Consider the following 57,671-nt stretch of genomic DNA (forward strand, 5'->3'; position numbering starts at 1 on the left):
CTCTGCCCTTCAATCGAAGCATTCAGACGGATTGCAACTGGTTTTGGGAAATGTTCATAGATCGCAGCGCTTCCAGCGTCCCCCAACTTGTATTCTTTTACCTGCTCCACTTGCAGATTCTTGCCGTCCCAAACCGCCGATACGATCATCGGCTGCTGTTCACCCCCATTATATGCGGACTGGGGGTCCCCATCAACATTTTCGTATACTTGGCCCTTATATTCCAAAAAAGAATAAACTGCACCTTTCATGTAAATCGTATACTGATCTTTGTCTTTTTCCACATCCAAGATAGATGCATCAAAGGTCTGAAAGCATTGAAAATAATCGGAATACGCGGGTTTCTGCCCATTGCGCTTTGTGAGCTGGTCTGTTAGCTGCTGATATTGCTGTCCTGTCAGAACCTCCGGATTTTCTTCAACGTTTTCCCAAAGCCAGAGCCGCTGGCTGTAATTCTTTCCATATTTAGATTCGTATGCTACCTGTTTGAATCCCAAAGAATAGTAGATCATGGTGCTGGTCTGTCCATTATCCACTCCGTCGCGGCTGATCACAATCGGCGGCGATACACTTCTGCCCGCCGCTTTATAATTTACAATACACACAGTCAGAAACGCTGTAACAAAGACTAAGATGGATGCGGCTATCATCCGGCGTCTTCGTATTTTTTTCGCCAGCAGAAGAAACTTTTGATCTTCTGCCTCTCCGGGATCCATTCTTTGAAGCCCTAACTCTTTTTTTTCAACCATAACAATACACACTCCTTGTTTTTATTTGAAACGTTTCATTGATTAATACGCCACAAGCGCAAAAAGTTACAACATTTTTTCATCAGTCAGCCTGCCTCCTATGCTGCCATCTGGCGGCGGGGCAATAACCGTTATGCCCCTGCCTTCTAAAAAACGTGTTATGACATGCATGATAAAAAAGCGGCGTCAGCTTGTTCCCAGCCCGGTTTCATTATATAATGCCTTTAACAATCTGAATTTACAGGAGGAGAAGTTATGAGGCTGGGAAAGGACACAGCAGCGCGGATCATCCGTGAGATCAGTATGATTCTGGATTACGACATCAATATTATGGATGAAAAGGGGGCGATTCTGGCCAGCACCAATCCTGACCGGATAGGCATGTTTCATGAAGGCGCTTTCCGTATCATCCGCCAGGGCCTGGATGAGCTGGCCGTTTATGAAGACGGACAGTATCAGGGCTGCCGCAAAGGAATCAATCTTCCTATTTTTCTAAACGAAACAATCATCGGCGTAATTGGTATCACCGGCAAGGTATCAGAAGTGATGAAATACGGCAAGGTTTTAAAAAAAATGACCGAGATCCTGTTGATGGACCTTTTTTCTTACCACAAAAAAAATCAGCAGGAGCAGGCCCGCCTTTTCTTTGTCAACGAATGGATCAATCTGCAGCCGCTTGAGTTTGCCCCTGGCTTCAAGGAATCGATGGCCGAATACGGTCTTCCCGCCGAAGCACCTTATGCGGTGTGTCTGGTCCGTCCGGCAGCTATACTTGCAGATGCGGAAGATTTGAAGGAAAAAAACGTCCTTCATGCACAGAACAGCGATGTGGGTATACTAATCTGCGCGGTTTCTTCTGCGGATCAAGTCTTATCTTTTGTAAAAAAAGCCGCGCGCTATTCCGGCATCGATCCATTTTTGTGCGCAGTGGGAGGAACCCAGGAGGATTATACCGGTGTTCGCCGTTCCTATCGCCAGGCAAAAAAACTGATGAATTTGAAACATAACCAGCAAGGATGCTTCTTTTACGAAGATTGTATTTCCGAGCTTATCTTAAACGATGTGGATCCGGAATACAAAGAGCTGCTTTGCCGCCAAACCCTTTCCTCGCTGTCAGCCCAGGAAAAAGAAGAGTTCTCTGATTTTATGGACGTCTATATTCGCTGCAACGGCTCCGTCAATGCCATTGCCAAAGAACTCTTTGTGCACAAAAATACCGTCCAATACAAAATCAATAAAATCCTCCGCAAGACCGGCCGCGATCCGCGGATCCTGAAAGATGCCTTTGTTCTGGCGATGACTGCTCAGTGGCTGAAAAAAGGCTAGTGCTGCGTCTGAAACCCTTTGCTCATCTCCCGCACCCTTATTTTCCGTCGTGCTTCTTTATTTGCGCTGCAAGCGCATGGTACAGCTCCTGGTTATCAATAGGTTTTGCAAGATACCCATTCATTCCTCTCTCCATCGCTTCCTTTGCATCCTCGCTGAACGCATTTGCTGTCAGGGCAATGATCGGAATCTCCGCCCCATTGCCGTATCCGCTTTTGCGGATTTTTTCTGCGGCTTCTAATCCGTTCATCTTGGGCATTTGAACATCCATCAGAATCAGGTCAAAGTTTCCCGGTTCTTGTTCCAGAAACATTGCTGCCGCCTGTTCGCCGTCCCATGCATGGGAAGTATGTACGCCTGCGTTTTGCAGAAGATATTCGATAATTTCGGCATTAAGTTCATTGTCCTCGGCAAATAGAATATGCGCGCCCTTTAACAAGCCCATTTCAGCCTGATTGGACACATTTGCACTGTTTTCTTTTGTATCCTCTTCCCCAGCCTGTTTTAAAGGAAGATCAATGGTAAACACCGTGCCTTCGTTTATTTTGCTCGTCACTGAAATCGTGCCTTCCATCAATTCGACAAGCCGGAAGCTGATGGCAAGGCCCAAACCAGTTCCCTGATAAATCAGGGATGAAGAATTCTGCTGTTCAAAAGGCTCAAACATCTTGCTCATAAATTCTTCCGGCATACCGATTCCTGTATCTGCAACTGTAAAGCGTATGAGAGGCTCCCCATCGCCTTGGTTCAGGCTTTCTGCATCCAGGCGCACCTTGCCTTTTTGGGGAGTGAATTTCATTGCATTGGACAGCAGATTAATCAGAATCTGCCGGGTACGAAGCTCATCAGCCATTACCAGATCCGCCCCTTGGTCCAGATTGTCTTGACAAATGAGAAAGTCAAGCTGCTTTTCTTTGGCTTGATCTGCAAAGAGTTCCTGCAGGTCATCCAGCATTTCGGAAAGATGAAATGCCCGGTTAAGAAGAACGGTCTTGCCGCTTTCAATTCTTGACATGTCCAGAATATCGTTGATCAAATCTAAAAGAAATTTGGAAGCCTTATCGATTTTGGCCAGACACTGTCCGCTCTTTTCCACATCCGGCAGGCTTTCAATACCAATTTTGGTCATGCCGATAATCCCATTGAGCGGCGTACGAATTTCGTGGGACATTCTGGCCAAAAAGCTGCCTTTTTCCTTGCTGGCGGCTTCTGCCTGCAGCAGCTCTTCCCGCATTTTTTTCTGTCGGATTCCATAAATTGCTGTCACAGCAACAAGAACAATCAAAATGAAGTATAGGCTCATCAGCCAGAATCTGGCATGTCTTGCCTGCTTTTCCGAATATATTTCCGCAGCGGAAACCAGCTTGTCCGCCAGATTGAAATAGTCCTCGCTTTGGAGAAAGAGAGATTCCAGCCCGCCGCCTTCCCGGACGTGCAGAATTTCCTTCTTCAATTCTTCCCATGAACGCTGTACTTGCTCCAGCAGTAAGCTGAACTGTTCATCCGACATTTTTTCCAGTTGATTTTCACCGTCTCCGTTCTGAAGATCATACAGAATCCCGTCCAACCTCTCAATCAAATCGTCATTCTCTTTCCCGTACATTTCTTCTTTCACTAGTTTCTGAGTAGCGCCCCGCACAATGCCCGAATAATTGACAATTCTGGCGTTTCCCTGCAAATTTTTAATGATGTAAAAGGAAAAAATCCCTACCCCGACAAAGGTGACAAGAACCATTGCAATCATCCATTTCTGCTGTATTTTCATTTTTCTCATTTTGTTCACCGAATCCTATATGCTCATTATACGTACCTTACTGCGTATTGTCCACAAAAAAAGCGTTTACTATCGATTCCACCTCTGTCTGGGACCGTCTCAAATTGCAGCGGAGTTTCATATACTAATCCGTAAAGGAGATGATCCATTGTCCAATAACGAGAATATCAACCGGGAACTTTTTGAAAGAATGCCAATTCGAAGGGCCTTTCTGACGCTGGCAGTTCCCACTGTTTTAAGCCAAGTCATCGTAATCGTCTATAGTCTGGCGGATTCTTTTTTTGTAGGTAGATTGGGAGATCCGCAGCAGGTCGCTGCTCTGACCATTTCATTCCCCATCTTTAATATGCTTACGGCGCTGGCCAATATATTCGGCATCGGAGCGGCCAGTGTCATTTCGCGCAGTCTGGGCGCAGGAAACTCTGAACGGGCGAGGAAAGCATCTGCCTGCGCCTTCTGGAGCGCCGCTATCTCCGCAGGCTTGATGATCCTGGTACTGATTTTATTTATGAAAGAAGTTCTTACCCTCCTGGGAGCAACGGCGGATACATACGCATTTACCCGCAGTTATCTGATCTGGGTGGTCTTATTCGGCGGACTTCCTACGGAGCTTTCCCTATTGCTGGGGCATTTGCTGCGCGCTGAAGGCAGAACCAAAGCTGCCAGCATTGGCATGACCCTGGGCGGTCTTTTGAATATCGCGCTGGATCCCTTGTTTATCTTTTACTTTCATTGGGGAGTGGGCGGAGCAGGAATCGCCACTATGGCGGCCAACACTGCTTCCATGGTGTTTTTTTTGGGCGTATTTTTCCGCATTCGCCGCCATACGGTTCTTTCGCTGAGTCCAAAGGACTTTACCGTCCGTCAGGGAATTCTTGCAGGCATCGTCTCGGTGGGCCTGCCTACCGGGCTCAACACCTGCCTTGTCAACCTGGACAATGCCTTGATGTCCGGACTGACCGCAGCTTATTCCGATCAGGTGGTAGCAGCCTACGGGATCACCCAGAAGATCACCACCGCAACCATCCACATCAGTCAGGGAATGGCACAGGGGATTTTGCCTTTGATCGGTTATAATTATTCCCAGGGCAGGCTGACCCGCGTCCGGCAGACCAATCGGTTTGCGCTGCGGACCCTGCTGATTTTCACCATTTTCTTTTTTGCTGCCATTGAAGCTTCGGCAGCTTCTCTGTCTCGTATCTTCATCGACGAGCCGGCGACTGCGGCGCTGACTGGTGTCTTTATGCGGTGCTGGATGTTCTGCGCCTTCGGCATGTGTCTCTTTCAGATGTATAATGCCATTTTTCAAGGAGTCGGCCTTTGGAAGCAAGCCCTTCTGCTCACAATCTGCAGGCTGGGGATTTTGTTTCCGGCAGCGTCTTTAGGACTTAACAGGTTCCTCGGCTTGCAGGGTTTGATGTTTTCCCAGCCCCTGTCCGACACTTTGACGCTGTTTCTTTGTATGGCCGTTTATCATAAGGTCAAGATCAATCAGCTCTGCGGCGGTCAAGCGCCAAGCGATCCATAAGTTTTCTTCAGGCCATGATGGTGATGCTGCTGCCGCCGAATTGATCCTTTTTAACGATGATCTGACGGTCGATCTTTTCTTTCAGCTCGGCCACATGGGAGATGATTCCCACCAGCCGGTTTCCCTCCGTGAGATCGGACAGCGCCCTGATGGCCTGCTGCAAGGATTCTTCATCCAGGGATCCGAAGCCCTCATCCACAAACATGGTATCCAGCTTGACTCCGCCGGCGGAAGACTGAATCTCATCAGAGAGTCCTAGCGCTAAGGAGAGGGAGGCTTTGAAGGATTCTCCTCCCGAAAGGGTCTTGACGCTTCGCTCACTGCCGTTGTAATGGTCGATCACATCCAATTCCAGCCCGCTCTGACTGAGGCGGTTCTCTGCTTCCAGCCGGCGTTTCAGCTCGTACTGCCCGCCGGACATAATCATAAAGCGGGTGTTTGCCCGATCGATGATCCGGTCGAAATAGGTCATCTGCACATAGGTTTCCAGCATGATCTTTTCTTTGCCGCTGATGGTTCCGCCTGCCGTATCCGATAGGGCTTTCATCCAGGACCACTCTTCTTCGGCCGCTTCCATTTCCCTGGCTCTGTTCTCAATCTGCAGCAGGCAGTCCCGATTTCGATCCAGTCTTGAGCGAATGGTCTGCAAGGTTTGAGAAAGGTCGGTCTTTTCCGCTTCCCAGGCTTTCTTTTTTTCAATTTCAACATCAGGATCTGCGGCTTGCATTCCTTGCAGCTGTTCTTTAAGGGTACGGGCCGTTGCCTCAAGGTCTGCAATTCGTTCCCTGCTTTTCTGGAGCTGCGTTTCCGCTTGACGCAGAGCCTTATCGAGGGAGGATTGGGTTTTCTCCAGTTCCTTCAGATATTTTTTTGCTTCCTCTTTGCTGGAAAACTCCAGTTTTTGAGCCAGGCCGCTTTCCTGCTCCCGAAGGTTTTTTTCCTGGCTTTCGGACCTTGCCAGTTCCTGCTCGTCTTGGTTCAAAAGGTCTTTCTCTTGCTCCACCTTTTTCTGTCCCTGAGGTATGTTCTGTTCCAAGTCCGCCTTTTGCTCCGCCTGCTTTTCAAGACAGGCTTGTTTTTCTTTCAGCTCTTTTTGCTGTGCTTTCAGCTCTGCCCTCTTTCGATCGATCCAATGGGAAAGGGATTCCAGGGGGCCGTCTTTTATGAAAACCTCTGCCTGCCGTTTTAGATCGGACCTTTGGGCCTCCGCCCTGCCTTTAATTTCGCCGGCAGCAGCGCTGGCTTGCGCCATATCGTCCTGGGCCTGTTCCTTTTTGGAACGGGCAAGCTCTACTTCTTCCTCGCTGGGCGCGCCCTGGGTGATGCTGGCGGGCTGAGGATGGTCCGTCGAGCCGCAGACCGGGCAAGGCTGACCCGGATCCAGACTCTGTGCCAAAACACCGGCCTGTTCATCGAGAAATGCCTGGTATTTCTCGGCGTATTCCTGTTGTGCCTGCTGGGCGCAGGCAGCAGCTTTCTGGTACTCTGCGCTGGCTTCCTCCCATTTGGTCTGGGTGATCTGGTATTGCTTTCTTATCTCTTCCAGTCCTTTTAGCTGCTGGCCCATCCGGCGATTTTCTTCTATGGCCTGCTGCGTCTTTGTCTGCTCAACGTCAATCTCTTTTAGGAATTCCAGGTCTTTTCGCTGCTGTTCAAGCTCTGCGGAAAGAGATTCAATGAATGCGGCCCTCTCTTCTTTTTCCGTCCGCTTCTTTTCAGCCCTTTTCCGGCATAATGACAGCTGCTGCCGCACATTTTCCAGTTCATCGTACGCGGGCAGGTGTGCTTTCATATTGGCGATCTGCTCAGAGAGCTGTTCCCGCTGGCCTGCTTTTGCCGATTCCTGGTCCAGCGCCGCCTTCTTTTGCTCTTGATTCATACGTTCTTTTCCAAGCTCCGTTTGGGTGCCTTCCAAATCAGCGGCGGCTTTCTGCTGTGTCCTGATCCGGTCAAGATTCAGGTGCACAGCCCGAAGCTGACGTTCGGTCTTTTCCAATTCTTCCGTTTTTCTTTGATACTGCTGCTGGTCATCATCGATGATCCTTTGAATCACCGGTACCAATTCTTGCGAAGAAAGTTTTCCTTCCTTGGCCAGCTGCAGCTGTTCCCACTCCGGTGATCCCTCCCTGCATTGTATTTCGTCCACATACAGTTCCAGGCCGGCCTTCATGGCTTTGTATTGTTTTTCCCTTGTCAGTGTCTCTGATTTGAGTTTGTTCTGCAGAATCTCATAATTCTGGGTGCGGAAGATTTGCCGGAAAATTTTTTTCCGGTCGTCTGTGGATGCCAGCAGCAATTTAAGAAAATCCCCCTGGGCGATCATCGCGATCTGGGTGAACTGGGCGCAATCAATTCCCAGGATCTCTTTAACGGCCTCGTTGACTTCTCTGATCTTTGTTACGATTCTCCCGTTTGGATAATGGAGCTGGGCCTCCGCTTTTTGGAGGACAGTTCCATGACCTTTTTTCGCCGGGCGCATATATTCCGGATTGCGGCGCACCGTGTAAAGGCTTTCATGGTAGCAAAACACTAGCTCCACAAAGGTGGGCGCGGCCGGATCGGCGTATTTGCTGCGAAACATGCCGGTTTCCCGCACCATGCCGCTGGCCTCGCCAAAGAGAGCGTAGGTAATGGCATCAAAAATGGTCGTCTTTCCGGCGCCTGTATCTCCCGTGATCAGATAGAGGCCGCACGCCCCCAGCTTGTCCATCTCGATCACCGTCTCTGCCGCATATGGGCCAAAAGCGCTCATTGTCAGTTTGATCGGTCTCATTTCTCATCCTCCCAAATGGCTTTCACCAGCTTTTCCACCAGGCTTTCCTGACTGGGGGACAGTTCCTGCCCGTTCTGCATCTGAAAAAAATCCGCGAACAGCCGGGCCGGCGGTTTTGTCTCCGCTGCCGCTGCTGTTTCAAGGCCTTGGGCGCGCACGCGGCTGTTATCATAGTCCAATTTCATCAGATTGGGATAGATGGACCGCAGCTTTCCAATGGCATCGAAGATATCCTCTTCGTCGGTCAGGGTTATATGCACATAGTCGCTTTGGTCCGCAAATTGGTACTGCTCTCTTGCGGTAACTTCCATATAGCTTCCCCGAATTTCCCGCATCTGTCTTCTGGGAATCAGCGGAACCGTTCGCAGCAGGAGATTGCCCTTTTCTTTCAGTTCTATGACGGTAACCGATTTCTGATGCTTGACTTCTGAAAAGGAATATTTCAGCGGTGTTCCGCAGTATCTGGCTCTTGTTTGACGTTTGCTCTTCCCTTCTTGCGGGGGGATGGGAATATTCTGCGGGCTGTGGAGATGTCCCAGGGCGACATAATCGAAAGGCCGGAATACACCTGCTTCAATATGATCGGTGCCCCCTGCCGAAAGCGCTTCCGAATCGCAGCTCTGGGCGCCTGTAACGAATTGGTGGGTCACTAAAATATTACGTTCCTGCGGGTCGATATCCATTTGCTGGATCGCCGCGCTCACCGCATCGGTGTAAGAGTTGATTTCTTTATCCGGAAAAACGGCCCTGGCGTGAGCTGGTTTGAGAAAGGGCAGGAGAAACACATGGACGCTGCCAAACGCGTCCTCAAAGGTTATGGGCTTGACTGCGCCGTCATAAACCGGCGAAAGGTATACGCCGCTTGCAGTCATGAGCTGGGCGCCGAAAGACAGACGTTCGGGAGAATCGTGATTGCCGCTGATGATCAGCACGCTGCGTTTCTCCTCGGAAAGCCGCACCAAAAAGTCGTCAAAGAGCTGGACGGCTTCTGCCGAGGGGACTGTCTTGTCGTAAACATCCCCTGCGATGAGTACTCCATCGGCGTCTTCCTCTTTAATGATTTCTAATATTCGCTTTAAGATATATTGCTGATCTTCGATCATGGAAAATCCGTTGACCCGTTTGCCAAGATGAAGATCGGATAAATGGATCAGTTTCATAAATCCCCCTTTTTATCGCCGGCTTTTCGGCCGGTCTTCATCTTGCTATTATATCATTTCCTGATCCCAGATCAAATGTTCAGCTTGTGTTCAAGGATATTTTTACTCAAGTACAAAGCTGCTGAAGTCAAAGCAAGGCATATCACTAATCCCAAAATCAACCCGCGGGTAATCTCATAGCTGCCGCCTATACGCACAAACATTTTGTAAGCCAGCCGTCCCAGCAATGCGATCAAGGCTGCAGACCCTGCAAAAATCCCTGCTGTAGCAATCGGACCCTTTTGGGAACCCAGCGCCATATGGCGTAAGGCATAGACAAAAAACAGCAGGCTCAGTACCATACCCGGCACAGCAAAGATGAGCGCTGTCAGCAAAAGCCCGCTGACGCCCGCCTGCCAAATCGGCATGCCGTCCAGCATCCAGGATTTGATCAGTCTAGGTATATATTGGCTTTCCCAGGGATACAGAAACATCAGAAATGTGCAAAGCTGCACCGCTGCTGTTTGAACCCACACAGCCAGTATCTTTGAGGCAATCAAATTTTTTGTGCGAACAGGCAGTGCCATGTAAAGGTTAGAGTCATGGCCGAATACAGTTCGATGAAAGAGCAGATGGGCTTCGTACAAGATCAGAAACAAAATGGCCGCGGCTGCGACGGCTGTAACTGCTGCTGCAGCGCTTTTTTCCCAATCGCTGATATCGGAATAATAGGTCGTTTGATAGATCATTTTCGCGCCTGCTGCCAGCAAAAGGATGGCCGGAATCATCATAATCATCTGCCGTTTTATAAGCCGCAGATTCATGTCAAACATTTTCTGCATTATGTTCGCCTCCCCTCTAAAAGTCTGCAAAATACAGCTTTCCTTCATATCCTACGACCGCAGTCCTTCCTTTTGTCCAGGACACAGACTCAAAGCAGACAGGCAAAGCGAGCTTTCCCCGATTGTCAGCCAGGCCTTTTTTCAGGTTGTCATAGTCATCATCAATCACCAGGGCATAACCGTCTTCGAATGCTCCGCAATCGCTGTATGTTCCGGAAAGACTGAAAACTCGGTCGCCCCTGGTGTTGACGCAAAACCAGTTGTTATTTTTTCCGTCATTGATCCAGGCAAGTCCCTGGGAAAACTGGGACGTGCCTGTCAGCCAGTCTCTTTTTAGCTGGAATACCGTATTTCCCTTTTCACCGATACACTGTTTTTCCCCCTCGCCCGTTTCTATAAAGCATCGTCCATCAGAAAAGCCGCTGGTCCTTTGGATGGTTTTGTCGCTGAATACTTGTTGAAAGTCTGCGTTATAGCACAAGAGCCGTATCTCACCGTCATCCCGATCCTGGGAGAACCAAAAGAAGCCTTCGCTGTAACTGTCAAAGCTCATTCCTTTTTTCGAATAGAACAGCGTTTCCTTGTTCGTTACGCTGCCGACCCATAGCTGATAGCCGTTCTCCATTAGAAAATATCCGTCCTGAAGCATGGTAAGCCTCTGATTGGGTTTTGCCCGATAGCAGGTCTTTCCTTTTGTGTCAATGATGCAGTCCTGCGTTTCATCCCATACCACAGACCAGCCTTCGACAAAGGGGCTGCCTTCTTTATAGCGGGCCGGGATCACAGGCTGGCCGTCCTGGTTCAAATAGCCGAAATATTCACCTTGTTGAAATAAATAGCGGTCATTGTCTCCCTGGAAATCGATATAATCGTACTGGCCGGCTTCTGCCACGCAGCTGCCATCCCGGTCCGTCAGCGCGTAGAAGAGCCGGCCATCCTCTTCGCCTTCGGCAACAAAACGATTTTCCGCCCCGTCCATGGGAACCAGCTGAATCAGGGAATCCATGCCCGCCAGCTCAACCGGCTTCAGCGACCGCACCAGCTGAACCTCTTCGGAATAGCTCTTTGCCAGAAAGGCTGTCCCTGCGCCTGCGGTGGCAATTACTGCTGCTATGAGAATGAAGATGTATTTAAGGCGAATCCTCATAGTTCTTTCCTCCCTCTATGAATCGTGACATTCCGTTTAATTTGTTGCATGTGCTATTGTATTATTTATATAGTACAATAGCACATAGGGATGCGCTTGTCAATGCGCATTTGCTTTGTTGGGAAGGCTTTATTGATCTGCGTTTTTTGCATATTACTGTTGGCGGAATCCCAGCTGGGCGTCGTGCCTGGGATAAATGGCTCGGGAGAAGTTTCAGCTCACAAGTCGAAAGAATGTGGCGCAGCTGTCGCTGTTCTGCAAGCTCTGATGGCAAAAAAGCAGCACAGCGAAGTCGGTAAGCGCGCCGAGGACGAAGGTTGGCAATGTGGTAAGGATCGTATAACGTCGCAGCAAGATTCTGTATTTTATTCCCCTGCGGCAGCGCCGCACCCAATGGAGATTATCGTATAAATTTTTCTATCCTCCACACACTACTGTTGGAGGTGGTATTCATGGATAGAGATTTTAGGGTAGCGGATCTGTCCGCGGAAAAGGTGGCGGAAATCAACGAGTTTCAGAAAAAGCTGCGTAATGAAACCAATCAAAATATTGTCTTAATCGCATACGAACCAGGCACGACAAAGTAACGAGATTGCGGCGGCTGGGATTGGGCCGGAGCGTTTAGATGGTACATTTGTTTGGGGATAACCAAGAATGGGGCATATCACATAAATGCGTGATGAATGTGATATGTCCTTTTTTTGCGCACATTTCGCCGAGTGTTGAGGCGAGAAGGGAAGGCCCCCTAAGGGTTTTGCCTTTGTGGTGTGTTGGTGTTGAGTCAGGCTGGACCGGGCCGGGAAAATTTTTTTAAATGGTTTGGTTTTTTTCACAAAGTTGTGGGTTTGCGGGGTCTGATATTGAGAAGTGGCAGGATTTCCGGCTTTTGGCTGGTTTTGAGAGGGTGCAATCGTTGAAAATTGCGTAAAAACTTGAATTTATTTGAAGTTTTTTACGCAAGCCTATGCCCCATGAAATTTAGGAATCGCTATACAATCAAAAAAGAACGTTGAAATTTCAACGTTCAAATGGTGGAGAATAGGGGGATCGAACCCCTGACCTCGTGATTGCGAACCACGCGCTCTCCCAGCTGAGCTAATTCCCCAAGCCGGATTAATTTAACGGAACTATTATAGCACGATTGATTCGAAGATGGCAATAGAAAAATGAATTCTTATTACCCTTGCCAGTAGGCTTGACCAGGGAGGCCCTACAGGCCAGCCGCCGCAACCAGAGAGGCTGTCGCAGTAATCATGATCATCGTGATCCCTGAATCCTTGAGCGTCACGTTCTCGGAGAACCGGGGCCGGGGAACTAAGCCGGGAATCGAGGACGGGAGCAAATCATCGTGATCTGTACCTGGCAGCTTTCCCAGCAATGATTTTGCTTTTCCCCCTCTATTAATCCGGGCCCAAAGGGCCCGCTCCTTTCCCAACAGTCCACAAAATGGATCAAAAAAAGGGCACATCGCATTCGTTTTCGTTAATGCGACAGCCCCACGAAATTCTACGGAAAATCATGATAGTGCGTCCGCAGATCAAATGTGATATTTTCGCAATTTGCGTGAAACCGTCGATTGGTTGATACCGAGGCGATTTCCGATTTCGGTTGTGGATTTATAGAGCTTCTTAGCTTCTGTGAATATTTGTTTGTCCAACTCTTCACAAATCTCTCTATAGCTGCGGTTCGCAATCCTCAAATCCGTATTAAAAGTATCTTCCAGGCTCAAATCGATAATTCCGTAAAGATCGCTCAGGGTAATGGTCTTTTTATTGGAAAATAAAATCAGCCGCTCTATGAGATTTTCCAGTTCCCGTACATTTCCTTTTAATTCCATTCTGGAAAGAAAAGTCAGAACTTCGCCGGTGATTTCTTTCTTCAGTTGATAAACTTCGTTGAATTTCTGTTTAAAGGTTTCGACGAGAGGCGGAATGTCCTCCGGTCGTTCTCTCAAAGGCGGAATGTTGAGTTCCAGTACGTTCAATCGATAATACAAGTCCTCTCGAAACTTTTTTTCTTTTATCTTCTCCTTCAGATTTACATTGGTTGCAGCAATGATTCGAGTATTTACCATAACCGGCTTGGTTCCTCCGATACGGAAAAATTCTCTTTCCTGCAGCAGGCGCAGCAGTTTTACCTGCAAGTCATAAGGCATGTCACCGATTTCATCCAGAAAAAGCGTACCGCCATCGGCCATTTCCACAAGCCCTTGTTTTCCGCCGCTTAATGCCCCTGTAAAAGAGCCTTTCTCATACCCGAACAACTCCGATTCAATCAGCGAATCAGGGACTGCACCACAATTAATGGTTAAAAAAGTGCCTGCTTTTCGATTGCTGTTATTATGCAGAAATCTTGCAAGAAGACTTTTACCCACACCGGATTCACCCAAGATCAAAACCGTTGAATCCGTCTTGGCCATAATTTCTGCCTTATCAATAATATTCTTCATTACTGCGCTTCTATAAACAATTCCTAATTTTTTAGCAGCATCGTTCTTTAATTGGAGCAATTCCATACTGTACTTCAAATTGCTGGAAGTCAAATCCTCAATCACTTTCCGCTTTTCACTGGTATCAAAGATGTAGCATATGACGTATTGAATTTCTCCCGACTCATCAAAATAGGGAACGCCTTTAACCATCCGCGAAATCCCTTCCCCGTCATTTTTATACGACAGCTGTTCCAATACCACCGTTTCCTTTCTGTCCATTACTCTTCTTGTCGTCGCGTCATGGATAATTTTTTGCTCAATCATCTCGCCCAGGGTCATTCCAACGAGATATTTTCCCGAATAACCAGTCATCCGCTCGTGTTCTTGATTGGTCATAATCACTTCCTCATCCTTATCGACCACGATGGTGGCGCTGGACGACTGGTCGATTATAAACCTCAATAGTTCTCTGTTTTCAATAAATTTTTTTTGTTTATTTTTCATCGGAAGGCTCCATGATTTCAGTAATTTATGCTTATTTTCATATTTTATGCATTATAGCATAATTACATCTAAATTCCAATCTTTTTCAACAATATTTTGCCTTATAATATGCAATTTCGCATATCTCCCTTTGTATAAGCGACGTCGGCTTACTCATTTTGCGTCAATTGGGCCCGATTCTTTATGAAAACTGCGTTTTTTTATGGCATGGGATTTGCGTTTAGCTTATTGGCAAATGATTTTATCATAATTTTTTAGGAGGAAATGCATTATGAACAAAGTAGGTTTAAAGCAAAACGGAAGATTCTACTATGGCTGGATTCTGATGATCGTCGGATTTATCCTCATGTCTCTGGCCTATACAGGCTCAATTTCCATAACCAGCGTTTTTGTAGTGCCAGTAACGGAAGCCTTTGGCATTGATCGGGGCTCTTTTCTGCTCTATCAGACCGTGCTGACATTGACGGCCGTTGTTGTGACTGCATATTTTGGCAAGCGCATGGCGAAGGGAAGGTTAAAGCTGATTGTCGTGATATCTGCCCTTGTGGCAGCTGTCGGTTATCTGCTCTTTGCATGGGCAAAGGCTGTGTACTGGTTTTACTTCGGCGCAGTTTTGATCGGCGTCGGCTTTACCAACTGCACGGTACTTCCGATGTCCATTATTCTAAATAACTGGTTCGGCGGAAAAGTCAGGGGCACGGTCATGGGATTCTGCTTTGTGGGCAGCGGAGTAGGCGGCCTGGTGATTCTGCCGATCCTGAATTCGGTCATAACCAATTCGGGATGGAGGACCGGCTATATCGCACTGGCCTGCATGTTTGGAATTGTCGCTTTCGTCTCTCTGCTCTTCCTTGTGAAAACTCCGCAGGAGCGCGGCTTTACAAGAATGGGTGAAACCGCAGAAGAAACAAAGGCGGTTGAAGATGCTGCAGGGATGAACATAAAGGAAGCCATAAAAACGCCAATGTTCTGGCTCATCTTGGCTACCGCTACTTTGATGGTCTTTGGTTCCAGCGCGATTCTGTTCAATTCAGCGCCGTTCTTTATCGAATGCGGATTCAGCACGCAAAAAGCAGCTCTCGTTGCTTCTTTCAACCTGGGCATGCTGGCCGTTGGAAAAATTTTTATTGGTTTTATCTGCGACAAGCTGGGTACCAAGTTCGGCTCCATTCTGTCCGGCGCAATATTCGGATTGGGCTTTCTTTCCCTGGCCCTGATGCCGATGAACCCCAATGTGTTCGTATTCGGAGCAGTCATTTGCTACGGTATTGGCGGCGGCGGTATTACGGTCTGCCCGCCTCTTCTGGTAAACGCATTATTCGGCGAAAAGGATTATGGAAACATCGTTGCTGCCATGAACATGGCTACCAATCTGGGCGGCGCTATCGGCGGCACCATTGCCGGCGTCATCTATGATATTACCGGAAGCTATGTGGTGTTTTGGTGCATTGCCGCGGCGATGATGGCTGTAGTGGTTGTATTCCGTGTTATCTGCTTTAAGTTAAGGAAAAAGTACACTTATTAACTGCCTGATTTTGGTTTACCATTTAGTGTAAGTGGTTGCAGCGACTGTTTAGAGATAATAGGAGGAAGAGTATGGAACAAAAAAAGAAACAAGCAATCCGCTGGATCGAAGAGAATCAAACCCAATTTTTTCAAATATCCGATGCCATATGGGAGCATCCTGAACTGAGCATGCAGGAATATTTTGCATCAAACCTATTGGCTAATTTTTTGACTGACGCAGGGTATCAAGTAGAAAGGAACGTCGCCGGAATGCCCACTGCATTTATTGCTTCATACGGCAGCAAAGGGCCGGTTATTGGGTTTAGCTGCGAATACGACGCATTGCCGACATTATCCCAGGACAAAGACAAATCCCACAGATGCAGCCTGAAGGAAGGCGCTCCCGGTCATGGCTGCGGACACAATCTGATGTCCATCGGCGGCATCATGGCCGCTGCTGCGCTCAAATCGCTGATCGATGCCGGTCGGTTAAAGGCCCGCTTAAAAATCTTTGGAACTCCTGCCGAGGAGCTGTGCATCGGCAAACCGTTTCTAGCACGAGAAGGATATTTCCGCGGCGTAGATTGCGTTTTGGACTGGCATCCCATGGCCTACAGCAAAGCCGGGTACAATGAAAGCACCGCATATTTCAACTGCAAATACCACTTTAAGGGTGCTACCGCCCACGGGAATGCTCCCTGGTTTGGAAAAAGCGCACTGGATGCAGCTATGCTCATGGGAAATGCGCTGGAGTTTCTGAGGGAGCATTTACTTCCCGGCACACCCGGAGGTGAAACGACGCTCAACTATACTTTTGAAAATGTCGGCGGCACGCCCAACGTTGTCCCGGAAAAGGCAACCTTGTGGTGCATCGGTAGAATGGGAACAGCAGAGGAAATTAAGGAGTTGAAACGAAGAGTCGATAACTGTGCCGACGGAATCTCCCTGGCAACGGAAACAGCGGTCACCAAGGAACTCATCACCATGATTCACGAAAAAATCCCCAACGAAACCATTTCAAGGACCATGCTCCGCAACTTTGAATATGTGGGCACACCAGTGTTTTCAGAGGAAGATCAAAAAACTGCTGTGCAAATACAACACGAACACGGCGTGCCTGTCATCCCAATGGGAAGAGAATTGGCACCTTTTGCCTGCACCAAGATGCCGGTCAACGACTCCTCAGAGTACAGCTGGTTTGCTCCGATGGATACTGCCATGGTAGAACTGGTGCCCGATGGACTGGGATGGCACAACTGGGTGGTAACCAAATTTGCCGGGGGCAATGCTGGAAGAGTTACCGCTTCTTTGGCAGCCAAACTATTGGCATGTACTGCGGTCGAACTGGCAGAAAATCCCCCACTGCTCCAGCAAGCAAAGGATGAGCTGAAAACGAGACTGAATGGAAGGGTCTATCAACCGCTCTTTGATGAAAGCATCCTGCCTGCAACGGATGCCAACTATGCAGAAATGGAGAAGTTCCGGACACCTGAAATGCAGCCTTAAAATATAAAGTTCGTGCATCTTTTTCATAACAGCGAAAAAGGTGCACGAATAAATTTATCACTTGTTTTTTGTTATCTTGTTTTTTTAACATTAACCTTTGACCATTGTGAATAAATTCGTTTCGTATGGCCGCTTATCTTAATTGTTTTATAGGTACGAATCCTTACGTAATACTTCTTTTTTGCCTTCAGTTTTTTAATTTTCTTTGAAGTTGTCTTATTGCTCTTAACGGTGGTGGTTTTTACGGATTTTTTTGTAAATTTTTTATTAGTAGCATACTGAATCTGATACCCCGTTACTTGCGTTCTTTGTCTTTTCCATTTGACGCGAAGCTGTTTTTTCCCTGCAGTCAGCTTAGACAGATTAGTCTTCTTGGGAACAATGGTATATTGCTTTGACAAGGAGCCGCTGTAATCACCCCGAAAGGCTAGCTTTAAGGTATAAATCCCAACATTTTTCCGTCCCTTAGAATAGGAGACTGTATAGTCGCTTCCGTTTCTTAGCTCTTTTCCTCCGGCAAATATGCGTGGTGATGGTGTAATCGCTTTTCCTTTATAGGTATACTTTGTCATCAGTCCTGTGATTTGCACATTTGAAATAGGCGCCGGCATAATTTGATAAGTAACCGTCCTACTTCCGGTATAGTCGCCCATGCCTTTGATTTCAACCGTATAAGAACCGGCCCTTACACTGTTATCCGGTTTGATCAGAGAATAATCTTTTCCCTCAGACAATCCCTCCACAGAAATCTTCGGTCTCTGATCTCGCCCATTATATCGAAATGTTGATGCACTTACCGATAGCTTTCGATATTGTATTTGAGAAATATCGAAAAAGGGCAGTCCGTTTCTCTTCGCATAAGCTTCTGCTGGCGACCCCATCGCCCCATAAAGCCTTACCTTATCACAATACTCAAATGCATAGTCATCCTCAATCTGAATGTTTTCAGGAAGATACACACTTTCTAAATTCTCACAGCCAGTAAACATCCATCCATCTAACTTCTCCAATTTTGGAGGAATGGTAATGCTCTTTAATTTTTTACAGTCCATAAATGCTTGATGCATCGTGGACAACCCGTCCGAGAGCCTGATTATTTCCAATCCAGTGCACTGGTTAAATGCGCCGGCAAAAATCTTCTCCACGGCGTCGCTCATGTCAATGTGCCTCAAATTCCTGCTGCTGTTGAAAGCTGAATACTCCACAACTTTTACAGTTTGCGGAATCAAGTAGAAGGTTTGTGGTTTTCCTGCCGGATAACAGTATAATCGGCTAAGATCTTTTGAAAACAATACCCCATTCATATCGCAGTATTGCTGGTTTTCATCGGAAACATCGATTGCTTTGAGTTTCGGACAATAGACAAAATTGGATGCCTGGAGGTTTTCCAGACTTTTAGGCAGAATCACCCTTTCAAGGTTAATACAGTTGGCAAAATTACCGCTTTCTATCTGTTTGACACCCTCAGGGATTTTAATTTCGCCAATACTGTTGCAGCCTTGAAAGGAAAAGGCCTCTAAGTACAGGACCGAATTGGGTATCTTCACATTCTCTAGGCTGTAACAATCCCGAAAGGCATATTTTCCAATTATTTCTGTCCCTTCGCTTATCTGGTAGCCAGTTCCTGGCTTATTTTCCGGATAACGAATCAGCTTCTTTTCTTTCGCATTATAAAGTACATTATCGATGGTTTCATAAACAGCATTAGAAGGGTCCACATGAATCGATTCTAGTGAAGGGCAGGAAACGAAAACAGACGGCTCGATCAACTGCACAGAAGCAGGAAACGAAATCGTTTTAAGAGACAAACATCCATTAAAGCACCCTGCGCCGATTGTTGTTACTTTATGTCCGGCAATTTCTTCCGGAATAGAGGCCTTTATGACCGTTTCATCTGCGCCGGAAACCGTTCCGGTCTCTTTATTAAAATAAAGATATCCTCCCTCTGCCTTGTACTTGACATCCGTCGCCTGGACATTCTCTGTGTGTGCCGAAACAATACTCGCCGAAACAAATAATGTTATCAATAAGATAAATAGAAAGGTTAATAACCTAAAAGTTTTTTTCATATCTGCCTCCCTCCAGGAATTGCATTGATCTTTCTATTTATGGGATATGGATAGTTATTAAATTCTATCAGATAGATCTTGCAGAATCAAGAAATTTAATGGATGATTCGAAATTTTCAAATATTACCTTTTTATCATCCAAAACTTGACCACAGCCAGCGACTCCCGCAAGTAAGACGGCGGCAGATTGTACCAGTCTGTTTTTGCTCCCAGGCCTTTGGCCTCAAGGTCGGCCGCCGCGCCGATGCTCCTAGCTCGATACAAATGGAAATCGCTTGTTACAAACACACAGGTATATGCCCCTTTAAAATGCTTGTCCAAAATCTCACGGGAAAATTTGAAATTTTCGTAAGTGCTGGTCGCCCGTTCTTCCTTGACGATTCGCTGTTTTGATATGCCTTTGTCCATCAAATATCGTTCCATTGCAGAGGCTTCGGTCACTTCCTCCTGAGGTCCCCGGCCGCCGCTCACCACAATCATTGCGCGAGGATTTTTTTCTGCATATTGGACAGCCTGATCCAGCCGATGGGAAAGGGTTCGCGAAGCTTGATCCCCATGTACCGCCGCGCCCAGTACGATAACCGCATCTTCCTTGTAATTCATAGAATCGCCGCGGGCGGCAGCAGCCAGAAAGAGAATCATCCCCAATAAAAATAGGACTCCGGCCAGCACCGCATATTTTACAATGCGTATAAACCCTTTTGCCGTAAGGGCTGCTATTTTCTCACGCCAAATCCCCCAAGCCGTCAGCAAGGCTCCTGCGGCCAAAGTCAGCGCTGTTCCCATATTAAGGTTGGTGGTAATTGCCACATATAGCCCGTCCAGCAGCAGTAAGATGCCTGCTGCCAGCGATGCTTTCGCCAAAATTCCTTTTCCCATTAACTTCACCCCTGATTCTGCAAAAAGGTTCTGAGCTTGAATGGACGCAAGCTCAGAACCCCGCTATGTGTTACCTTCTTTTCTATTTTACAACGTTTTAACCTCTGTTTCCAGCGTAATATCCAATTGGGCCGCATAATCCAAATACTTGCCGCATTCTTCATCCGTCAGCATGTCGGAGGAAATCAGCCCCTTTTGCGTATATTCATCATTGACAAACATCTTAGTGAACAAGGAACCGCACTGTCCGGTGAGATACATTTCCCCTGTGATTCCAGCCCGTTCAAAGGACTCTACGCAGCCTGGGGCATAGAGATAGGTTTCCACCAGCACGCGCTTGCCGTCTTTCATACCCACAGCTTCCACAACAAAAGCGCCTTCATCTTTCACCAGACCTTCATCCAGAATTTCCTTAATCTCGTCATGGTATTTGGGCGCCGGCGGAAGATGGGATACAATCACATCAAAGGGAATAAAGGTGTGTCCCTTGTAGGTTTCTTCTTCTCTTGATAGAAGCCCGGCCCGATACAGAGGTGTGGAAAAGTCGATGCCCACGCCGCCGTATTTGAAATTGATGTTTTTAGCTCCCTTGAAATGGGTATCTTTGTTAAGCCCCATATAAACCGTTTCGTCATGAGCGTGCTCTACCAAAGTGACAGGTCCCTGACAGCCTTTGAAATGTCTGGTCACTGGCAGAGAATGGGGTTCTGTTTCTACCAGTTCGCCGTCTTTCAATGCGAAAGTCGGGTCGGTCATATCGGAAAGGGCAGTGAAAGGGGACCACCAGAAGGGCAGGAACCGTTTGGCTTCCACGCCTTCGTAAACCATCATCAGGATATCGTCGCAAGTATCCAAATGCGTCATAGACCGCTTGGCAGCAACGCACATCATGCCAGGCGCGGAGCCGGTGCCGATAATGGCGGTTTTTCCAATCTCTTTGAAACGTCTGCCGTAATCCTCATACATCATTTCTACGCATTTGGGCCACCAGGAATCCAGGACATCCGTGGCAGCGAAGTCCTGGTAGTTGGCCTTTACAGCGATTGCTGCCTCTAAGACTTTGGGTGCAAAGCGGATGGGCAGAGCGTTAACGATGAGATCCACGCCCTCTGCTGCTTTGATGATGCTATCGATATCGTCCGCATCCACATAAGCGCCGCTGGCTTTTTTGAGAATTTTCACCAGCTCATCTACCGCTTTGTGATCCGCATCCGCGCAAATAATTTGACTGACATTTGGCTCTTCGTCCATTCTCTGTGCAACGGTCGAACCCTGGGCTCCTGTTCCTAATACTAAAATCTTTTTCATTTTTTCTCCTCTTCTTTCAATTATTTTTTCTCTGCATCAAACTCTGAAAATAGAAAACTACCTTCAAACATCACGGCCTCCGGTTTCACTTCATGAAGCTCACTTACCGGAATTTGGAAGATATCTCTGTCCAGTACAACCAGATTGGCTCGTTTTCCTGCCTCAATGGTGCCGGTCTCATCTTCCAGCCGCAGCGGAATCGCCCCTAGTCTGGTATACCCGTCCACCAGATCGGCGACGCTGAGCCTTGCCCTCTCCGGCGGTCGAACGCTTCCCGGATATTGTTCCGGGTCAAGAGGATCTTCCGGGTCAACTCTGGTGGACGATATCTCCATGCCCAAAAACGGATCTCCTCTATGCTCTTCGCACATGCCGATCACATCGCTGCTGTAAGTAACCACTGCTCCGGATTCAATCATCTCTGAGAAGTCATACATGGTGTTCCAACGTTCCTGTCCCAGGTAATCGATGGCTGCTTCACCGAAATATCCGCCCGCCCAGTGGCAGGACCAGTTGATGATGATTCCCAGCTCCGCAGGCCGCCTGCGGTCATCGGGGTGAACCAGTTCGCAATGGGCCAGTTCCATGTAAATATCCCATGTTCCGCCCTCAGACTCCACCTGCTTCTTTGCCTTTTCGTAAGCATCGCAGGCAGTGCGGAATCCCCGGTCACAAACCACGTGGACATGGAGATCCAGCTTTTCCTGGTTCAAGCGCAGCAGTACGTTTATCAGTTCTTCCTCGCTCATATTGATCTGTCCGTAATTAGCCTTGTCGGGATCATTGCAGTGGGGCTCCAGCGATGCGCTGTTGCCCATTTCATTGGTGCCATCCAGGAAAGTCTTCACTGTATGGATCCTCACATGATCGCTGGTGTATGTTCTTTGCCAGACACGCAGGGTGGCGATGCAGGCATCCAGTTTGTCGAAGCTCTCAAGGAGGCAGGTCCCCTCATAATACATGTTGAGCCTTCCCGCCTTATCCATATCGTAATAAAGCTTCATCGCTTCTTCGCCTTCGGTGATCCCGTCCAGGATGCCGATAACACCGCGTTTTTTCAGAAAGTCCAGGAAAGGGGATAAGGTTTTTTCATCCACGGTAGTCGGCGGATGCCAGCCAATCTTATCATACATGACATCTTCATAATCTTTGGTTGGAAGCGGTTCCAGAACCCAGCCTGTGGGCTCGCCCTTGTCATCCCGTATGAAAAATGGCGCCATACCCGTTTCCTCGTTATTCTTATCGATGCCCATCAGCTCCAAAGCCTTGGAATTGTACCAGCAGGCGTGATCGGTAAAGTCCTGGAGCCTTACCGGCCGGTCCGACACATATTCGTCGATCCATTCTTTTCGAGGCCCCTTTTCATCGAACATGGTGGGCGGATAACATTCGCCGAAAAAATACGGAACTTCGCTGACCGGGTGGGTCTGGCAATATTCCTTGACAAAGGAGAGCATCTGATGCATATCATCAAACTCCGGCATCTGCACGCGCCAGCGGCTCTTGGCGATGGTCTCCGGGTGGGTATGCCCGTCGATGAGGCCGGGCAGCACCAGCCTTCCCTGCAGGTCGATTAAATCCCCTTCCGGCAGCGCAGCCTGACATTCGGCCAGCGTGCCCACTTTTATAAATCTGCCGTCCTTGATGGCCGCTGCTTCGGCAATTTCCCTTTGCTCATTGCTTTTATATAGTTTTCCGTTGAACAAAATCATCTCTTTGTTAATATTCATAACTATTCACTTCCTTCTTTCATACGGGGTCTTTCTTTTTTCCGATCAGGAGCAGCGCCGTGCCTGCCGCTGCACCGATTATTCCGCCAATCCTGGCGGTCTTTATCATGAGCCAAAAGTCGCTTTGCAGTCCCGATCCGTAGGTTTCCAAATAATATTCAGGTCCCCAATCACCTTCATACCAGCTGAGGAAAAGGCTCCCCACAATAGCATATATACCGAAAGCCAGCACATATACGCCGATCCTTTGTATATCGCCCTTTGCAAGTCTGGTTTTATAATTGATCGGGTATTCTTGTGGGTTTATTTTGTACAACCCGCCGCAGCTCACTTTAAATATGATATAGAATACTACAGCTGAACCGATCGAAATAAATCCGAGAAGAAAGTATTCCGTTCCGTTGACCAGCAGCCCCAAAACTGCGATCATCATTGGCAGGAGAGCCATAACAAAGATCTTTATTTTTCCGCCTTTGATGTACCATACGGTTCGTTCCTCTACAGGATAAAGTTTTCTTATTTTTAGCAGAGCGATGCCAAGAACCACATAAACCATCAAAGCCAATGGCGTTAGTATTGTAACTAAAGTGGAAAAATTAAAATTCATCATCAGGACTGTAATCGCACCTAAAAGTAGAATGGCCAGGATGGGAACGCCCCTTGTTTTGCTGACTTTTACCAAAAACTTTGGGCAGAGCCGGTCGTCGGCCATGACAAAAAATCCCCTCGATCCGGCCGCAATATAGGAATTAAAAATTGCAGCCTGGGAAGCGATGGCAATTACAAGAAATGCTACACCCCATCCATATCCCAGGCGCTGAGTAAGCACGTCGCCGTATCCGATTCCTTCCGTCCCCCATTTCTCCCACGAACCTATGGATACAAGGCCGGCCACAGTAGGGAGTATATAGCTGAGTGCAATCAGCGGCATGGCAATTTTAAAGCCTTTGGGAATGACTTCCGGATTTTCCAGTTCTCCCGCCATATTGGAGACGCATTCATATCCGCAGTACATCCAGATCACCAGGCATATGCTGCCGCCCAAGCTGTCAATGATGGACTGTCCTTCCGGCATAAAGGGCTGTACCGGATTATACTCCCAGTTGGCAAAGCCCACCACGGTTACAGTCGTAAAAGCAGCTAAAATTAAAATCGATAAAACGGTGCTAACCGTTCCAACTTCCTTCAGTCCCATTAGATTAATAATGACAAAAAAGGCGACTATGGCAAACTTGACGACAAAGGAGATAAAGGGATCCTTAAGTTCTGGAATAAAATCGGCCGCATATCCTACGATCAGCACAACATAAGTGGCAGATGACAGATAAATGGAGATTGTTCCCCACCAGCCCATGCAGAATCCCCAGAACTCGCCCAGCGACTCTTTAACCCAAACATAAATTCCGCCTTCAGACGGCATGAGAGCACTGAGTTCCGATACGATCTGACAGATGGGATACGCCCAGATGATCGCAAATACGACTAGCATCCCGATCGTCAGTCCCGGTCCGCTGGTTGGGATCATATCCTCAATTCCAAACGCACCTGCAGCCACCAGGCAGAACAGCAAAAAAGCGATTTGTATTGGCCGCATGGTATGTTTTTTTAAACCGGCAACACCATCCTGGCCGATTACATTTCCTTTGTTCTCCATAAATTTTCCTCCAAACTTTCCGATGCCGCATCTTTTTTTAATATTTTGTTTGTTAAGAAAATTATGACCCCAATCCAGTTCCATGACGATTGCCGTTTTTGATAAAAAAAGAACCAATTAATCTAAAATTTGACTATACCCCCTTTTTCGTGTATCCTTACCTTATGGATATCAAAGAAACCCCCATCAATTATCAGAAGGAACTAACATACGAAAGCCGGCTCTGCAAAATCGGCCATATTAATCCCCATTATCATCCCCATGATTTGGAGTTGATCTTCTGTCTTTCCGGGTCCGTCCGGCTGACTGCCGGCCACCAGAGCGTCAGGATTCAGGCCGGAGAAATCTTTTCCGTGGATTACCGGGATATTCACTATATCCACTCTGATTGCGACAACCTGACCTTAGTTTTCCATTTAAACCTCACCAGAACCCACTTGCCCTGGGAAAACTTGCGTCACGTTTTCTTTGCCTGCGAAAGCTGTCATTGTTATCCCTATCAAAAGGAAGCCATGAATGAGGTCAAGGATATTCTTTTGGCCCTTTCCTACGTGCAGCATACGGCCGACCCAACATACCCTCAAGGCATCTGCGAGCCCGCCAATCGTCTGATTGAAATCCTTTTCAAATTCTTTAACTGGTTTAATTACGAAAATCAGGATGAATACATGAATTTGGATCTTCATGACCGTTTTTACCGAGTGCTGGCCTATTGCAATGATCATTTTGATCAAAAGATTTCCGTTTCCCAGCTGGCCGCTTCCGAGCACATCAGTAGAAATTATTTTTCTCAATTTATCAGCAAGACGGTATTCAAAAGCTTTAGTCTGATGGTCAAATACATACGCTGCTTTGAAGCGGAACATCTGCTGCTCACCACCGATCTGCCTAATTCGGAAATCTCTTATCGAAGCGGTTTTTCCGATCCAAAGTATTTCTACACCACCTTCAAGGAGTGGTGGGGCTGTACGCCTACGGAGCACAGAGACCGCTGTCGCGCTTATCTGGAGCAGGCCCCCCGGCTTACAGTGGTCAAGGAAGCGGAAGCGGCCACTCTTTTGAAAGAATACATCACAGACTGGCATTTGCAGAAGGTGTTTGTTTAAAAAAAGACTGCTGCATGAAGTAAATCGCGCTTCAATGCAGCAGCTCTGTTTGCTAGAATATGTCCGACATCGCATGTCTTTTTTGATTTTTCGGCGTCATAGTTTTTGGGGAAAAATTCTAAAACAAATTTAAGTTTTTACGCAGTTTTTAACGGTTGCGCCCTCTCAAAATCAACCAGAAGCGACAAAATCCATCCCTTCTCAATATCAGGCCACGCAAACCTATACCTTTGCGAAAAAAACGTAAACTTGCAATAAAATTTTCCCAGCCCAACGCAATGCGCTTTGAAAACAGAGTTTTCACGACGCCTTCTGCGAGGCATCGCACTCTATCTCGCCAAAAGCTCAATCACCTGATCCTGGGGCAGCGCATATACTTTATTGCCGCATATGCCTTCCATGGTTTCGGCTGCGAACATTGCGTTAAGAATCGCCTCTTCAACCGCTTCGGCCACGGAAAAATAAATGGGATCGAGCAGGTCGTCACTGAGCATCGTCACTTGAGATTCCGAGGAAGTGTAGGCGTTCTCGTTGGCTGTGGAAAACGCAAGGAAGATATCTCCGGATCCGTTTTCTCCATATGATCCTAAATTTCCGATGCCGATGGGTATGCGCTTGCATAATTTGGACAGCTGCCAGGGCATCAGAGGCGCATCAGTGGCGATGACAACGATGATGGACCCGGTTCCCGATTTAGGCTTTAACATGTTATATACAGCCTGGCTTCCACAAATTTGAGTTCCCATGTGCCTGCCCTTGATTTTGAAGTTTTTCCGCAAACCGTGGTTGGCCTGAACCAGTACGCCGATTGTAAATCCGCCGTCCTTCTTTGGCAAAAGACGCGAGGCGGTTCCGGTTCCGCCTTTAAAGTCATGGCAGACCATGCCTGTGCCTCCGCCCACATTTCCTTCTGCGATTCTGCCACCTTTGGCATTTTCCAGGGCTTTCCGCACATGTTTTTCTTTTACTCGAAATCCATTTATATCGTTGAGAAGCCCGTCCCAGGTTTCCCCTACTGCGGGATAAAAATATCCGCAGCCAGGTATTTCTTCGCCTTCATTGATAAGAGGATAGTAAAAATTATGCTCGATCATCCATTTGGCCGCAGTATCTCTGACCATGCCCACGCTATTGGTGTTGGTCAACATCAAGGGGCCGTGCATGAACCCTGAATCATCGATCCAGTGTGTTCCCGTCAGTTCTCCGTTTCCGTTTAAATCATGCCGTCCGGCAAATACAGCGCTCCGCTTTTTCCCTCTCGGTAAAATGGCCGTTACGCCTGTTCTGACAATACCACTGCCTGCATCCATGGAATCAGAGGCGCTGCCCTCGATGATGGTCGCATAGCCCACTTCCACGCCGGCTACGTCTGTTATGGCATTATTTTTTCCAGTTGCTCCATAGAACGGGATTCCCGCTTCTCTTGCTCTCTTTTTCATATTTATCATTCTCCCTGTTAAAAAATTTTGTTCAGTTTTTCTTGCGGATATTCTTTTCCTTCTTTTTTATATTCGATCGCTTCCAGCAGATTTTGAAAGCGCTCCTTTGTTACCGGATAAAGGATGATAAAGACCGTTCCAACCATAAATAAAATTCCCGGTATCAAGGTATTGACCGTTATAATGCCCTGCAGAGCCTGCTGGGTCTGAACTTCCGCCGTACCATCATATCCCAGCAGAGACAAAAGGCCACCAGTCACATACATTCCAATGGCTGATCCGAACTTTTGCATGAAGGACGAGAATCCGGTAATTGCGCCTTCCCGCCTCTTTCCAGTCACATATTCGTCCAGCTCGGCACAGTCGTACATCATGGAATAGCCTACGGACCAGTAGCATACATTGCCGATGTTATAAAATGCGGTAAACAAAATCAAATGGGTGAAGTCGGGAATTCCATAAAAGAAATAGAACATGCAGCCGGCAATGCTGATCAGATTCAGGGAAATCAAAGCCTGTTTTTTTCCAAAGCGATTGCTGATCAGATTACAGATGGGAATAAATGCGATAGTCAGGATCGAGTAAATGGTCCAGTATCCCGCCTGTTTGGCCGGACTCAAGCCCAGATTGTTGTCCATGATATAAACAAAAGCAGCCGATGCTATAGAAAAAGCGATGTTGTATGCCAAAGTCATCAGCAAAAACCGGCGGAAAGCTTTTAATTGGAAAAGTTCTTTATAGTTTGCCAGCAGCTTTGCCTTTTGTTCTGCTTTATATTGGTTCTTATCCACAAATTCTTTCCCCTTGGTCGCCCGCCAGCAGATCAAGCCGCCTGCCAGCCCGAAGAGCCCAAAGGCTACTGCGGAAATTGTCCAGGATTGTGCTTCCGTTCCTCCGCTTTGGGTGACTTTGTCCAGAACCATCATCGGTCCGGCGCTGACAAGCCATGTAGCCACGTAGATTCCAACTCCTGCAAAGCCGCGCAGCGTGGTCCTGTCGTTAAAGTCCTGGGTCAGTTCGGCGCCCAATGCAAAGAAGGGAATGACATACGTTTTATAGCTGGTCCAATATAAAATCCCCACTGCGATATAATAAAGCAAGGTAATGGGTCTGCTGAAATCCACCGCAGTGTACAGCAGCACCGTGCAGAGGAATAAGGGGAAAACGCCTGCAAGCATGAAAGGCCTTCTTCGCCCGTACTTTGATTTGCAGTTGTCGGATAAATAGCCCACGATGGGATCCGTCAGCGCATCCCACAGCACGACAATCAAGGCAATGATCCCGCCATATACGGCCGGCAGTCCGACTACATCGGTCACAAAATATAAAAAGTAAATATAGAACATATTGAACGGTATGGAATCGGTCAACTGGCCGCACGCATATTGCAGTTTTAATGCGATCGTTGTCCTTTCAGATTTGGTTTCAGTCATAAACATGATCCTCCTTAAATCCTATACGAGTGACAGTTAATGATAAAGGCCTTTACATGGACAGAATACCGCAAATATTGTGCCACTTCTTAAACCTTGGAAATACAGCCTTTAACAGCTTGCACAAAAAAAGAAGTGTCAGATTTTTTAACACTTCTTTTTTCTTATATCACTTTGTTATTCAGTTTGGACCTTTTTGCGCCGGTGTCAGGTTTTTTATCATAGTAAAAGAATCTGACGATTTACCCCCGGTCATCCTTTTTGCTCAGGTTATATTTTTTTATTTTATAATGCAGACTGGGTCTGGAGATTCCCAGGAACTCCGCCGTTGCCGTAATATTCCAGTCGTTCAGCTTCAGGGCTTTCTCCAGGATGCGCTTTTCAGTATCGTCCATCAATTTGCCCAGCAAATTTTCTTTTGCTTCCATCGGCTCATCGACGATGAACTCTTTTAAGCGCGCGATGTTCAGCTCCTTAAAGTGTTTGCTCTCCAGGGTATCTCCGCTGCATTCGTTCATGGCTCGTTCGATGGCATTGAACAGTTCCCGGATGTTCCCCGGCCAATCGTATTCTTTGAGAATGCCTGCCGCCTCTTGGGTGATTCCAATTATGGCTTTGTTGAGGACCGGGTTTAGCCGCTGGATATGGGCCTGGGCAAGAAGGGGGATATCTTCTGTCCTTTGGCGCAATGGGGGAATTTCCATATTGATCACATCCAGTCGATAATATAGATCTTCCCGGAACAGGCCTTCTTCCACAAGTTTTTTTAAATCCTTGTTGGTGGCGGAAATGATGCGAATGTCAATTTTTATTTTTTTGCCCCCGACGGTCACCACCTCTTTTTCCTGCAGGACCCGCAGAAGCTTGGGCTGCATATGATAGGGGATCTGGTCAATTTCGTCCAAGAAAATCGTTCCCTTGTCGGCCATTTGAAACCTTCCTTGTCTGCCGCCCCGCGCTGCCCCGGTGAAGGACCCTTCTTCATAGCCAAAGAGCTCTGATTCAAACAAATGCTCCGGTATGGAGGCGCAGTTCACTTCTACCATGGGAAACCGGCTGCGCATACTGCTGCTGTGGATGGCCTGTGCGACGACTTCCTTGCCCACCCCGGATTCGCCGGTTATGAGGACGGTGGAGTCGGATTCCACCAGGTTATAAATTTTCTGCCGGATTCTTTCGATGGCCAGGCTCTTGCCGATGATATCGGCTACCATATACTTGGACTCCTTTTTCTTATTGTAAAATTCGGAAACGTTTCCAAACCCTTTGTTCTTGGTCATAATCGTTCCGTTCAGTACTGTTTCTAGCTTTTCCGCAAAGCTCTGCAGCTGCCAGCTGTCCGTGAACAAATCATAGTCGATGGCGCCTGCGATCTGTCCATGGTCATAAACAGGCTTGATTCTGGCAACACTGATGAAACCATCGGACAAATAGAAATAGGCTTCCTGCTGTTCTTCTTTTGCAAAGGCGCTGCTGATTTTGCTGGTGGGGTGGATTTCATGGATGGATTTCCCCACCACCTTTTGTGGAAGCTCGATGCCGTACAGTTCTTCCAATGCGTCAAATAGATCGGGAGATAAATATTTTATAATTCCCTTATGATCTATGACGACCAGCCCGTCAATGGCATCGAAGACGTTTTTGCACTCTTCCAACGTCAAGCCGAAATATGTGATTTTCTTTTCTTTTTTCATGGCGTTTTCCTCTAATGTCATACCGGACATTTCTTCAGTCCAGTCTTTTTCCCCGATTTTGCGACAACATCTGCATACGCGAAAAGGGATGCGCTTCAGGGAAGTTTCATCACGCATCCCTTGCACGAGTGCAGCTCTTCTGACATTATCCCACAAGCCGGCCAATGCTCTGTGGAAAAGGCTTGCGGGTGATTCGCGCTCATGATTCGACAGATTTATTATGTTTTACGGGTTATAGATAATCATATGAACAATGGCTGTTTCATTGCCTGTGTTTCTGTAAGAATGAATGGAATCTGCCCTGAATCGAAGGTGTTCACCAGCCCTTACCGTAAAGCTCTGATCGTTCAGGCAAATTTCCAGGGCGCCTTTGAATATGGTAACGAATTCCGTCGCCCCCCTTAAGTGGGCTTCTGATTCCCAATAACAGCCCTCCTCAAGCTCCAAGTAGTACACCGCGAATCTGCGGTTTTCATCGTCGGGAAAAATCGAATAATTCTTCACCCTCCCGCCGTCTTCAAGCAGCGGCTGTATTTCCCCAGTCTTGACAATCTCATAAGGCTTTTCAGGACGCACCGTCAGTGCATCAAAAGGCACCTTCATTCCGTTGGAAATTTTCCAAAGCGTCGATAATGTTGGGTTCCCGTCCCCCCGTTCAATCTGGGCAAGCATACTCTTACTAACGCCGCTCAGTTTGGAGAGTTCTTCCATACTCAGTTTGTTTTCCTCCCGCAGACGCTTTATATTCTTTGCCACAATCGCATTCATCGTATCCAAAAGAAACCTCCTCTTGACAATATATTGCACATAATGTATTATTATATCATACAGTGCGATATATCGCACCTTTTGTACCATTATATACCTATTGCTTTTATAAGTAAAGAGGGAGGCGTCTTTCGTGTTTCATTTATATGACTTTCTTATTTATTGCATGATCACGGCTTACACGCCGGGAGCAAACAACCTGCTTTCTATGAGCAATGCTATCCGGCTCGGCTATCGGCGCAGTCTCCGTTTTAATTTTGGTATTTTAGCCGGATTTGCAGCAGTAATGGTACTGTGCATGATTTTTAGCGCGGTGCTGTATCAGCTGCTTCCGAAAATCAAAATCGTTATGCAGGTTCTTGGCGCCGTCTATATGTTGTACTTAGCTTGGAAAGTATGGAAAAGCTCTGCTGACCTGCATACGGAAAACGGCAAAGAGGCCAGCGTTCTTTCTGGTATGATCCTGCAATTTGCCAATCCAAAAATCTATATTTATGCGATAACAGCAATATCGCTCTACATTTTGCCCGTTTATCATTCCCCATGGGCAATGGTTGGGTTCACCGCTATATTAACGCTGATCGGTGCCTCCGGCTCTTTTATGTGGGCCTTGTTGGGCTCTGCCTTTTGTAAAATTTTAGCCAAACATACAAAACTCGTCAACCTGGTTATGGCGCTGTTGCTTATTTATTGCGCCATCGCCTTATTTCTGTAATGGGAAGTTAGTACGAAAGGTTTTATCGGATGATTTTGGCACTGATACAGCGCCTTAATTTCAGCCTCTTATTGAGGGCGATCAGCGACAATCCTGCACTGATGCTGTTTTACCCGGTCATAGTTAATGCCCACCAGCAGGATCTCTTCGCAGCCTTCCGCCTTCTGCGCATAATTTTTATCCCTGATCTGAGCGATAGCCTCTTCACAGGAGCCGCCCACCTTTAGTTCCAGCACAATCGCCGGCTTCCCCGGCTTCTTTGGCAGGAATAGGTAGTCGCAGTATCCCTTTCCGCTCTTAGCTTCCCGTTCAATGTAATAATCATCCCGCGCTGACAGATAACACAGAGTGATGACACACGACAGGGCATTTTCATCATTGTATTTGAGAAAAGGGATTTCCTTATCATGAACCTCTTCCAAGATCGCGGCTACCGTTTCTTCCTCACCGGCCAAAGTGGCTTCTAACATCTTCTGGGAACGATCCACAATGGCTTTCACCTCGCCCATGCTCCGGCGTGTCAGAACATCCTCGTATTTTTCCATCAGCTCATGATTGGGAATCTGCAGGCAGCCGTCATAGTACGACAGAAATCCATAGACCACCATGGCTGAAAGGATTTCGTCTCTGGTGTCCAGCTGCAATTCGGCGGCGCTGTAGCCTTTCAGTTTGATGGGGACCGGGATACCGGCCACCAGCTTGACGATATCTTCCCGCACCTCGTCCACGTTGTGCTCAATGCAGTCAGCGATTTCATTCATGGGGCCGGTTTCCGTCCAGGATGAAGATGAACGAGTCTTCCGTATCCTGGAGCATCTGGCTCAGGCTGTCATATTCCCGCGCCGCAAGCTCCGGATAGGCTTCGGCCAGATCCGCCTTCATGTTTTTCAGGATGCTGGTCATATACGCTTTATAGCTATCGCAAAGATCCGGCATCCTGCTAAAGTCTATATAGATGACATTGTGCTTGTTCAAATGCTGGGAAAAAGACGCTGCCCCGGAAACCGCCAGTCCCGCAAAAAGTCCGCTGCTGTCATAGCCTTTGGTGTAATCTTTTCCGCCTTTATGTACACGGATAATTTTAAATTATCCAGCCCTTTCGTCCAATCTCCGGGGTGCGCAGCTCTGCCGCATCAGTTAGAAAGACCGCATGGTCTCCGCCCGCTGCGGGCTTCCATCGCTTACAATTCCTTTATGCCATCACAATTCCTGAAACAAGAAAACCGATTGCCGCCAATGCTCCGCCGATGATCCCATACGGAACTTGTGTAAAGGCGTGTTCAATATTATCGATTTTTGCCATTGCCGATGCGAATACTGTGTAGTCGCAATAGAAGCAGACGTGTGCTCCGAAGGCTTCGCCGGATAAAATCGCAGCCAGCACGACCACCGGATCCGCCCCGATGGAAACGGAAAGGGGAACCGCCACCAGCGCATAAACAACCGTTACGCCCCAGGTGCTCCCGGAACAGAATGTCAGCAATGCGCAGGCGATAAAGGTAATGAGCGGGAAAAATACCGGAGACAGGAAGGACTCGCAAATGGAGATAATATATTCCGGAACCTGCAGGGTCGTAACAATATCCTTGAACATGTAAACAAAGAAGGAAATCAGCGGCATCTGAATGATTCTTGCCTCGCCCTCGATGGCGGCTGTCATGATCTCTTTCCAGGTACACAGCCTTGTTATGAACAAGAGCGCGCACATGGAAAATACTCCGATAAAAAAGCCGGACAGCACGTCGCCGGTAACCAGAATGGATGCCGTTAAAATGGCGATTCCGGCAATGAATACCACCAGCCGAACCGGGGCTTTCGGATCTTTTTCTTCCTCATTTACTTTTTCCTCCGGATTGAGCGGAATGCTGGCCTTGCTGTAAAGCTCTCCAGTAGTCTGCACCCGTTCATAGGCTTTTTTCATGCCGCCCAGCTTGGGCACCCATCCCATGGTAAATCCAAAACACACCAGCAGCGCGGCGATGGCGTAGAAATTAAAGGGAATTGTTTTTACATAAATGTCAAATCCATTGCCCAGGTATTCCAGCTCCACAAAGCCGGCGAACACGCCCTGGAAAAAGACTGCCCAGTTCGTCAGCGGCACCAGGGATGTAACGGTCGTGCTGGTGGAGTCGATATAGTAGGCCACGGAAGCCCGCGGCACTTTGAACCGGTCGAACAGCGGTGTCATCTGGCCGATTACGGATGAGCGCATCATATCATCGATGAACAGCAGCGCCGATAACAGCCAGGACCACAGGTATAGATTTCGTTCGCCTTTCACCTTTTTTTCTACGATTTTAACCAGTACATGAGCGCCGCCCGATGCCTGAAAAAGCGCCACCAGAACGCCGACCACGCACATCAGGCAGACGATCCATACCGTATCCTCGTTGCAGCCTGTCGTATAAACCTGATCGATAAACGTTGAAAACCAGCCGGTGCCGCCAATAATCACGCAGCCCACCAGAATCGCAATCACCATGGATGAAATGCATTTTCTGGTTATGATGGCTACTGCCAGCATGACCGCGATCGGCAGTAAACATAAAATTCCATATTCCACTTACTTCACCTCCAAACAGGGTTTCTTTTCGTAAATGATCCTTCCTCCTAACATTGTCATGGCGACGGTGGTCTCCAGAATCTCTTCCAAATCAACTTGAAACAAATTCCTGTCTAACACGGCGATATCGGCAAATTTGCCTGCCTCTAAGGTGCCTGTTTTCTCCTCGCTGTGCATTTGATATGCAGATCCGATTGTATAAGCTTTCAGCGAATCGGCCAGACTGAGTTTTTCATTGGGGCACCAGCCGCCCTCGGGCTGCTTGTCTTCCGACAGCCTGGAGGCCGCTCTGTAAATGCCCCGCATGGGATTGAGCTCCGCAATGGGATGGTCGCTGCCAAAGGCGAGAACCGCGCCTTTTCCTGCCAGACTTTTAAAGGGGTAAACATACTTACAGCGTTCTTCTCCGAGAATTTTATGGAAAGGGTGTTCGCAAAAGACCGGGGCCCACATATGGTCCGGCTGAACAGAAGCCACAACACCAAGCTCCCCGACTCTCCCCAGATCGTCCGGATGCACCACTTCAAAATGCTCGATGGTATGACGCAATGGTTCTTTTCCGCCGGCGCTGCGGCAATATTCATATATGTCCAGCGCTTCCCTTACCGCCCCGTCCCCGCATGCATGGAGCCGCATCCGGATGCCATTGGCTTCAAACGCCCGCGCCCGCTGGCCGAAAGTTTCCACGGACAGATATTTTTCTCCGTAAAATCCCGGGCGGTCGCTGTATTCTTCGATCAACGCACCCGTATAGCCCATAGGCGTGCCGTCGACAAATCCTTTGATTCCGCCGAATTTAAGCGTGTCGCTGTGATACTTGTTTTTCATATCCAGCAGCTTTTCCATAGGCGTATTGATCGAAGCAAGGAGGGACATTCTCACCTTGAGTCTGCCGTCCTGATCCATTTTCTCAAACACATCTTCCATGAGGATTTCATGGATTTGCAGATTGCTTAGGGAAGTGATTCCCAGGCTGGCCGTCGTTTTAAAATACGCATCGATCAGTCGGCTCTTTTTCTCTTCTGGCATGGAAAAGGCTTCATCCAAAACCAGCTTCATCGCATAGGTCTCCAGCAGATATCCGCTAGGCTCCCCTGCGGCATCTTTTCCGATCATCCCCATGCCCTGCGGAATAGCGGTATTCCGGTCAATTCCGCAGACTTCCAAGGCTTTTGTGTTTACCCATGCGCCGTGAAGCTCCTCATTGATGACCACCACCGGTTTGTCGGGAAACCGTCGGTCCAGAGACGCTTTCGTTGGCAGTTCTTTGGTCTGCCAATATTCATGGTTCCAGCCGAAAGCGATCACCCATTCATTCTCCTTGTCCTTTTCATGGTCGAAAATCATCTGCACCGCGTCCTCTTCGGAGCGGGACTCCGCCACATTGGCTCCGGCCACTTCCAGCGCTCCATAAAAAACATGGGCGTGGCTTTCGCCGATTCCCGGCATGACCAGCTGATCCTCATAGCTTAATACCTGGGTTTGGCCGCCCAGATACTCTGCCATTTGTTCATCTGATCTTCCTATGTATGCAATCTTGTCTCCCGCAACGGCGATGAACCCCTTGAAGGGCTCATCGCTGACTGAATCGAAGATACAGTTGGATTTTATAATATAGTCTGCAAACATATCAGAACTCCTTAACCATCAGTTCTCTGGTCGTTTTGCCCAGAACAACCGCTTCATCTTCTTTGAACATAAGGGTATCGATGCAGCCGAAGCCGGTTTCAAAGTTGACGACGGTTCCGGGAACGAAGCGTCTTTCCTTATCTTCGCAGTCGAAATAGATATCATAGACCGTCGATCCGCCGCACCAGTCAGGCGGAAAGGCGATGCCCAGCTCATATCCGCCGATCCAGTACTGCTGGCCCCAGAGGCCCTCCGACTGGTAGTATTTTTTCAGTTCTATGAGCAGCTCCGACATGAGCATATTGGGCTTAATTGTGTTTTTAACGGTTTCGATAATCTTTTGGTTGACTGCGTATTTGGCCGCAAATTCCTTTGGCGGCTCGCCCACGGAAAAGTAGCGGCACTGGTTGGAATGATACCGGTTGAATACACCGGCCAGATCCACGCCCACCGGATCGCCCAGCATGATTTTTCTCCTGGACGCGGGGATGTGGAAACACCAGGAACGGTAAGGGCCGGAACGAACCATATTGGCGATGGCCTGACTTTCGCCGCCGGCCTTTAGCTGGGCGTTGGTGTAGGCCGCAACAATTTCCAATTCGGTTATGCCCGGCTCCAATGCGTCGTAGATCGCTTCCATGCCCACATTGCAGATATTGGTCGCCGTTTCAATATATTGGAGTTCCAAAGGCGATTTTACGGCCCGGGCCTCCCGGATCACTTCCGTGGCGTCGACAACCTTGCATCCGGCCCCTTCGAACAGGGTTTTCCACTGGTCGAAGATCAAATAGCTGGGACGGTAGCTGCCCAATTCCAGGCCAATGGTCATTCCAGGCTTGATCCATCCTTCTTCCTTTAAGTTCTTGATTACAATTTCTTTATAGCCTTCCTCGTCTGTTGTGCATATATAGGATTTTCCGTACATATCCGCCGGGATATCGTAGATCAGCCTTGTGTCGGTGGAAATGCTGGTGAGTTTTAGTACGCCCTCTTCATCCGGCAGGTCAAAGTGAATGAATTTATCGTGGTCCACATGTATGGCCGTTCCCGCCCCCATTGAATCGTACCAGGCCTGGGGCGAATTGACCCGGTGCCATACCACATCGTATCCGCTGATATAGTACATACTTTCAGGGGCTGTGGCGTACACAAAGTCGATCTCTTCTCTGTCCATGATCTGCCTGATTCTGGTCAGTCGGTTCTTATACTCCTCCATGGGAAAAGCGACTTTCATTTCTCCGGCGCAGCTTTCTACTCCCGGAATTAAATCAAATTTTCTCTCTGACATTTTGCGTTCCCTCCATTCAGTTTTGAATTGTCTGAAAAGTTAATTAATTTACCTTGGAGTATATCGTTATTTGCTTCCGGTTTTAAGCCATTATCTTGTTATGGCGATAGGTAAATTTGCGAATAAAATGCCCCTGCTTTATGCAGGGGGGGCTTCGCAATGCGGTAAATTTATTGGGGAAATCGTAAAAGTTACGCAAAGTTGTGGGTTTGCGGGGTCGAATCTTGACGCAAAACGGAGTTTCTTGATTCAGGCCAAGCTTTCCAGGGCTCAACCGTTGAAAAAAGTGTAAATTTCAAAAATATTTTTAATTTTTTCCGCCCAATAACTTTTGGGCGCACCTCAGACCTCACCAGCCCGAAAGTCACACCTTTATCAAAAGCGTAAGCTGCATATCCGCGGCAGCGGGCGGCAGCTCAAGGGCAAAGGCTTTGTCTTTCAGTTGATCCTCATCGATATAATCGACGGAAATCATCGGCAGAGATGCTTGGTCCACCATCTCATATTCGCTGTCACTCAAATACCGGATCACGTTTGGGTTTTTAATGACCGATGAGATGTCGTCACGCTGAGAGTTCCATGCATAATGCACCGACTTGTAGCTGCCGCGGAAATTTTTTAAAATCAGTTTATACTCGGTTTGCTGCGGGTATTTGAATTTGGTGCCTCCGTTGTGGAACAAAATCTGAAAATCATCTTCTTTTCTTGTAATCACATAACTCTCTTCTTTTACAACAACCGCCTCACCCATCTTGGAAAGGAAAAAGTAGAAATAGTACAGATTATTTTTAAATCCGTTCTTGGAATAAAGCCAGTCCATTCTGATTTCACCATCAATCATATTGGATATGTAGTCCGTTTCAACGTTGCCCCGCTTGTCCACTGGCCTCTTGTAGTGTTCATACTGCTTGTGCCGTATGTTCAGAGAATCCAGGAGGGCGGTAAATTCTTTGATTTTTTCCTTTGTTTCCCGCTCGTTGTCCGCCATATCGATCTTAAACTCCATTTGCGCTGCCCGCCCTCTGGGGTAAAACTTGAAAAAATTCCGCAGGGATTCCTCTGCCGCATCGATTTCATATTGGTCGTCTTTACTGCATCCCACAATCAAATAGACTTTTGCGAAAATATCCAGCAAAAAGTTGAGAACGCTATGCAGCTGCGGCATCGACGTGTCTTCCGTCTGCTGAATCCCGGCGCTGAACAGCTCGTCGGCGATGATCGCCATAAATTCAATGTCTTTCTGCGCCTCTTCAATTTGTTTCATCTTTCGATATCCGATGATATTGGAGCCGCCGCACCACAGCTTCTCTTTCCACGATGGGTCCAATCGCTCCGCTACTTTCCTTGTATTGAGATCAATCACAATCTCATTTTCCGTATCTGCGTCCGCTTTTATTTCCGGGACAATGGATTCGATTTTATGAATGATATCCACCATAGGAACAGGCTCCTCAAAGCGCTCCGTATCGTCGTACATTTCACAGGATTCACGGAACAGTTTGCGGTACTTGTTGGGACTTATTTTGTACCACTTCATAAAATGCTTATTAAAATAGCGCACGTCCGAAAACCCGCACTGGTAGGCGATCTCCGTAATGGGCGAAGATGTGTTGAGGAGCAGTTTTTCCGCTTTTTCCACTCGGACAAAATTCAGCCAGTCCCGAAAACTGTATCCGGTGATATCCTTGAACTTGTGGGAAAGATAGAACATGCTCAGGTATTCCTGCTCCGATACATCCTGCAGGTTTACTTTATGGTCGTAATTGGAATACAAATACTTGATGGTACGATAAATAATATCCATTTTTTCATCCGTCACTTGGAAGGCCGCGCCGTTCAAATCGGTAATATCCACGCGGTAGCAATAGATCAGGCTCTTGAGAAAGGAATCAAACTGGCGGGCGATCCGTTCCCTGTCCGCGTTTTGGTCGATCAGCACCGCCAGACGATTGACATGCTCCATAATCACATGTTTTCGCTGGTTTAATTTATGGAACGCTTCGGAATACGGCCAAAGAGCGACGATTTCATAAAAATCCGGATATTTCTCATAAGATGCATTGCAGTCGATGTATACACAAATGACAACGTTTTTTTCATTGGTTTCCTTCATGCTGTGTATTTCATCGCTGTTGATGAGCATGATGTCGCCGGCCTTCAATCTGAACCATTCGTAACCAACTTTTAAATCCAGGCTGCCCTCTACCACAAGGAGCAGCTCCAGCTCGTCGTGCCAGTGAAACGTCTGTCCAACAATGCTGCTCTGGCTCACGTAGATCATCCCGTTTTCTTCAAAACCCATATTAATTCCTCCTGGTCGTATTATACTCCGGATCTTTATGGAAAGGTTTCCATATGAAAAAAACCGGCAAAAAAGCCGGTTAAAACGCAAGAAAGTCGGATTATAAGGATAATCCCCCTAAAACCGAAACACCGTCCGGTTGTACCCGCTGGTGAGCATATACTTTTTTTCCTTGTGGGAGCCGATGATCCGATCCGCCGCGTATTCCTGCATGGAAGTAAGGTCTTTGTTTTCCTCAGTCACATCGTAATTCTGCCCGTTGTCCCGCAAAACCAAAGTAACCCCGTCGTCAAAAAGCAGGCTGGCCTCTATGCGAAAATCATGTTCCGGATTTTTTCCCACCGCCAGCATGCCGGTTTCTTCGGTAATCAGCTCGATTCTGAATTTTGTCCGCACCTGCGCGCCTCGCTCTGTCAATTCCCGGCCCAGCAGCCCCACAAGCTCCATGACGCCGTCCTGGGTGCCCGGCACGTCAAAGGCTGCCTGGTTTTCCAAAACTTCCTGGTCCAGCAGCAGGGGAAACACCTTCTTCCCATCCCTGCATTTTCCGCCGACCAGCAGAAATCCCGCAGCAAGGGCGGCCGCGGAGGAAATGGCGAGTCCGATCCATACACCCGTAAGTCCCCACAATCCCCCGAAAACCACTGCGCATAATATGGGGAAGAAAAGCAGCAGCAAAAACGAAAGGGCCAGCGAAAGCTTGATTTCGTCAATAAAGCAGTAATAGGCTGAAAGCAGAATCCCAATGCTGATGAACACCGCTGAGAGGGCATATATGCAGACGGCCGTCTGAGTCTGCGAAAGCAGAGCTCCTTCTTTTACTCCAAAGAGCCGGGGGATCTGGCCGCTCAGCAAAAGCAGCGCCGCCGTCACCGCCAGACCTTCCGCAGCAGAAACAAAAATCCCCAGTCTCATCGAGCGAAAAATTCCCCGCTGGTTCTTCTCGCCCCGATAGACATTGACCAGCACCTGCATCCCCTCGCCGATCCCGTCAAAGGCGCTGAGCATCAAATTGAGCAGGTTGAGGATGACGGCCGCCGTAATCAGTGCGTTATCGCCGAAGCGATAGACCAAAAACAGGTTGAGACTGACCTGAAACGCCGCCAGATACAGATAGCGGAAGGAATCGTTGACACTGTATTTGAGCATGGATAAAACAGACCGCAAGCGGCAATACCAGGTAAAGCGGAGCTGATTCTGCTTTTGAAAAAATTGCAGACAGAGAATGGCATCCGCAAGAACGTTGCTCAGCACCGAAGCCAGGCTGACACCCGCCACTCCCATCTGGCTGCAGAGCAGCAGGGACATGGCGATATTGCCGCTCACCTGCGCCGCTGACGAGATCATGCAGATCCGCTCGCCCCCTTCATTTAAGACAACGCCGTAAAAGAGCGCGTTGAGCGCCTGCAAAAGTGGGATAAAGCAAAGATACCGGTAATACTGCGCGGCGTAAGCCGCCACTTCCTGAGAAACATGCCCAAGCCGAAACACCTCTTCCCGAAACAAAAGGAAGAGAACCGTCAGCCCGGCTCCCACGGCAAAACACAGAATCAAACCCTGGCTGAAATAGCGGTTGGCTTTTTCCCGATCCCCCTCGCCCACGGCAAAAGCCATGAGAATGATCGTCCCCTGGGATACCAGGAAGGCGAAAAACACGGAGATGGAAAAGGCTGGTCCCACCAGCGTAATGGCCGCCACGGCACGTTCTCCCACCAGATTTCCTGCGATCACATTATCGGAGAGCATGACAATATACTCCACCAGCATCGACAGGGTGGATACGAGAAAAATGGATTTGAACTTTTCCGAAATGAAATTCTTTTTCAGGCCCAAGCGCTCCATTTGCCCTCCTCTCGGAATTTACGATTCACTGTATCAGCGATCCTGGCAAGCCTCCGCAAGATAAGCTTCTATATCTCCCACGGTCAGAAAGTCCGCTGCCTCGGAAATCGGTATCTCAATGTCCAGGCAGTCCTCCAGGCTGACCACAATGTTCATCACCGTAAAGGAGTCCAGACCCAGATCTTTTTGCAGCTCCATCTCCGCTTTCAGAGGGCTGACCTTGGTGTACTGCCCCATCACCTGTTCCAATTCTTTTCTCATCCTATCTTCTCCTTTTTATCTTCTGTCCGCCGGTCTTTTCAAAAGCCGTGTCCCGAATGAGGACCTGCTGGATCCGCTCATAAGCCGGAAGCTTCCGGTTCAGCAGCGCCATTTCCGCGGACAGCGCTTCCTCGGAAAGCTCCGTATAAACTTCGGCGGTAATTTTCTGGTCCTTTTCATAAACCAGCACTTCTTTTACGCCTTCCATCCGATGAATTTGCTCCTCAAGCTCCTCCGGCGACACGTTTTTGCCGTTGGAAAGGATAATCAAATTCTTTTTGCGGCCGCTGATGACCAGATGGCCGTCCTGGTCCAAATATCCCAAGTCGCCGGTGCGAAACCAGGGCCCGTCCATAACGGCCTGCCGGCTCTCGCCATCCCCGTAATAGCCCATCATCACATTGCTGCCGCTGACGCAGATTTCTCCGTCCTCCGCGATTTTTACATCCCAGTTTTTGCCCGGAAGTCCTACCGTATCCGCCCGGAAAGCCCGGCGCGGATTGAGGGAAACGATGGCCGTACATTCGGTGATCCCATAGCCGTTGAGCACGTCCACTCCATGTTTTCCAAAGCGCTTGATAATCTGAGGCGAAATGGGCGCGCCTGCGCTCATCACCCATTTGAGGCTGCCGCCGAAAAATTCTTCCGCGCTCATCCCGCTGCGCTCCAATTCCGTGAGCAGCGCCTCTACCACCACCGGCACCAGAAAGAGAATCCTGGCCTGAAAAAAAACAATCTGCTGTGAAACCCGCTTCAAATCCGGACAGATGCACTGGACGCAGCGGGCCGCAAGACCGGCGTAGAGGTTGTAAAAGCAGCCGTAGCAATGATACAGGGGCAGGACCAAAAGGCATCGATCCCCCGGCGCAAGATCCAGCAGCTCCAGCGCGGCTGATACCATGGAAACGATGTTTTTCTGGGAAAGCATGACACCCTTCGGCCCGCCAGTGGTCCCGGAGGTAAAGATGATGCAGGCCAGATCCTCTTCCCCCGGGCGCAGCGATATGTACTGATCATTGCCGCGCTCCAGTTCTGCGTTACCCAGCTCCAGCATTTTGTCGAATTCTTCCTCGTCCCAGCAGATAAAGCAGGTTTTGTCAAGCATCTCCTCCAGCCGCCGGGCTTTCTTGCGGTACTGAGCGGAGTAAAAGACCAGGCTGCATTCCGTGGTTCTGATCTGGGAGGCCAGGGTATCCTCCCGCTGATCCCGGTCCAAAGGCACGGCCGCGCCTGCGCCCAAAACCGCCGTCATGTGGATCAGGGCCCATTGATAGCTGTTTTCCCCCAGTATCCCGATCCGCGCGCCCGGATGGCCGGCCACAAGCCCGGTCCCCAGAGCGTTGATGTCGCTGAAAAACCGCTCCCAGGTGATTTCCTTTCGTTCCTGCCCTTCCCGGAGCAGAAAAACTGCTTCCCGTGGTGCCTCTGCAGCGTGCTTTTGTATGTAATCCTTGTAAATCATCCTATGACCTCGCCCACTTTTTGATTGGTATCCTCCATGGCCTTTTCCGCCAGAGCGATAATTCTCCCTAAGGTTTTTTCCGCTTCTTCTCGGGTAAAGGCGGATTTCCGGTAATCGAAAATAACGGTAAATTCGTCCGGGTCATTCATATGGAACAAGGTGAATTCCAGCGATACTTCCGGTGCGCCGTTGGCGATCCATTCCATGCGGCACCCCCGCTGCTTTAGATCGCCGCAGGGCAGGTAGCTGAATTCCGCATCCCGAATGGCCGCCACCTGCGGATGCTGCGCCTGCGCCAGCTCCAGCACTTCATCGTGAAGACACAGCCCATGATAGTAGGCCTCCATGTTGGATTCTTTGATTTTCCGGTATACGTCTGCTATGAGGTCTTCATCATGCAGGTTGACGCACAGCATGCGTTCCGCCGTAAACATGCCCAGCCGATCCTTTTCCATAAGGTCGCCCCGGTTCATCATGTTCTGCCCGATGTCCACCCGACTGCAGCCGGGATTCTGCCTGTACAGATGGAGCAGTAGAGCAGTCTCAAACAACACGGCCGGAGAAATATTCAGCTGGCCGCAATGGTCATTGATGCGCCGGGACAGTTGCCGGTCCAGAGGTACCTGTACCCGGTCCCCTTCCGATTCCTCGACTTGGGGACGATCGGGCCGCATGCGGCAGAGAATCGGCTGCTGAGCGAAAAGATCACGCCAGTAGCGGCGGTCCTTTTCATAGCGGGAAGAACAGTAGCGCTGCAAAATAGCCGTAACGCAGTCTGTAAAATCGTGTTTTTCCGGCTGTGGTTCGCGGCCTTCCGCCAGAGCCTTGCAGTAATCCATCAGCTGCTGAGCGAAAAGAGCCAGGCTCCATCCGTCCATGATAATATGGTGGAATTTGAGGGAAACCCCCATTCCCTGCCCATAATGAAAAATAGCCAGCTGGTAAAGGGGGCTGTCAAGGAGCGGAATCGGCTCCTGGGCCAGGGCCTCAAAACGCGCCCGCACCTGAGCTTCATCATCGCTGCCGTAATCTGCTGTGGGAATGGACTCGCGGACATATTCCTGCTCGTACTGGACGTACTGCCCGCCCGCTCTTCCAACCCGCAGCCGCAGCGCCTGTTCATGCTTCAGGATCAGATTCAGCGCTTTACCGACGATTTCATCCTCATAGGACGCTTCAAACCAGCAGACCGCCAAAAGGGTGTTGACATTTTCCCTCTGAGCCGGATCCAGGTCGAACTGCAAAATCTCACCTTGCTGCTTGATAAGCGGATGTCTCTGTGCTTTCATCGTGTTCTCCTTTTCCTCTGTCAAAAATATTTCTTTATGGTCAGAACATTGCTTCCGTCCCTGAATTCATAGCTCACTTCATCCATCATTTTTTTTACCATGAAAATCCCCAGCCCGCCGCATTTTCTTTTTTCCGCCGCAAGGGTGATGTCCGGGTCCTGTTTTTTGAGCGGATCAAAGGGCCGGCCTCTGTCTCGAAAAAGGATTGTCAGTTTCCCTTCTTCCGGAAAACCTTCCGCTTCCACCGTCACCGGTCCGCTTTCATGCCCATAGGCATAGCTGGCAATGTTGACATAGATTTCTTCCACCGCCAGTTCGACCTGATGGCAAACTTTCTGGGAGCATCCGCAGGCTTTCAGCACGCCCTCGATCAGGGTCCAAACCCGTTGCAGGTTTTCCTGCTTTGCTTCCACCGTAATCTGTTTCATGATCCTGCCCTTCCTTTGTAAATCAAATAGAGCATGGTAATGTCATCGGCCTGGGGCGCATCTCCGGCAAATCGATCCAGATCCAGCTTTACGGTATCCAAAAGCGCTTCGGCTTCCTGGCTTTCGCTCTTCTGGAGGGTCTGCCGCAGCCGCTCTTCCCCGTATAATTGATTTTGCCGGTCCGCTGCCTCCGTTACACCGTCAGTGTACAAATAGAGAGAATCGCCGGGTGCGAGCCAGAGTTCGTTTTGCTTATAGGCGATTCCTTCCATTCCCGCCAGCACGAATCCGGCTTTGGATTTCAAATATTCAAAACAGCCGTCCCTTTTTATGAGGGGCGGGTTATGTCCCGCATTGACAAATTCCAGTTTCCCGGTGGAAAGGGTCAGAACGCCCATCCAGCCGGTGACAAACATGGACTTTTTGTTGTTTTCACAGAGCTGGTCGTTGGCCGCGGAAAAAACTTCTCCCAGGCTTTCGCCGCTCTGGGCGTGATTTTTGATCAGCAGCTTGGCGATGACCATGAACAGCGCCGCCGGCACGCCCTTTCCCGAAACATCGCCGATGACCACGGCCAGATGGTCCTCATCGACAAAGAAGAAGTCGTAAAAATCGCCGCCCACTTCCCTGGCCGGGGTCATGGCCGCGCGAAGTTGGAACTCTTTCCTCTGAGGAAAATCGACGGGGAGCATATCTGTCTGAATCTGGGCCGCTACTTGCAGCTCGGCCCCGATCCGTTCTTTTTCCGCGGTCATAGCTGTCAGGTTGGCGATATAGGCGTCCAGATCCTGCACCATCTGGCGAAAGCCTTCCGCCAGGTAGCTCACTTCGCTTTTGCTGTCCAGGAGCTTTTCGCATTCTGCGGCGATTTCCCCGGTATCCGCCTTGCCGCTTTCCTCGTCAATGTAGTTTTTGGCGATCCCAGCGATAGATTCGACGGGAACAGTGATATTCTTTTCCGCGTATTTCAGAAAAAGGACAGTGATGATATAAAAAACAGTCAGATCCATGACCATATAAAGGTAGATCCAATTCCACATGGACAGCGGATCGGGTATGTACCGTGATAATTCTGTGTAGGCAAACAAACCGATCAGGGAAGCGGAAATAACGCCCAGAAGGATGAAAATCAGGATTAGCCGTTCGTTGAGGGAAATGACCGGTTTGCTCCGGCCTTTTGATCTGGTTCCCGCGAAAACGATGATCGGTATACCCAAAATCATGCAGAAGACCACGTTATTGAGAAACACCATCACGTCAGCGGTGGTCCAGAATTTTCCCAGACCCGTCACCCGCATAAGAATGCCAAACATGACGGCCATAACAGCGGAATCCAGAACGATAATTCCAATGTAGCGCAGGAGCTTTTTGACGCTGTTAAGGCGCAGGAAATGATCCGGCTGCAGCTTCCTATCTTTGAAGCCGAACCAGAGCAGGTAAGGCAGTATGCCATAGATAAACTGGGCGATGAATCCCAGACCGCACAAAAGCGGACTGTAACCGGAAAGGGCGTCGGCCGCCAGATTGCCGATGGCGCAGCCCAAAGCTCCCGGATATCCAAACAGAAGCCCCAATGCCGGCGGCAGGGCGCTGACCGGGCGCATTTCCGTCACTGCCATCACTTTGAAGAATTCCCGGAAAGGCATGGTGATGACGAAGAAGAGGATGGCTGATAAAAAAATCTTCTGGTAGAGTTTCAAAAAACCACTTCCTTTTGTTTACGCGCCTTCAATAGACAAAACGTCGAAAAATCCGGTCATTTCAAAGACTTCCATGACCATTTCCTGTACGTTTTTAATATGCAGCTGCCCGCCGCGTCCCATCATCTGCTTATGGGCGAAAAGCAGTACCCGCAGGCCTGCCGAGGAAAGATATTCGATTTCCTTGAAGTCGAGAATCAGCGTACTTACGCCTTCCAGCCAGCCGTTTAGTTTGCCTTCCAGTTCCGGCGCCGTGGCCGTATCCAGCCGGCCGGTCAGGTCGATGGTAAGGGTTTCCCCTTCCGTATGTTTTTCTAATTTTAAGTTGCTTTCCAAATTAAATGTCTCCTTTTTTACCATTGAACAGCACTCCTACGGCGATGCAGGCAGGTTCCCAAAGACAGCACTTTAACCAATGTTGGATTTTGTTCTAATTATAGCGAAGTTACCTTGTAATAACAACGGATTCTATAACTGTCAATGCAGGCTGCGGAAGTTTTTGCTTAATTTGCATATTTTTCTGCATAATTTGCAGGTGTGTGCGGGAGAGCGCCCGGCCAGCGCATGCTTTTTTTAATTTAAGGCTGCATAGGGGGGTTGAAAAAAATTGAAAAAAATCACGAAATTTACGCACTTTTCAACGGTTTCCTCCTCTCGAATGAGACAAAAAGCGGCCTAGCCCGCTTTTTAGCCATATAGGGCCTCTCAAACCCACAGCTTTGCGTAAATAATGAAAACTTTTAATAAAATTTTTCCCATTTGAATTAATACATGACTGAAGGCGGAACTTTTATGTCTCCTTCTCGTTTCAACACAATACCAACTATCCCCATACAAATTAAGCAGAATTTACTGCAAAATATGCAACTCGATTGTTTTTCACCTACAGCCACGTTAAAATTTAAAATCATGAGTAAAAAGAAACGAGGCAATACATATGAACGCAGCGCAAATATTCCGCAGAATGATCAGTCTAACCGCAGCAGCCGCTTTACTTTTCACCATGGCGGCCGACTTTTCCGCTGAAACGGTCCACGCAGCGGCAGGCGAGTTCATCACCCATTACAAAACGGGAGTCGACACCCGCTACAAGATTCTCCAGGACGGCACGGTCCAGCTTGGAGACGGAGAAAACGCCGCCCTATCCGCCGGGACCACAGGAACCCTATTCATATCCGAAGATGTGACCTCCTATGACGCCTGGGAAACAGTGCGCTCTTTTGGCGTGAGCAAAATCGGCGCAAAGGCATTCGCTGGCTGCGAAAAGATCGATAAAGTCCGCATAGAAGGACGGATCACCATCGACGCCCGTGCCTTGGACGGCCTGCCTGCGGATACGATTTTTGAAACCGGAAATACGGACACGAAAAAGGCTCTGCTGGCATACGGAATTCCCATAGAGCAAGTCTTCTACAAACCGGCCCGTACAAAATATGTAGCTTTCGGCGACAGCATCGCGGCGGGATACGCCCTTCCCAGCTATGTAAAAAATGACCTCACTGCCGACAAATACCCCACCCCGCAGGATGCCTTCGTATCCCTCATCGGAAAAGAACTGAGCAAAAATAAAGGGCCTGCCGTCACAGACAATCAGGCTGTTTCCGGCTGGACCTCCGAGCAGCTTTTGGACCAGCTCAACCGCGGCGATTATGACGCGGCCCTGAAAAACGCCGATGTGATAACCGTAACCATCGGCTCCAACGACCTGCTGGGGCCTTTCATGGAAATCGTGGAACAGGCCGTGGCCGCGGAATTCGGCCAGGCAAAAGTGAAAGGGGCCAATGGGGGCGGCGCGCTCAAACGGCCGATCCCTGTGGTCAATCAGTTTGTGCAAAAGCTGTCTAATGTGATCAATGATCTCAAGCTGGACCTTGACGACAATCCAACATTAAATGCCGCCTGCCTGGAATTCCAGGACAAGATTCAGCTGGCGATTTTGCAAAAGCTGCACAAAGCGGCCCCAGGCGCGGAGATCTACTGGACAACCCTGTACAATCCTTTTTATGGAGAAGAGCTGGATATCAAGAAACTGGTTCCTGGCCTTGAAAATACCGTTGACCCCAATACTTGGGCCAACCTTCCTTCCCTCGATCTGGGCGCATACGGGGCCAGATATATCGAGAAGATGAACCAGGCTTTTAAAAAGAACACCGCCGGCTATCACAGCATTGATCTCTATAAGCCCTTCAATCAGGACGATTTGACCAACGTGGAAATCACCAGAGATGATAATAGCACGCCAAATATACCCGGTGATGATATTATAAACCTGAACATCGACCCTCATCCCAATCATGAGGGGCATCAGTTGATCGCGGACCTGGCCCTTCCAGTCATTGAACGCACCTATACGCCTGGGATGCCGGCCGCGGATCTTTCCCATGAAAAGAAAATCAAAAACTTTTCCCTGGATGGAGTAAAGGGAGCGATCGACGAGAAGAAAAAGACGATCCGCGTCACTCTTCCCCAGAGCAGCGATCCGAAAAAACTGACGGCTGACTTTACCCTGAGCAAAGGGGCGGAACTGACGGCAGGCGGCGTAAAACAGATCAGCGGCGTTACCGTCAACGACTTCACGGAGCCTGTCACCTACACCGTTACCGCCGAGGACGGCACGACCCGGGATTACACGGTTGCAGTAACCATGGCCGCCGCCGGCGCAGATTCGGCCGCGGTACCCACAGGCGATGATTTCTCCATAAAGCTTCCTCTCATTCTCCTGCTCGTCTCCATCTTAACGATGGCGTTCCTGGTGATCCGGGAGAGAAGAAACCAAAGCCGATGAAACTGCTCTACTGCGATATACGAAAGTTCCCCCAGGAGCTTGAGCCGCTCATCCGCCTTCTCCCTGAATGCCGCAGAGAAAAAATGAACCGCTATCTGCGAAGAGAAGACCGGCTGCGATGCCTGGGCGGGGGACTTTTGCTGTCCCACTGGCTGGGAAAGGGCTATGAAAAACGCCTGTCTTATAACCCATACGGCAAGCCGCTCCTGAACGGCAAGGGAACCTTCAATCTCTCCCATTCGGGAGATTTCGTCGTCCTGGCCGCCGCGGACCAAACCGTAGGCGCGGACGTACAGCAGCAGGAACCGGGCGACCTTCCGGCCATGGCCAAAATCAGCTTTCACCCAAAGGAGCGGCGGCTCTTTTTAGCCAGCCAACAGCAAAGGGAGCTTTTCTATTCCATCTGGACCCTGAAGGAAAGCTACATGAAAGCTGTGGGAAAAGGCTTTTCCCTTCCGCCAACGTCTTTTTCCATCTCCTTTTCCGGCGGAAAGGCCGGGATCGACGGCGACGACAGCTATCATTTGAAAGAAATCCCCTTTTTCCCCGGCTACTCCCTGGCCGTCTGCTGCAAGCGGCCCGTGGGGGAAGTAAAGCCGGAGGAAGTCAGGGCAAAGGATTGGTAATTGCCCCGCGTATTTGGGAGGAGAAACAATGACAAGCAAAAAAATCGGACTATATCTGGGAATCGGAATCCTCTACTTTATCCTCGCCCTGCCCTTTGCGGGACTTCATTTTTCCGACGGATATTCGGAGATCCGCTTTACCAGCCTCCTGCCCATGGCCGCGGGGCTGCTCTGCGGTTTTCCCGGCGCGCTTTCCTGCGCCCTGGGGAACCTGCTGGGCGATCTTTGCACAGGCCCGGATATCTACTGCATTTTCGGCTTTGCGGGCAATTTCCTCATGGCCTGGCTGCCCTACAAGCTGTGGCACACCCTGTTCTTCGCGGGACGGCAGGGGCCGCGATACCTGGAGTCTTCCGGCTCCATTCTCAAATTCGTGGCTGTCTCCCTCATCGCAAGCTGCGCCTCCGTGGGCGTGATCGGAGCGGGAGGTCAGCTTCTTTCAGGGTTTTCCTTCGGAGCCTTTTTTCTCCCTGTGGCGCTCCAATACTACGACCTTTCCCTTCTGGGAGGCATGCTCCTCTTCCAAATCTGCCTCACGGTTTTTCGCATGACGCCCCATATTCCCTGGCAGGCGTACCGGCGGATTCGGCGGGAAAGGGACTATCTCCCCGATTACCTGCTCTCCGGCCTGGTAGTGGCAGTCGCCTGCGCTTTGACCGCGCTGACCATGGGCCAGGGCCAGGAAATCAGGCAGAGCCCCCTCATCACCGGCCTGTGCCTTCTGCTGCTAGCGGCCTCCCTGGTTCTGGCCTGTCTGCCTGTGGGCCGGGGAAAAGAAGAAACAGAGACGGAGAGCCGATACCTGCCGCCTGTAGGGGTGAGGGCCCAGTTCGTCACCCTGTTTCTGCTGATTCTCTGTATGATTTTAATCGCCCTTACCGCCGTCTGCCTGCGCCTGCTCTACGTGGATTTCGCCGCCTTTACCCAGGGCGCGGGAAACACCTCCCTACTCTGGCTGCGGGTCATCGTCGCCGCAGCGGTCATCGGAACCTTTTTTATCATCGTTCTGCCTCTGCTGCTGAAGGGGATTCAACGGGTCGTGGCCGAGCCGGTGGAAAAGACGGCAAACTACGCCCGGCAGTTTGCGGCGGGCGAAACATTGACCGAAGAAAGCCTGGTGATCGGACGGACGGGAAACGAGCTGGACGGGCTGGGACAATCCATCAATACCATGGCCGGAAACATCCGCGCCTTTGTGGAAGAGACCCGGCTTAGGGCCATCAAAGAAGAAAAGCTGGCTGCCGAGCTGAACATAGCCAGGAACATCCAGCAGGGCCTGCTGCCGGAACGCTGGACCGGAAGCGGCTTTGACATCGTCCCCTTTATCAAGCCGGCCAGAGAAGTGGGCGGAGACTTTTACCACTTTTCCCGGCTAGATGAGGACCGGGTCTTTGTCTGTATTGCCGATGTTTCGGGAAAGGACATTTCAGCGGCCATGTTCATGGTACAGGCCAAAATCCTCATGGAAGAGGGCTGCTCCCTGCCGCCGGACCAGATGATGGCCCGGGTCAACAATGCCCTGTCCAAATCCAACAAAGCCATGATGTTCGTCACCGCCTTTGCGGCGATCGTGGACCGGAAAAACAGACGCATGACCTATGCAAACGCGGGACACAATCCGCCGATCTGCCAAAACAACGGGCGTATCTGCTGGCTGGACGAAGAGGCGGACTTTGTCCTAGGGCCCATGGAAAATACCCATTACCAGCAGCATACCATGGACCTTGCCGATGATTTTATGCTCTTCATCTACACCGACGGCGTCAATGAGGCGGAAAATAGCGACGGCGAATTTTTCGGAAATCACCGGCTTTTCGAGGAAGCGGGACGGCAGCTCCGGGAGGGGAGCGGCTGCCAAGGACTGGTAGAAAACCTGGCGGCCAGGCTGGAAACATTTACAGAGGGCGCCCAGCAGTCGGACGACATCACCATGCTGGCCCTTTCCATGAAATAAGCAAAATCACAGGAGGTAGCTTTGTTAGAACGTAAAGGCATCATTATCAACCAGCAATTTATGAAATTCTTTTTTCCAACCATACTCATGACCATGGCTCTTTCCTTGAGTACGGTCATCGACGGAATCATTGTGGGCAACATCCTGGGGCCGGACGCTCTGGCGGCGGTAAACCTGGTCCTTCCCATTACGCTGCTGTTCAATTCCGTATACGTGCTCATCGGCGTGGGCGGATCCACCCTCTATTCGGTAGCCCTGGGAAAGCGGCAGAAAGAGCGGGCCAGAGAGCTGTTTACCGTCTCTGTGCTGACGATGATTTTCACCGCTATTGTGATCTGCCTGCTGGGGCTTTACGCCTGCGGACCCCTGGCGAAAGCTCTCACCGTCCATGCCCGGGATTTGACGGAGCTGGTATTCGACTACCTGAGGGTGGTCATGCTGGCCTCGCCGTTTTTGATCCTGGTCCCGGGCTTGGTGTATTTTCTCCGCTCCACCGGCGAAGTTAAGCTGGCCTCCTTTGTGCTGATCGCCGCCAATGTGATCAATCTGACGCTGGATCTGATTTTCGTCGTCCTGCTGGAAAGCGGCATCGGCGGCGCGGCGCTGGCTACGGGCTGCGGATATTTTGTCGGCCTACTCATTGCCCTGGGCGGCGTCGCCCGGGCAAAGGAGCTGCGGTTTTGCGGACTGCCAGGCCACGTCTTTTCCATGCTGAAAAACATCATGGGCACGGGACTTCCCCTGACCATCAATACGGCCCTCAACTTCTTCCGGCTCACCTGCGTCAATGCCATCGTCTCCGTGTACCTGGGCAGCGACGGGGTTACAGCTTTTTCCGTATGCACCTCCTGCCTGTCCATCGTCTCCATGTTCGTGGGAGGCTCGGCCCAGACCATGATCCCGCTATTGGGGACTTTTTACGGTGAACAGGATCTGAGCGGTGTCCGTTTCACCATCCGTAAAGCCGTTGCCATTACCGTGTCGGCATCCCTGATCCTACTGGTGATTTTTGAAGCCATCCCTTCCACAATCACCGGCCTGTTCGGTGTCAATGACCCCCACCAGGTAGCCATCGCCGCCCAGGCTCTCCGCATCTACGCCATCAGCCTGCCCTTCATGGGATTTCTATTCATTTCCATGTGCGTCTATCAGGTCGTGGGGTATCAAAACCTTTCCAGCCTGGTTGCGCTCTTAGAAGGCTTTGCCATCGTCGTACCGGCGGCTTTCCTGCTGGCACGCATCATGGGGGCGGCGGGAATCTGGATCGCGTTTCCGGCGGGAGAACTTCTCACGATTTTGCTGTTGCTCCTCTTCGTCCGGCAAAAGCAGAAAAAGAATCCAGGGGCCAAGGGGATTTTCCTCTTGGAAGAAAACCCAAACAGGCAGGTAATGGAAGTGACCCTGCCCCGGGAAGAGACTCAGGCCGCTCTGCTTTCCGGGCAGGCCATGGACTTTTGCCGGAAGCGGGGCGTAGATCCGGTGACTTCCCATATGGCGGCCGTGGCCGTGGAGGAAATGACCGTCAACACCATCCACAGCCGGGAAACAGGTGGAAAGAACCGCTTTATCGACGTGCGCCTGACCCTGGAGGAAGGGCGGATTTCCATGATCTTCAAGGATAACGGATACCCCTTTGACCCGTTTCAGGAAACGGACCTGCGCCAGTTCGGAAATCTGGCGGTAGCCGAGGCGGTCACCAGCGGGATCCGCTACGACTATATTCTGGGCATGAACTGCACCATTGTAACCATTGATCGGAAAGGAGATTGAACATGATTATTACCAACAAAGAGGAACGCGTTACCATCGCGCTTTCAGGAAGACTGGATACCATCACCGCGCCGGAGCTGACAGAGGCTGTGAAGGATTTAACCTTTCAAGAGCTGACCCTTGATCTTACGGATCTGGAGTACATCTCCAGCGCCGGGCTGCGGGCTCTTCTGGTCTGCAAAAAAACAGCCGACAGCCAGAAAGCGCCTTTCACCGCGGCGAACCCCGCCCCTGCTGTGCTGGAAGTCATGCGCATGAGCGGCTTTGACAAAGTTCTGGATATCCGGATGGATTAGCCATGGATACCATCACCCTTCCAGCCAAAATAAAAGCCCTGTACCAGGCCCTGGCCTTTGTCGAAAAAGCCGCCCAAAGCTGCGGCTGGGAGGGCGACCGGGCCAAGCTGGAGCTTATGGCAGAAGAAATCTTTGTCAACATCGCCGGCTACGCCTACGGCGGCGAAGAAGGGCTGATCCAAATAAGCTGCGGCGCGGAAAAGGGCATGTTTTTGATGCAATTTCGCGACAGGGGAAAGCCGTTCGACCCTCTCAAACAGCCGGAGCCGGATCTCCAGTCCCCGGCCGGTCAAAGGCCCATCGGCGGCCTGGGCGTTTACCTGACCAAAACCTGCGCGGACCGGGTATCTTATCAATATGAGGACGGGACCAATATCCTAACGGTGGGAATGTATTTGCAAAAGGAGGAACATTATGAAAACCATTGACATGAATCAGGCCCTTCGCCTGTGCAAAGAGGCGGAAACCATGCCCCAAAAGCAGCGCGGCAAGCTGAGAGACACCCGGCTTATGGAGCTGGCCTGCTACGCCAGGAACTATTCGCCTTATTTTAAAAAAGCCTATAAAGACATTGGAGAAAGTTTCACCCTTTCCCAGCTTCCTCCTACCAATAAAAAACAGCTCATGAAAGACTATGAAGCCTGGGTGACCGACCCGCGGATCCGCTATGAGGATGTCTTTTCCTATATCGAAAGCCCCGAGGGCGGCAGAGAGCTGTATCTGGAAAGCTATACGGCCATCACTACCTCCGGCACCACGGGAAATCCCATGCCTATGGTGCGGGACCCTTACCACAACACCATTCACGGCGCTTTGACAAAGACCAGGCTGCTGCGCCAGACAGACCCGGATCTGATGACGCCGGTCAAACACAAAATCGCTGCCGCTGTCTTTCTGGATCCCCACGTTTCTTCCTATTCCAGCCTTCTGCGCATGAAACAAGCCTATCCCGGCTATGAGAGCAATGTGCTGGAGCTGCCCATCAACGGCGATATCGCCGATCTGGTCCGCATGCTGGACGATTTTCAGCCCGATCTGGTCACCGGCTATCCGTCGGTCATGGGCGCTCTGGCCAACGCCCAAAGGGACGGGCGAATGGACATTTCTCCCCAGGCCATCGCCTGTTCGGCGGAGGTGCTCACAGAAAAGGTGTATCAAGCTTTGCACCAGACCTTCGGCTGTCCGGTGCTCAATAATTATTGCAGCACGGAGGGCGGCGAAGCGGCCATGTCCTGTCCTGCGGGAAAGCTCCACGTCAACGATGATTGGGTCATCATCGAGCCGGTGGATGAAAAGGGGAATCCGGCCCGGGAAGGCGAATGGTCGGCCGGCGTCTATGTGACGGATCTGACCAATTACGTCCAGCCGGTGATCCGCTACTACATGGAGGACAAAGTAAAGATCCACAGCCGGCCCTGCTCCTGCGGCATCACGCTTCCGGTGATGGAAATCCTGGGAAGGACCACGGAAAACCTGATGGTGGGCGGCGTGGAAGTGCTGGGCATCAACGTGGAATACAGTCTCATGTACGTGGAAGGGGTTTACTCCCTCCAGCTGGTGCAGACCGGCGATACGGAATTTGAAATCCGCATGGTCCCCGAGTCGGAGGAAACCAGGCTCACCGCCTTTGAACAGGCCAGAGAAATCATGCTGCGGTTCTTCAAAGACAACGGCTGTCCCCAGGTAAACATCCGTCTCAGCGAAAAACCGCCGGTTCACAGCGAAAAGGGCGGCAAAGTAAAATTCATCGTCAAGGAATTGGACAGGAGGTAGTGTATGCAGTTATATTTAGAACAGCTCGCGGAGCATATCAAAAACATTCCCGGCAAAACCGCCATCGCGGATCGGGAGGGAGAAAGGGAGACCTCCTATGAGACCCTCTGGTCCCTCAGCGACCGAATCGCGGCGGTGCTGATAAAAAGAGGCGTTAGAAAAGGAACCTTTGTATCCATTCTCCTTCCCAGGGAAATGGAGTACATTGCCGCGTCTCTGGGAATCCTCAAAGCGGGCGGCGTGATCGTACCCCTGTCTTTCAGCTATCCTAAAGAGCGGATCGACTTTATCAACGACCAGTGCGGGGCCGGCGCGGTAATCGACGAAAAATTCCTGGCAGAGCTGCCCAAGGAAACAGGCCGGCTTTGCTTGCCAAAGATCGAAGGCACGGACCGGGCCCTGGCTGTCTATACATCGGGCTCCACCGGAACGCCCAAGGGCATCGTCCACAGCCACCTGAGCCTTGCCAGCGCGGCGCGGCGCAGCGCCCAGGTCTTTGTCACAGCAGAGGATGTCTACCTGTCCAACCTGCCCTTCCATTTTGTCGCCATTGTGGTGGACGTTTTTATGGGCCTTTACGCGGGAGGCTCGGTACATATCAACAGCGAAGAAGGGCGAAAGGATATCCGCAGAATTGAAGATTACATCGCGGACCACCGCATTACAGCTACCCTGATTTCCCCTCAGATGATGAAACTGTTTAAAAATAAGGGGGATTCTCTGAGAACCGTGCTCTGCGGCAGTGAGCGGGTATCGGGAGTCTATGGGGACGGCTACCAGATCTACAATATTTACGGCTCCAGCGAAACCACCCCGGCGGCCACTTTTTTCAAGGTGGACCGGGAGTACGACAATACGCCCATCGGAAAACCCTTCCCGGACATGGGAATTTACGTGCTGCGGGAGGACGGCAGCCAGGCGGAACCGGAGGAAACGGGAGAAATCTGCATTTCCGGCTGTCTGGCGGAAGGCTATCTGGGGCTGCCGGAAAAGACGGCCGAAACCTTTACGGAAAACCCTTTCGCCAAAGGAGACACGGACCGGGTCCTCTATCACAGCGGCGATCTGGGCTACTTGCAAAAGGACGGCAATCTGGTCTATGTAAACCGGAAGGACTGGATGGTGAAAATCAACGGACAGCGGGTGGAAACCGGCGAAATCGAGGCCATCATCAGCGGCCTTTCCTATGTAAAGACCGCTGTGGTAAAGGGCTTTGAAAATGAATACGGTCAGACCTGGCTCTGCGGCTACTTTCAGTTGGAGGACGGGGATGGGCCGGAGAACCCCGCCGCCGCCATTAAAGGGGAATTGAAGAAAAAGCTGGCCGATTATATGATCCCCCAGTTTCTGATCCGGATGGACGCTTTTCCATTGAACCAGAACGGCAAGCTGGACCGGCTGGCCCTGAAAGCCCCCGACGCGTCAGCCTTTAAAGCCGAATACCAGGCCCCGCAAAGCGAAGAGGAAGCGGCCATCTGCCGGGGCTTTGAGGCAGTTTTGGCAATAGACCGCATCGGGCGCAAGGATGATTTCTTTACCATTGGCGGGGATTCCATCAAGGCCGTGCGCTTGCAGGAATTCTGCCAGGACCTTTTCCTCACCTCCGCCCAGATCTTCGAGGGAAGGACGCCTGCGGGAATCGCGGCCCTTCTCGACGGGCAAAAGGCCGACCCTTACGCGGGC

Annotated in this window: 44 protein-coding genes and 1 tRNA gene (2 of these 45 cut by a window edge); 15 read left to right on the plus strand and 30 right to left on the minus strand. The window is 49.7% G+C overall.

Features of this window, described 5'->3' with window-relative positions; translation table 11 throughout:
• A protein-coding gene (locus LG211_RS14165) for a hypothetical protein (RefSeq protein ID WP_148397630.1) crosses the window boundary here: on the minus strand, positions 1-749 show its 5' portion. The gene continues 226 nt to the left of window position 1, outside the view; only the first 749 of its 975 coding nucleotides appear in the window; its start codon is at positions 747-749; its stop codon lies beyond the left edge, outside the window.
• A gap of 255 nt (positions 750-1,004) precedes the next feature.
• Here LG211_RS14165 and LG211_RS14170 point away from each other — a divergent pair, with 255 nt between their 5' ends.
• Positions 1,005-2,075, plus strand: a complete 1,071-nt coding sequence (locus tag LG211_RS14170) for a CdaR family transcriptional regulator (protein ID WP_148397631.1) — start codon at positions 1,005-1,007, stop codon at positions 2,073-2,075.
• A gap of 37 nt (positions 2,076-2,112) precedes the next feature.
• Here LG211_RS14170 and LG211_RS14175 read toward each other — a convergent pair whose 3' ends face one another.
• Positions 2,113-3,849: an ATP-binding protein gene (locus LG211_RS14175; RefSeq protein ID WP_269477835.1), complete on the minus strand. Its 1,737-nt coding sequence runs from the start codon at positions 3,847-3,849 to the stop codon at positions 2,113-2,115.
• A 148-nt stretch (positions 3,850-3,997) separates the two neighbouring features.
• Here LG211_RS14175 and LG211_RS14180 point away from each other — a divergent pair, with 148 nt between their 5' ends.
• A complete protein-coding gene (locus tag LG211_RS14180; RefSeq protein ID WP_253020946.1) occupies positions 3,998-5,377 on the plus strand; it encodes an MATE family efflux transporter in 1,380 nt (459 codons plus the stop codon).
• Between the two features lie 7 nt (positions 5,378-5,384).
• On the opposite strand, the gene LG211_RS14185 is transcribed toward LG211_RS14180, so the two are convergent.
• The 4 genes from LG211_RS14185 to LG211_RS14200 all read right to left on the minus strand — a co-directional run bounded on the left by LG211_RS14185 (position 5,385) and on the right by LG211_RS14200 (position 11,278).
• Positions 5,385-8,150, minus strand: coding sequence for an SMC family ATPase (locus LG211_RS14185; protein WP_269477836.1), 2,766 nt, complete (start codon positions 8,148-8,150; stop codon positions 5,385-5,387).
• A complete protein-coding gene (locus LG211_RS14190; protein ID WP_269477837.1) occupies positions 8,147-9,310 on the minus strand; it encodes an exonuclease SbcCD subunit D in 1,164 nt (387 codons plus the stop codon). The genes LG211_RS14185 and LG211_RS14190 overlap by 4 nt, the downstream gene beginning before the upstream one ends.
• 71 nt (positions 9,311-9,381) lie before the next feature.
• Positions 9,382-10,131 (minus strand): hypothetical protein, encoded by a 750-nt coding sequence (locus LG211_RS14195; RefSeq protein WP_148397636.1) that lies wholly within the window; start codon positions 10,129-10,131, stop codon positions 9,382-9,384.
• A 16-nt stretch (positions 10,132-10,147) separates the two neighbouring features.
• The gene (locus tag LG211_RS14200) at positions 10,148-11,278 is read right to left on the minus strand and encodes a WG repeat-containing protein (RefSeq protein WP_269477838.1); all 1,131 of its coding nucleotides are present in this window, start codon (positions 11,276-11,278) and stop codon (positions 10,148-10,150) included.
• A 452-nt stretch (positions 11,279-11,730) separates the two neighbouring features.
• On the opposite strand from LG211_RS14200, the gene LG211_RS14205 reads away from it, so the two are divergent.
• On the plus strand, positions 11,731-11,865 hold the full coding sequence (locus LG211_RS14205) for a hypothetical protein (protein WP_265333486.1): 135 nt from the start codon (positions 11,731-11,733) through the stop codon (positions 11,863-11,865).
• Positions 11,866-12,307: 442 nt separating this feature from the next.
• On the opposite strand, the gene LG211_RS14210 is transcribed toward LG211_RS14205, so the two are convergent.
• Together LG211_RS14210 and LG211_RS14215 are read right to left on the minus strand one after the other, a co-directional pair.
• Positions 12,308-12,383, minus strand: a tRNA-Ala gene (locus LG211_RS14210).
• A 432-nt stretch (positions 12,384-12,815) separates the two neighbouring features.
• Complete coding sequence (locus tag LG211_RS14215) at positions 12,816-14,213, minus strand: sigma-54 interaction domain-containing protein (protein ID WP_269477839.1); 1,398 nt, start codon at positions 14,211-14,213, stop codon at positions 12,816-12,818.
• Between the two features lie 271 nt (positions 14,214-14,484).
• On the opposite strand from LG211_RS14215, the gene LG211_RS14220 reads away from it, so the two are divergent.
• On the plus strand, positions 14,485-15,738 hold the full coding sequence (locus tag LG211_RS14220) for an MFS transporter (protein WP_227755450.1): 1,254 nt from the start codon (positions 14,485-14,487) through the stop codon (positions 15,736-15,738).
• A 71-nt stretch (positions 15,739-15,809) separates the two neighbouring features.
• Entirely contained in the window at positions 15,810-17,225 is a 1,416-nt protein-coding gene (locus LG211_RS14225; RefSeq protein WP_269477840.1) for an amidohydrolase, read from the plus strand.
• Between the two features lie 71 nt (positions 17,226-17,296).
• Here LG211_RS14225 and LG211_RS14230 read toward each other — a convergent pair whose 3' ends face one another.
• The 5 genes from LG211_RS14230 to LG211_RS14250 all read right to left on the minus strand — a co-directional run bounded on the left by LG211_RS14230 (position 17,297) and on the right by LG211_RS14250 (position 24,865).
• Entirely contained in the window at positions 17,297-19,294 is a 1,998-nt protein-coding gene (locus LG211_RS14230) for a leucine-rich repeat domain-containing protein (protein WP_269477841.1), read from the minus strand.
• Between the two features lie 123 nt (positions 19,295-19,417).
• Positions 19,418-20,173, minus strand: coding sequence for a YdcF family protein (locus LG211_RS14235; RefSeq protein ID WP_269477842.1), 756 nt, complete (start codon positions 20,171-20,173; stop codon positions 19,418-19,420).
• Between the two features lie 87 nt (positions 20,174-20,260).
• Complete coding sequence (locus tag LG211_RS14240) at positions 20,261-21,481, minus strand: saccharopine dehydrogenase family protein (protein ID WP_227755454.1); 1,221 nt, start codon at positions 21,479-21,481, stop codon at positions 20,261-20,263.
• A gap of 20 nt (positions 21,482-21,501) precedes the next feature.
• The gene (locus LG211_RS14245) at positions 21,502-23,211 is read right to left on the minus strand and encodes an amidohydrolase (protein WP_269477843.1); all 1,710 of its coding nucleotides are present in this window, start codon (positions 23,209-23,211) and stop codon (positions 21,502-21,504) included.
• A gap of 19 nt (positions 23,212-23,230) precedes the next feature.
• Positions 23,231-24,865, minus strand: a complete 1,635-nt coding sequence (locus LG211_RS14250) for an APC family permease (RefSeq protein WP_269477844.1) — start codon at positions 24,863-24,865, stop codon at positions 23,231-23,233.
• A 164-nt stretch (positions 24,866-25,029) separates the two neighbouring features.
• On the opposite strand from LG211_RS14250, the gene LG211_RS14255 reads away from it, so the two are divergent.
• Positions 25,030-25,971, plus strand: a complete 942-nt coding sequence (locus LG211_RS14255) for a helix-turn-helix domain-containing protein (protein ID WP_227755457.1) — start codon at positions 25,030-25,032, stop codon at positions 25,969-25,971.
• Positions 25,972-26,300: 329 nt separating this feature from the next.
• Here LG211_RS14255 and LG211_RS14260 read toward each other — a convergent pair whose 3' ends face one another.
• The 4 genes from LG211_RS14260 to LG211_RS14275 all read right to left on the minus strand — a co-directional run bounded on the left by LG211_RS14260 (position 26,301) and on the right by LG211_RS14275 (position 31,305).
• On the minus strand, positions 26,301-27,410 hold the full coding sequence (locus LG211_RS14260; protein WP_227755458.1) for a DmpA family aminopeptidase: 1,110 nt from the start codon (positions 27,408-27,410) through the stop codon (positions 26,301-26,303).
• Between the two features lie 17 nt (positions 27,411-27,427).
• Positions 27,428-28,843 (minus strand): MFS transporter, encoded by a 1,416-nt coding sequence (locus LG211_RS14265; RefSeq protein WP_227755459.1) that lies wholly within the window; start codon positions 28,841-28,843, stop codon positions 27,428-27,430.
• Positions 28,844-29,085: 242 nt separating this feature from the next.
• The gene (locus LG211_RS14270; protein WP_269477845.1) at positions 29,086-30,558 is read right to left on the minus strand and encodes a sigma-54 interaction domain-containing protein; all 1,473 of its coding nucleotides are present in this window, start codon (positions 30,556-30,558) and stop codon (positions 29,086-29,088) included.
• Positions 30,559-30,762: 204 nt separating this feature from the next.
• Entirely contained in the window at positions 30,763-31,305 is a 543-nt protein-coding gene (locus tag LG211_RS14275; protein WP_367177920.1) for a helix-turn-helix domain-containing protein, read from the minus strand.
• 166 nt (positions 31,306-31,471) lie between these two features.
• On the opposite strand from LG211_RS14275, the gene LG211_RS14280 reads away from it, so the two are divergent.
• The gene (locus LG211_RS14280; protein WP_272490585.1) at positions 31,472-32,020 is read left to right on the plus strand and encodes a LysE family transporter; all 549 of its coding nucleotides are present in this window, start codon (positions 31,472-31,474) and stop codon (positions 32,018-32,020) included.
• 68 nt (positions 32,021-32,088) lie between these two features.
• On the opposite strand, the gene LG211_RS14285 is transcribed toward LG211_RS14280, so the two are convergent.
• From LG211_RS14285 to LG211_RS14345, 13 genes are all read right to left on the minus strand, one after another.
• Positions 32,089-32,781, minus strand: coding sequence for a PD-(D/E)XK nuclease domain-containing protein (locus LG211_RS14285; RefSeq protein WP_269477847.1), 693 nt, complete (start codon positions 32,779-32,781; stop codon positions 32,089-32,091).
• A complete protein-coding gene (locus tag LG211_RS14290) occupies positions 32,774-32,956 on the minus strand; it encodes a LemA family protein (protein ID WP_148397391.1) in 183 nt (60 codons plus the stop codon). The genes LG211_RS14285 and LG211_RS14290 overlap by 8 nt, the downstream gene beginning before the upstream one ends.
• A 256-nt stretch (positions 32,957-33,212) precedes the next feature.
• The gene (locus LG211_RS14295) at positions 33,213-34,583 is read right to left on the minus strand and encodes a Na+/H+ antiporter NhaC family protein (RefSeq protein ID WP_269477848.1); all 1,371 of its coding nucleotides are present in this window, start codon (positions 34,581-34,583) and stop codon (positions 33,213-33,215) included.
• A complete protein-coding gene (locus tag LG211_RS14300; protein ID WP_148397393.1) occupies positions 34,584-36,212 on the minus strand; it encodes an amidohydrolase in 1,629 nt (542 codons plus the stop codon).
• A gap of 1 nt (position 36,213) precedes the next feature.
• Positions 36,214-37,500, minus strand: a complete 1,287-nt coding sequence (locus LG211_RS14305) for a M24 family metallopeptidase (protein ID WP_148397394.1) — start codon at positions 37,498-37,500, stop codon at positions 36,214-36,216.
• A gap of 364 nt (positions 37,501-37,864) precedes the next feature.
• Positions 37,865-39,802, minus strand: coding sequence for an AraC family transcriptional regulator (locus LG211_RS14310; RefSeq protein WP_269477849.1), 1,938 nt, complete (start codon positions 39,800-39,802; stop codon positions 37,865-37,867).
• A 117-nt stretch (positions 39,803-39,919) separates the two neighbouring features.
• Complete coding sequence (locus tag LG211_RS14315; RefSeq protein WP_148397396.1) at positions 39,920-41,644, minus strand: MATE family efflux transporter; 1,725 nt, start codon at positions 41,642-41,644, stop codon at positions 39,920-39,922.
• A gap of 33 nt (positions 41,645-41,677) precedes the next feature.
• Positions 41,678-41,905, minus strand: a complete 228-nt coding sequence (locus LG211_RS14320; protein WP_148397397.1) for an acyl carrier protein — start codon at positions 41,903-41,905, stop codon at positions 41,678-41,680.
• Between the two features lies 1 nt (position 41,906).
• Positions 41,907-43,367: an AMP-binding protein gene (locus LG211_RS14325; RefSeq protein ID WP_269477850.1), complete on the minus strand. Its 1,461-nt coding sequence runs from the start codon at positions 43,365-43,367 to the stop codon at positions 41,907-41,909.
• Complete coding sequence (locus tag LG211_RS14330; RefSeq protein ID WP_269477851.1) at positions 43,364-44,656, minus strand: condensation domain-containing protein; 1,293 nt, start codon at positions 44,654-44,656, stop codon at positions 43,364-43,366. Before LG211_RS14330 ends, LG211_RS14325 begins: the two co-directional genes overlap by 4 nt.
• A 20-nt stretch (positions 44,657-44,676) precedes the next feature.
• A complete protein-coding gene (locus tag LG211_RS14335) occupies positions 44,677-45,084 on the minus strand; it encodes an ATP-binding protein (RefSeq protein WP_148397400.1) in 408 nt (135 codons plus the stop codon).
• Positions 45,081-46,784, minus strand: a complete 1,704-nt coding sequence (locus tag LG211_RS14340) for a SpoIIE family protein phosphatase (RefSeq protein WP_269477852.1) — start codon at positions 46,782-46,784, stop codon at positions 45,081-45,083. Before LG211_RS14340 ends, LG211_RS14335 begins: the two co-directional genes overlap by 4 nt.
• A gap of 18 nt (positions 46,785-46,802) precedes the next feature.
• On the minus strand, positions 46,803-47,144 hold the full coding sequence (locus LG211_RS14345; protein WP_269477853.1) for an STAS domain-containing protein: 342 nt from the start codon (positions 47,142-47,144) through the stop codon (positions 46,803-46,805).
• Between the two features lie 577 nt (positions 47,145-47,721).
• Here LG211_RS14345 and LG211_RS14350 point away from each other — a divergent pair.
• The 8 genes in view from LG211_RS14350 to LG211_RS14385 are tightly spaced (at most 28 nt apart) and all read left to right on the plus strand, a layout consistent with a single transcriptional unit that may run on beyond the window.
• Entirely contained in the window at positions 47,722-49,569 is a 1,848-nt protein-coding gene (locus LG211_RS14350) for a GDSL-type esterase/lipase family protein (protein WP_269477854.1), read from the plus strand.
• A complete protein-coding gene (locus LG211_RS14355; protein ID WP_269477855.1) occupies positions 49,566-50,195 on the plus strand; it encodes a 4'-phosphopantetheinyl transferase family protein in 630 nt (209 codons plus the stop codon). The genes LG211_RS14350 and LG211_RS14355 overlap by 4 nt, the downstream gene beginning before the upstream one ends.
• Positions 50,196-50,223: 28 nt before the next feature.
• Positions 50,224-52,149 (plus strand): PP2C family protein-serine/threonine phosphatase, encoded by a 1,926-nt coding sequence (locus tag LG211_RS14360; RefSeq protein WP_269477856.1) that lies wholly within the window; start codon positions 50,224-50,226, stop codon positions 52,147-52,149.
• 21 nt (positions 52,150-52,170) lie between these two features.
• Positions 52,171-53,919, plus strand: a complete 1,749-nt coding sequence (locus tag LG211_RS14365) for an MATE family efflux transporter (RefSeq protein WP_269477857.1) — start codon at positions 52,171-52,173, stop codon at positions 53,917-53,919.
• Positions 53,920-53,921: 2 nt separating this feature from the next.
• A complete protein-coding gene (locus LG211_RS14370) occupies positions 53,922-54,215 on the plus strand; it encodes an STAS domain-containing protein (protein ID WP_148397406.1) in 294 nt (97 codons plus the stop codon).
• A gap of 2 nt (positions 54,216-54,217) precedes the next feature.
• The gene (locus LG211_RS14375; RefSeq protein ID WP_269477858.1) at positions 54,218-54,643 is read left to right on the plus strand and encodes an ATP-binding protein; all 426 of its coding nucleotides are present in this window, start codon (positions 54,218-54,220) and stop codon (positions 54,641-54,643) included.
• Positions 54,630-55,988, plus strand: coding sequence for a phenylacetate--CoA ligase family protein (locus LG211_RS14380; protein ID WP_269477859.1), 1,359 nt, complete (start codon positions 54,630-54,632; stop codon positions 55,986-55,988). The genes LG211_RS14375 and LG211_RS14380 overlap by 14 nt, the downstream gene beginning before the upstream one ends.
• Positions 55,989-55,991: 3 nt before the next feature.
• On the plus strand, positions 55,992-57,671 hold the beginning of the coding sequence (locus LG211_RS14385) for a non-ribosomal peptide synthetase (RefSeq protein ID WP_269477860.1). The gene runs 7,314 nt beyond the window's last position; 1,680 of the gene's 8,994 nt are visible here — the first part of the coding sequence; its start codon is at positions 55,992-55,994; its stop codon lies beyond the right edge, outside the window.

Origin of the sequence: Hominibacterium faecale (assembly GCF_020734085.1) — a bacterium.
GTDB lineage: Bacteria > Bacillota > Clostridia > Peptostreptococcales > Anaerovoracaceae > Hominibacterium > Hominibacterium faecale.

What these genes read in the sequence shown, in the direction of transcription:
- LG211_RS14220 (WP_227755450.1), top strand. Translation starts at nt 14,485, where the DNA reads ATGAACAAAGTAGGTTTAAAGCAAAACGGAAGATTCTACTATGGCTGG.
- LG211_RS14205 (WP_265333486.1), top strand. Translation starts at nt 11,731, where the DNA reads ATGGATAGAGATTTTAGGGTAGCGGATCTGTCCGCGGAAAAGGTGGCG.
- LG211_RS14315 (WP_148397396.1), bottom strand. Translation starts at nt 41,644, where the DNA reads ATGGAGCGCTTGGGCCTGAAAAAGAATTTCATTTCGGAAAAGTTCAAA.
- LG211_RS14270 (WP_269477845.1), bottom strand. Translation starts at nt 30,558, where the DNA reads ATGACATTAGAGGAAAACGCCATGAAAAAAGAAAAGAAAATCACATAT.
- LG211_RS14305 (WP_148397394.1), bottom strand. Translation starts at nt 37,500, where the DNA reads ATGTCAGAGAGAAAATTTGATTTAATTCCGGGAGTAGAAAGCTGCGCC.
- LG211_RS14230 (WP_269477841.1), bottom strand. Translation starts at nt 19,294, where the DNA reads ATGAAAAAAACTTTTAGGTTATTAACCTTTCTATTTATCTTATTGATA.
- LG211_RS14250 (WP_269477844.1), bottom strand. Translation starts at nt 24,865, where the DNA reads ATGGAGAACAAAGGAAATGTAATCGGCCAGGATGGTGTTGCCGGTTTA.
- LG211_RS14375 (WP_269477858.1), top strand. Translation starts at nt 54,218, where the DNA reads ATGGATACCATCACCCTTCCAGCCAAAATAAAAGCCCTGTACCAGGCC.
- LG211_RS14345 (WP_269477853.1), bottom strand. Translation starts at nt 47,144, where the DNA reads ATGGTAAAAAAGGAGACATTTAATTTGGAAAGCAACTTAAAATTAGAA.
- LG211_RS14190 (WP_269477837.1), bottom strand. Translation starts at nt 9,310, where the DNA reads ATGAAACTGATCCATTTATCCGATCTTCATCTTGGCAAACGGGTCAAC.
- LG211_RS14275 (WP_367177920.1), bottom strand. Translation starts at nt 31,305, where the DNA reads ATGAATGCGATTGTGGCAAAGAATATAAAGCGTCTGCGGGAGGAAAAC.
- LG211_RS14360 (WP_269477856.1), top strand. Translation starts at nt 50,224, where the DNA reads ATGACAAGCAAAAAAATCGGACTATATCTGGGAATCGGAATCCTCTAC.
- LG211_RS14245 (WP_269477843.1), bottom strand. Translation starts at nt 23,211, where the DNA reads ATGAATATTAACAAAGAGATGATTTTGTTCAACGGAAAACTATATAAA.
- LG211_RS14215 (WP_269477839.1), bottom strand. Translation starts at nt 14,213, where the DNA reads ATGAAAAATAAACAAAAAAAATTTATTGAAAACAGAGAACTATTGAGG.
- LG211_RS14325 (WP_269477850.1), bottom strand. Translation starts at nt 43,367, where the DNA reads ATGATTTACAAGGATTACATACAAAAGCACGCTGCAGAGGCACCACGG.
- LG211_RS14255 (WP_227755457.1), top strand. Translation starts at nt 25,030, where the DNA reads ATGGATATCAAAGAAACCCCCATCAATTATCAGAAGGAACTAACATAC.
- LG211_RS14290 (WP_148397391.1), bottom strand. Translation starts at nt 32,956, where the DNA reads ATGCCGGATCTTTGCGATAGCTATAAAGCGTATATGACCAGCATCCTG.
- LG211_RS14240 (WP_227755454.1), bottom strand. Translation starts at nt 21,481, where the DNA reads ATGAAAAAGATTTTAGTATTAGGAACAGGAGCCCAGGGTTCGACCGTT.
- LG211_RS14170 (WP_148397631.1), top strand. Translation starts at nt 1,005, where the DNA reads ATGAGGCTGGGAAAGGACACAGCAGCGCGGATCATCCGTGAGATCAGT.
- LG211_RS14175 (WP_269477835.1), bottom strand. Translation starts at nt 3,849, where the DNA reads ATGAGAAAAATGAAAATACAGCAGAAATGGATGATTGCAATGGTTCTT.
- LG211_RS14355 (WP_269477855.1), top strand. Translation starts at nt 49,566, where the DNA reads ATGAAACTGCTCTACTGCGATATACGAAAGTTCCCCCAGGAGCTTGAG.
- LG211_RS14225 (WP_269477840.1), top strand. Translation starts at nt 15,810, where the DNA reads ATGGAACAAAAAAAGAAACAAGCAATCCGCTGGATCGAAGAGAATCAA.
- LG211_RS14320 (WP_148397397.1), bottom strand. Translation starts at nt 41,905, where the DNA reads ATGAGAAAAGAATTGGAACAGGTGATGGGGCAGTACACCAAGGTCAGC.
- LG211_RS14310 (WP_269477849.1), bottom strand. Translation starts at nt 39,802, where the DNA reads ATGGGTTTTGAAGAAAACGGGATGATCTACGTGAGCCAGAGCAGCATT.
- LG211_RS14200 (WP_269477838.1), bottom strand. Translation starts at nt 11,278, where the DNA reads ATGAGGATTCGCCTTAAATACATCTTCATTCTCATAGCAGCAGTAATT.
- LG211_RS14370 (WP_148397406.1), top strand. Translation starts at nt 53,922, where the DNA reads ATGATTATTACCAACAAAGAGGAACGCGTTACCATCGCGCTTTCAGGA.
- LG211_RS14185 (WP_269477836.1), bottom strand. Translation starts at nt 8,150, where the DNA reads ATGAGACCGATCAAACTGACAATGAGCGCTTTTGGCCCATATGCGGCA.
- LG211_RS14280 (WP_272490585.1), top strand. Translation starts at nt 31,472, where the DNA reads ATGATCACGGCTTACACGCCGGGAGCAAACAACCTGCTTTCTATGAGC.
- LG211_RS14380 (WP_269477859.1), top strand. Translation starts at nt 54,630, where the DNA reads ATGAAAACCATTGACATGAATCAGGCCCTTCGCCTGTGCAAAGAGGCG.
- LG211_RS14195 (WP_148397636.1), bottom strand. Translation starts at nt 10,131, where the DNA reads ATGCAGAAAATGTTTGACATGAATCTGCGGCTTATAAAACGGCAGATG.
- LG211_RS14300 (WP_148397393.1), bottom strand. Translation starts at nt 36,212, where the DNA reads ATGTTTGCAGACTATATTATAAAATCCAACTGTATCTTCGATTCAGTC.
- LG211_RS14330 (WP_269477851.1), bottom strand. Translation starts at nt 44,656, where the DNA reads ATGAAAGCACAGAGACATCCGCTTATCAAGCAGCAAGGTGAGATTTTG.
- LG211_RS14235 (WP_269477842.1), bottom strand. Translation starts at nt 20,173, where the DNA reads ATGGGAAAAGGAATTTTGGCGAAAGCATCGCTGGCAGCAGGCATCTTA.
- LG211_RS14350 (WP_269477854.1), top strand. Translation starts at nt 47,722, where the DNA reads ATGAACGCAGCGCAAATATTCCGCAGAATGATCAGTCTAACCGCAGCA.
- LG211_RS14285 (WP_269477847.1), bottom strand. Translation starts at nt 32,781, where the DNA reads ATGAATGAAATCGCTGACTGCATTGAGCACAACGTGGACGAGGTGCGG.
- LG211_RS14335 (WP_148397400.1), bottom strand. Translation starts at nt 45,084, where the DNA reads ATGAAACAGATTACGGTGGAAGCAAAGCAGGAAAACCTGCAACGGGTT.
- LG211_RS14265 (WP_227755459.1), bottom strand. Translation starts at nt 28,843, where the DNA reads ATGACTGAAACCAAATCTGAAAGGACAACGATCGCATTAAAACTGCAA.
- LG211_RS14260 (WP_227755458.1), bottom strand. Translation starts at nt 27,410, where the DNA reads ATGAAAAAGAGAGCAAGAGAAGCGGGAATCCCGTTCTATGGAGCAACT.